We start from the raw sequence: 55,929 nt of genomic DNA on the forward strand, positions 1-55,929 counted from the left end.
GCCCCCCCGGTCGGCCTGCAGGCGCACCGTCAATCGCCGCCCGGGCAGCATGTCCAGCTTGCCGCCTAAGCGCGGCACCCAGAAGGCATGGATCACGTCGGCGCTGGTGACTTCAACGTCCACCGGACGTCCGACCGGCAGTATCAGCTGATTGGCGGTGACCACGCCGGTCTCCGGATAGCGTATCTCCCACCACCATTGATGCCCGGTCACCTCGATCCGCAACGGCGCTGCGCCGCTCACTGGCAGGGGCAGCATGCGCAGGCCCAGGGGAATGCCGAAAGCCAGCAGTACCAGGATGCTGAACCCCGGCAGCAGCACGCCGCCGGCGAGGATCCAGCGCCGACCCAGGCGCCGGGCTTGCTCGGGCGTGTAATGGCGAGGCGACCGATACAGGGCCAGCAGCCACAGGGCCACGACCAGCAGCAGCACCAGGCTGAAGCAGGCCAACATGCCCCACCACAGCCAGGCCGCCGCCTGCGCCGCAGGCCCGGCCGGATCGAGCGTGGACTGCGGCCCGTGACAGCCGGCCAGGAGCATTGCCAGGCCGACAGCGGTCAGATGCCCATAGCCGGCCTTCTGCCGCTGCCTCTCCCCAAGGAGATTTCGATGCCCGAGCAGACCATCCACAGCCGCGCCGCCCTGGGCGGCCATCCCCTGCATCCGATGATGATCCACTTTCCGGTCGCCGCCCTGTTCGGGCTGGTCGCCAGCGATCTCGGCTATCTGCTGAGCGGCGACGCCTTCTGGGCCCGTGCCAGCCTGTGGCTGGCCGGGGTCGGCGCCTTCGGCGGCTGGATCGCCAGCAGCGCCGGCATCATCGACTTGTTCACCGTGCGCCGGATTCGCCATCTGGTAACGGGCTGGTGCCATGCCATCCTCGCCGTGATGATGCTCTCGCTGGCCTCGCTGAACTGGCTGCAGCGCTACCTGGTCGCAGAGCACATCTTTCCCTGGGGGTTGTACCTTTCCGTACTGACCGCGCTGCTGATCGGACTGACCGGTTGGCTGGGCGGCCGCCTGGTGTACGAACATGCGGTGGGGGTCGATGTGGAAAGCTGAAAAAAGGCCACAATCCGCCACTGCAGGACCTCCTCAGACGGGCTTGGCCAGGACGAGCCAGACAACGCAGAGCGCGGCCAGCGCGGACGCTACCGCCAGGGCGATGCAGGCGGAGGTCACGGCGCTCTGCGGCTCGCGCTCCAGGCGCAGGATCAGCGCACCGTACAGGGCATGACAGATCACCATGACCGCCACGGCCGTCAGCTTGAGAATCAGCCAGGCGCCGAACATGCCCTGCAGCAGAAAAAGCAATGTGCCACTGGCAATGGTGAAGAGCGCCGCCGGGGTCGCCAGCAAGTTGAACAGCTGCCGGGTCAGCAGGACATGCTCACGGGAGGAAACTTCGAAATTATTGCCAGTGCTGCTGGCGATCAGCGCCGGGAGGTAGAACAGGGCCCCGCACCAGATCAGCAAAAACACAATATGCAAAACCAGAAGCCAAGGCATGGCACCGCTCCCCATTCCGTATTCCCTAATTCCATGCTGGTTCGCAGGCAGGCCGAAAACAATCGCGCCACTAAACAACATCCCTAGTGTAGTAGCTGGGGTTGGCTATTACAGGCGAGTGGAATTTCCATTTTCCGGATTTTGTACCGTTTGTCCGCTGTGCAACGCTGCAATGAAAATTCAGGAACTCTTGCAGAAGGGTGGTTTCAGTATTCATGCAGGGTGAATAAAACCTGCTTTTTTCAGCCTTTATGGAGAAAAAACATGACCAGAAATACCAACCCCGGCAACTTTGCGAATGACCGCCAGAAAGCCTCCGAAGCTGGTCGAAAGGGCGGTCATAACAGTGGCGGAAACTTTGCCAACGACCGTGAGAAAGCCTCCGAAGCCGGCCGCAAAGGTGGCCAACATAGCCATGGCGGACAATCTGGCAAAGAGCGTCATTAGTCTCTGAAACCCTGAGGTGAGAGCGACAACCTCAATTTATATTCGAGCGATGCTCTCACCTTTTATTTTTCACCACCTGCGCCAGTGGCGGTCATTGTCCACGAAGCATATCCGGCAATGATCGCTCAATATCCGCGTCAGCGTTCCTCTGCCCTCGAAGAGGGCAAGCGGAAACACCACATGGAAGCGGGTTCCCTGGCCAAGCAGGAAACACACGCCGAGGTGCCCGCCATGCAGCTGGGCGATTTCCTTGCACAGTGCCAGGCCGAGTCCGACGCCCCCGGCTTGCGGCCAACCTGCACGAAGGGCTCACAGATACGGGCCTGTTCGCTGAAGAGGATGCCTTCGCCGTTATCCTCGACAGCAAGGATCCCCCCCTTTTTCGCCCCAACTGGCCTGCAGATGGACCCAGCCGCCGACGGGGGTATGCTGCAGGGCATTGCCGAGCAGCCCACCGATGTCGCACGGTCGCAGCTCCAGCGTCTGCTGGCCGCTCGGGTAGCGGGAGAAATCCAACAGATCGTCGATCAGGCGGACCAGACGGCACATCTGCCGATCAAGGGTGTGCAAAAACTCATGCTCCCGCGTTTCCGGGGGGAAATGCAGGCACTCGCGCAGCAGGCTGAAAGCCATGTGCATGCTGGTAATCAGTGTACGCAGCTCATGGGAGGCACGCAGGACGAATTCGCTGCGCACCTGCTCGAAGGCGCGCTGAGAGGTTTCCTTGAATGGACACAGCGCTTCGGCCCTCAAGCCGAAGCGCGGGTCAGGGGCGCCGGCTCGGTGAGCGCCGAGCTGTCGAAAAAGAACGTTCTGCGCATTTTCACAAGCCGTACTGCTTGCGTTTGCGGTACAGCGTCGAGGCGTCGATGCCGAGCGTCTTGGCGGCTTGCTCGAGGGTCTCGCTGGTCGCCAGCACGGCGGCGATATGGGCCTTCTCCAGCTCCTCCAGGCGGAGCGGCATGCCCACCCGCGGCACGCTGCTGCCAGGCTGCTCGCCAAGACCGAGATGGTTCGTCTCGATCAGCTCCTGCGGGCAGATGATGCTGGCACGCTCGACCACATTGCGCAGTTCTCGAATATTGCCCGGCCAGTGATAGCCCAGCAGGGCCGCCTGCGCCCTCTCGCTGAAGCCGCGCGCCGGGCGGCTGTAGTTCTTGACGAAGAGAGGCAGAAAGCGCTCGGCCAGCGCGAGGATATCCTCGGGACGCTCGCGTAGCGGCGGCAGGTGCAGGGTGATGACGTTGAGCCGGTAGAGCAGGTCTTCGCGAAAGCGCCCGGTGTGCACCATGGCTTCCAGGTCGAGGTTGGTGGCGGCAAGGATGCGCACATCGGCCTGGCGCGTCACGGGATCGCCGATTCGCTCATATTCCTTATCCTGAATGAAGCGCAGCAGCTTGGGCTGCAGGGACAACGGGAAATCGCCGATCTCGTCGAGAAACAGGCTGCCGCCATCGGCCTGATTGACCCGACCCAGGGTGCTTTCCGTGGCCCCGGTGAAAGCGCCGCGGTTGTGCCCGAACATTTCGCTTTCCATCAACTCGGCGGACAGCGATGGGCAGTTGACGGTCACGAAGGCTTTCTTCGCCCGCCGGCTCCAGCCGTGGATGGCGCGCGCCAGCTCGCCCTTGCCGGTACCCGATTCACCGAGAATGAGGATGTTGGCATCGGTGTCAGCCACCTGTCGGGCGGTTTCCAGTACCGCCATCATCACCGGATTGTCCGAGCCGAAGACTTCCTTGGATTGGCGCAACTCACCTTCCAGTGCCTTCAGGCGTGTCGCCAGCTGGCCGAACTCCAACTGCTTGGCCGCGGCCAGACACAGCTGGTCAGGACTGCACGGCTTGACCAGATAGTCCGCCGCACCAGCCTTTATGGCGTCGACCGCAATATCCACGGCACTCAGGGCAGCAACGATCACCACGCGCATCCAGGGCGCCTGGCTGCGCAATCGCTGCAGCACCTTCAGGCCGTTCTCCTCGCCCAGACGCAGATCGAGAAAGCACAAATCGAAGACCTGATGTTGCAGCAGCGCCTCTGCCTGCGCCCCGCTGCTGGCGCTCGTCACGCTGTAGCCACGGTCCTCGAGGCAAGAGCGGAAAGTTCGCAGGATCGCCGGCTCATTATCCACCAAGAGGATACGGCCGGTGAGTTCTGTCGATGGTTTCATTCTCTCCTCGTTTGTTTTCATCGTGCTAAGGCCAGGCCTTCAGCGTAGTTGCAAACGCTCGGTAACGTTGCCCTTGCATGGCGCTCGGACACTCGCTGCATTGGCGGCCAGGAAAGGCTGCGCCACCCGGAGGAAGAATGAATCTTCCAAGAAAAAGATGGCATATCTCCCAGTATGCGCAGCAACTCGGGCACATGGGGCGCCGCGCGCTTCGAGCCGGAACGCCGACCGATGGCATTGCAAGTACCGGATTTTGCAGGAAAGCATGGCTTGGCAGCCGTCTGTCCCCAAGTGCTGCATTTCGCTCGGACCAACGCACTGAGGGCTGACAGGATGCCAATCGGCGGGGAATGGGCAGCGAAACCGCTGCGAACACAGCGAAGCGCTATAGATACTTATGGTGCCCCAGGTCAGGGAGCCTGGTGACAGCGACCGTGGCGCGGAAGCTAACCAGCCCCGAGGGCAAGGCTGGGCATACGAGTGTTCTCGACGCGCTGGCAACAATGCCGCCTGGTCGGAAGGCAGCACGCTCGACAGGACGCATGCTGACAGCTGGGAGGCAGGAGTTGGTCTGTTTGGCGAGGCCAATTTAACGGCCTCCCCTTTACCAATTATCCCTTTCCCATGATCCTCGCGCCGAATCAATGCCAAACAGGAACGTTGCGCTTTGAGCAAGGTCGGCTATTGCCTATTGACAGCCGCGAACTGCACCTGAAAGCTTGAGGCACGGCAAGCCCGACAAGCCCTCCGACAGCTATCGCGATTGCCAAGAATACGAACTGTGCTTACTTAGTAGCCGCCCTTCTTGTGGGTTTTCGCCAGTTGCTTGGCTTTTTCCCAATGCTGCTCCAACTTCGGCAAAGTTTTGCTGGCAAACGCCTTGAGCTCCGGATCCTCCAATTTCTGCGCGGCATCGCGGAACAACTCGATCGTGTTCTCATGTGACGCAACCTGATTATTGGCATAAGCTTCATCGAAAGATTCGCCGTCCCGCAATTGTAGAATCCATCTCTTGGCCTTGCTCATCAGTTCGGCCTCGTCGGCCACTTCCAAGTTCTTGGTCGTGGCAATCTGTGCCAGCTGCCGGTTTGTTGCGGTGTGCTCTTCGATCATCTGCTGGGCAAAGGCCTTGATATCCGCTGAGGTACTCTTTTCCAAGGCAAGCTTGCCGCTCTCGATTTCCGCGACTCCCTTCGCTGAGGCTTCGTCGACAAAGTCATCCGCATCCATAGTATCAGCGGCGTATACAGCGCTGAGTCCAAAAAGCAAGACACTGGCAATAAGGGTTTTATATACTCTCATCATGGCTCATTACCTCTTTAGAAGTTATTTCCATATAGGAGGGCACCAGACAGCAAACAGGATACTCCGACAAAAAATACGACTTGCCATGCCGCAGATAGTTCTGGATTTGCAGGCAGTCCCTTCGAGCCACTGGCAATAATCAAGCGGTAACGACCGAATGAGCCATAAGTTCTGGCCCGCCTGTCAGCGCGGCTGAACTTTGAAACGGCAGCCGAACTCCCCCCAAGGCCCCCCCTTCTGTCTCAAGCTCGTCTTCTTCAACAACCACGCGCGAACCCGGATGAAGATCTCCTCCTGGGAGCGCAACGGCTTCCGCTGCCTGCGTCTCAGGGGCCTGGAGGTCGAGCGCGTCAAGACGGCGCCGGGTGATGCGGCCAGCATAATGAGGCCGGGGCGCTCAATGGGTTGCTCGGGAGTTTCGAGCAAGCGGATTGCTGCTGCAATGTAGCCCAGGCGGACTCACCCGGGCCAACTCACCCACAATGATCTCGAAGAGTAAGAGTTGGACGCCCGCTTATATCGCTATCGATTGTTACGTATCCCCTTTTCCAATAAAACAAGTCCGAGCCCACCTGTCAGCTGAGCTGAACTCTCAAACGGCCGCCGAATTCTACCCAATGAACAACCCAATCCTCTGTCAAGGAGATCGTCAAATGGCAACTGTTCATGAAAACCTGCTCGATTGGCTTCGCGATGCCCACGCTATGGAGCAACAAGCGGAAAACATGCTGGAGTCCCTGTCGGACCGCATAGACAATTATCCTCAGCTCAAGGTGCGTATCGACCAGCATCTGGAGGAAACCCGCTGGCAGAGAGCCCAAGTGGAAAGCTGCATCACCCGCTTGGGCAGCAGTCCTTCGGCGTTCAAAGATATGGCCGGCAAGATCGTGGCTTTCGGACAAGGCCTCAGTGGCCTGGTCATGAGTGATGAGGTGGTCAAGGGCGCCATGAGCTCCTATGTCTTCGAAAATATGGAAATTGCCTCCTACAGGATTCTCATCACCGCTGCCGAAATGGCGGGCGACTCGGAAACCAAACGGATTGCGCAGGAAATCCTGTTGCAGGAGCAGGCCATGGCTGATTGGCTGCTGAACTATCTACCGGAAATTACCACGGCATTTCTGAGCCGCTCAGAAACACCAGATGTGGCAGCCAAACGCTGAGGCGATGATTGAGATTGCAAGTGCGGGAAAATACAGGGCTGGGCAATAGGCTCAGTCCTGACCGATGCCTGTCGGCACTCCTTCTTGAGGAAAATCAATAAAGCCAAGTGCCGAGCGGCAGCTCGGCACAGGCCGAAGATGAACAGCTCCCGTCAGCCATTGATCACCGTTCCACCATTGACATGCAATACCTGTCCAGTCACATAGGACGAGTCGTTGCAGGCGAGATAAACGTAGGCCGGCGCCACCTCTTCCGGTTGACCAGGACGCTTCATCGGCGTTGAAGCACCGAAATGCGCCACTTCCTCCTCACTGAAGGTAGAAGGAATCAGCGGGGTCCAGATCGGCCCCGGCGCAACCGCATTGACGCGGATACCGCGCGGCGCCAGGTTGGTCGACAGGGCGCGCGTGAACGCGGTAATCGCACCTTTGGTGGAGGAATAGTCGATCAACTTGGGATTGCCCTTGTAGGCAGTGACAGAGGTGGTGTTGATGATGGCGCTGCCCTCCTTCATCGACGGGAGCGCCGCCTTGGTCAACTGGAACATGCCGAAGATATTGGTGCGGAAGGTCTTTTCCCATTGCTCCTCACTGATATCCTCGAGCCGCTCCTGCGGATGCTGCTCCCCCGCATTGTTGACCAGCACATCCAGGTGGCCCCATTTACCGACGGTTTCCTCGACCACCATGCGGCAGAACGCAGCATCGGCCACGTCGCCGGCCAGAGGCAGGCATTGCCGGCCCTGTTTTTCTATTTCCCGGCGGGTTTCTTCGGCATCTTCCGGCTGATCCAGATAAAGCAGGACAATGTCGGCGCCCTCCTTGGCGAAGACCACCGCCACGGCACGACCGATACCGCTGTCAGCACCGGTGATGACCGCGACCTTGCCCTCCAGTTTGCCGGCAGCCTTGTAATCTTCGGCTTTGTATTCCGGGCGCGGATGCATTTCGCTTTCCTTGCCAGGCCGTTGCTCCTGATGCTGGGGCGGCAGAGTTTGATTATCTTCAGCCATAACGTTCACCTTCCGTCACAGATAGCGGGTGGATAGGATTCATCGTGATGGACGCAGACTTGCAGGGGAACGGCGGCACTCCGATCCGCACGCTGTGCGGCGAGCTGCCTTAATTCCGCCCCCATCATCTGTCTGCAATCGGAACATTTCCTTCTCGTCTTTTCGTTCCCTCTCCTCAGCAGACCCGATCGATTTTTCCGAGTTCTAGCGGAGCGCTGGATCCATCGGCCGGGCAGCATGGCCGGTGCTCAAGGTGCATACCCGGAAGGCTGCCGTACAAAGGAAATGGCGAAGCGACATGGGCCGGCAGGGCAATCGCATGAACAACTTTCTTCCCTCTCCCATCCATGGGAGACGACTGCATGGATGCAGGAGGTAGGGCGACGCAGGAGGCCAAAGCCGAGGGGCCGGGAGAGAGGGCAAATGAGTTGCGATGGCCTGTTTTTCCGCTCCCCAGCCTTCTCCCGCACGCGGGAGAGGGAGTGAATGGCTGCACTTGCCCCTTCATGCGATTGCCCTGCATGGACCGGACGCGCGCAGCGATCCTCTTGCCAGCGAGACAAAATTCGAAAATGGCGGTCGGACTCATTGAACCGGCAAGACGCACAGGCCACTGCCATGACCGATGCCTCGCAAGACCTTCCCGGCCAGGGCACGCAGCCGGGCGATGCGCAGCAGGATGATTTCGCTCCGCGGAACTACCCCATCACCGACCAGATCGCCCGCCAGCGCAAGACGTGGAAACGCGAGCGGATCGGCTTCGGCGTGCTGCTCGCCTTCGTCGGTCTGGCCCTGACCGGCCTGTTCTCGAGCGGTCCGCTCAGCAGGCAAAGCAGCAGCAGCCCGGAACAACGCCTGACGGTGGAATACGAGCGCTTCCTGCGCAATGGCGCCAGCAGCCGGATCGTTCTCGCGGCCCAGACCCGCCCCTCGGCGCAGGCAACCCTGCGCATCGACCAGGCATTCCTGCGCGCCCATACGATCGAAAGCCTGCAACCGCAGCCTCTGTTCGCCCGAAGTCGCCAGGGCGGGCTGGAACTCGTCGGCCAGGCCGACGAACAGGGATCCCTGAGCGTCTACCTGACGATCCGCCCCGACGGCATAGGGCTGGTGCGGAGCACCGCCTGGTTCGAAGGCGGCAGCGTGGTCTTCACGCAGTTCATCTATCCGTGAGGAGATGGCCATGGATGCCGTTCTTCGAGCCGCCGCGATCTATCTGATCCTGCTGGTCCTGTTCAAGATCGCCGGCCGGCGCACCCTGGCGGACATCACCAATTTCGATCTGCTGCTGTTGCTGATCATCGGCGAGGCGACGCAGCAGGCGCTGCTGGGCGACGACTTCTCGTTCATCAATGCGGTCATCGTGATCGTGACGTTGATCGTCATCGATGTCGGCCTGTCGCTCGTCAAGCTCAGGTTCGGCCGGATCGATGCGCTGATCGAGGGCACCTCGACGCTGATCGTCGAGGACGGCCGCCCTTTGAAAAAGCGCCTGAGCGAGGCCCGGCTGCGCGAGGAGGACATCCTGCTGGCAGCACGCCAGAGCCAGGGCCTGGAGCAGATGCAGCAGATCAAGTACGCGATTCTCGAGAAGAACGGCAAGATCTCGATCATCCCCTATTCGTCCGGATGACCTGGCCCAGCAGCAGCCGTCCCCTGCCCGCTTCGTCCGGGGGCATGAAAAATCATTGAACGTCGCGGCGCAGCCTCTCTCCAACCCAGGATGGGCATCCCTCTAGCGCCGCTGCTCCAGGAGGATTTGTCATGTTCGGATGGGAAGCACTCGACCTGGCCCGCATCCAGTTCGCCTTCACCGTGTCCTTCCACATTCTCTTTCCGGCGATCACCATCGGCCTGGCCAGCTATCTGGCGGTACTCGAAGGGCTTTGGCTGAAAACCAAGGAAGAGGTCTACCTCGACCTGTACCACTTCTGGCTGAAGATCTTCGCGGTGAACTTCGGCATGGGAGTGGTTTCCGGCATTGTCATGGCCTATCAGTTCGGCACCAACTGGAGCAATTTCTCCACCTTTGCCGGCAGCGTTATCGGCCCATTGCTCGCCTACGAGGTGCTCACCGCCTTCTTCCTTGAAGCCGGCTTTCTCGGGGTTATGCTGTTCGGCCTGAACCGGGTCGGTCCTGGGCTGCACTTCTTCTCCACGCTGATGGTGGCGATCGGCACGCTGATCTCGACGTTCTGGATTCTCGCCTCCAACAGCTGGATGCACACTCCGCAAGGCCATGAAATCATTGATGGGAAAGTCATTCCGATGGACTGGCTGGCGGTGATCTTCAACCCCTCCTTCCCCTACCGTCTGCTGCATATGGCGGTCGCCGCCTTTCTCGCCACGGCCTTCTTTGTCGGCGCCTCGGCGGCCTGGCACCTATTGCGCGGGCGCGACAACCCGGCGGTCCGCAAGATGTTTTCCATGGCCATGTGGATGGCGCTGATCGTCGCCCCGGTGCAGGCGCTGATTGGCGATTTCCACGGCCTCAATACCCTGGAACACCAGCCGGCGAAGATCGCCGCCATCGAAGGCCATTGGGAGAATGTCGACAACGAAGCGACGCCGTTGATCCTCTTCGGCTGGCCGGACATGCAGCGTGAGGAAACCCGCTTCAAGGTGGAAATCCCTGTGCTCGGCAGCGTGATTCTCAAGCACAGCCTGAGCGAGCCGATTCCAGCCCTGAAGGATTTCCCGCCGGAGGACCGCCCCAACTCGACCATCGTGTTCTGGACCTTCCGGATCATGGTCGGACTCGGTCTGCTGATGATCTTCACCGGCCTGTGGGGACTGTGGCTGCGCCGGCGCGGCAACTTCTACCAGTCGCGGCCCTTCCTGCGCCTGGTCCTGCTGATGGGACCATCCGGGCTGATCGCCATCCTCGCCGGCTGGTTCACCACCGAAATCGGCCGCCAGCCATGGGTGGTCTACGGCTTGCTGCGCACCCGCGACGCGGTCTCGGCGCATGGCGTCGTCGAAATGAGCATCAGCCTGCTGCTGTTCGTGGTGGTCTATCTGGCGGTATTCGGCATCGGGTTTGTCTATGTGCTGCACTTGGTCCACAAAGGACCGGTAACCGACGAGGGGCGCGAGCCCATCAGCGGTGGTGCGGGCCAGCAGCGCACGCCGGCCCGACCGCTGTCCGCTCCCGAAGAAGGTCTGGACAATGACGAGCCGAACGCGAGGAATTGAACCATGGGCATCGATCTTTCACTGATCTGGGCGGCGATCATCAGCTTTGGCGTGATGATGTACGTGGTGATGGACGGCTTCGACCTCGGCATCGGCATGCTCTACCCGTTCTTCAAGGACGCCCATGACCGCGACGTGATGATGAACACCGTGGCGCCGGTCTGGGACGGCAACGAAACCTGGCTGGTGCTCGGCGGCGCCGGACTCTTCGCGGCTTTTCCGCTGGCCTATGCGGTGATCCTCTCGGCGCTCTACCTGCCGCTGATCTTCATGCTGATCGGCTTGGTGTTCCGTGGCGTGGCCTTCGAGTTCCGCTTCAAGGCCCGCGAGGACCGACGGCACATCTGGGACAAGGCATTCATCGGCGGCTCGCTGGCGGCCACCTTCTTCCAGGGCGTGGTTCTGGGCACCTTCATCGGGGGCATTCCTGTGGCCGACGGCCAGTTCAGCGGCGGTGCGCTCGACTGGCTGGCGCCGTTCCCACTGTTCTGCGGCCTCGGCCTGATCGTCGCCTACAGTCTGCTCGGCTGTACCTGGCTGATCATGAAGACCGAAGGCCGCCTGCAGCGACGCATGCACGATCTGGCCAGGCCGCTGGCCCTGGTGCTACTGGCGGTGATCGGCATTCTCAGCCTGTGGACGCCGCTGGCCCACGACGCCATCGCCCGGCGCTGGTTCAGCCTGCCCAACCTGATCTGGTTCATACCGGTACCACTGCTGGTACTGCTGAGCGTCCGGGCGCTGCTACGCTCGGTGGCGAACAACGATCATGCGCGGCCCTTCGTGCTCACCCTGGTGCTGATCTTCCTCGGCTATAGCGGCCTGATCATCAGCCTGTGGCCGAACATCATTCCGCCAGCAATATCGATCCATGACGCCGCCGCGCCGCCGCAGAGCCAGGGCTTCGCGCTGGTTGGAGCGCTTTTGATCATTCCCATCGTCCTCGGCTATACCGCCTGGAGCTATTACGTGTTCCGCGGCAAGGTAAAGCACGGCGAGGGCTACCACTGAACTCCGCAATGATTGCAGGTTGGACGAAACCTGCCGCAGCGGTTGTTCGGGCGCCTGGCGAAAGCCGCAGGCTACACTGCCCATCGCCCTGCTCGCCCGACACCCGTGCGCCAGAGTCCTTCAGGAGGAATGGCCACCGGAGTTCCCGCTCTTCATTGCCCATTTCCTAGCTAATTAGTGCACATTGTTTATATTTATTTGAAAAATTGATTTTTGCTCTTCCAAGCCACCTGGCTGTTTGACTGCTCTCCACTCTGCAAAAGCTGAGTCTCCCCCCCGAGCTCATACAACCAAGGCCATGGCATTGGCCGAAACTTGAAATATACCGCCTTGAAATAGACCTTCTTTGAAAACAATATATTCATCCATTCGTCGGCATTCGGAAACCTTGACTATCATTTGACATCGAAATTAGCAACTGTTCCCAAAGCAAATCTTTGCTGGCTGCCAGACACTCATACAAGCAGACCACCGCTTGAGCAGAAGCACAGGCAGCCATGGATCAAGAAGCGCACTGTCTGCTTTGGAAAATAGTTGAGCCATCAAGACACCTGCAAAAAGGAGGTGGGGCCATGAACAAAGCCAAAGGCAGCATGAACGTCAGTAAAGCAGGCTGGCAAGGAGGTAATGCCACCTCCGCACGTCATGGACGAGAGTTCTATGAGCAGATTGGCTATAAAGGTGGCCCCAAAAAAGATGGTGTGCATATGCGCTATTCCATCGAAGCACAAAGGAAATTCTGAGGAAAACACTGAACCGAGAGGTAACGTCATGGCCAATGAAAAAGGTTCAATCAGTGTAAGCGAAGCCGGCCGTAAAGGCGGCGAGGCTCGCAAAGAGCAACTGGGACCGGAAGGGTACTCCGAACTCGGCCATAAAGGCGGGCAGCGCGTTCGTGAGCTCATCAAAGAAGGGAAAAAAGCCAAAGGCGAAAAAAAATAGCCCAGACTCCATGAACAGGTAAGTACACGAGCGGCGATACCAAAGGAACTGGACTGGTTGACAAAGGAATAGCAAACGACCAAGCCCTACATGCAAGTCCGAAACAATCAGGAGAGCATCATGGCAACTTCACACCAAAACCCGGGCGGTACATCGCAGAAAGGAAAAGGCAGCATGAGCGTGAAAGAAGCCGGCCAAAAAGGCGGTGAAATTCGCAAGGAACAACTCGGCCCGGAAGGCTATTCCGAACTGGGCCATAAAGGCGGTGAAGCCCGCAAGGAACAACTCGGGCCGGAAGGCTACTCCGAAATGGGCCATAAAGGCGGCGAAGCTCGCAAGGAACAACTCGGGCCGGAAGGCTATTCCGAACTCGGCAAGAAAGGCGGCGAAGCTCGCAAAGAGCAGCTCGGCCCGGAAGGCTATTCGGAGCTTGGCCATAAAGGAGGCCAGCGAGTACGCGAGTTGATCGAAGAAGGAAAGAGAGCGGAGAGCCAGGGTCAAGGCCGTCAAGAGGGTCGCAGCCAATCCAAGCAAGAGGGCCACGACCGGGGCGGGAAAAGCTAAGGAATGCTCCGATCTGACATGGTCTTGAAAAAGGGGGATATTTCTCCCTTTTTCAAATCGAGAGGAGGACAGGATGACTCGAAGAATGGGAGGGCAATCGTCCTCATATCACTCATCATCTGATGAAGTATCGACTACCCTGCCAGCAAACGACAAATGCTAGAGCATGTGCAAAAAAGGAAGTGAAGATGAAGTTGTCGATATCATCAAAGCTCTGCCGGAAAGGGAATACCATGACATGGCGTAAGTCATGAAGGCCTATGGCGAAATCCACTAGCTCACTACAGCCGATCAGGGTTGTGCGCAGTGCCGGCCCTGAAGTTGTCAACAGCAGCTTTGTCTGATCGTCTGGAGTCCCGCATGAGACTTTCCGGGCGGATGAACTACGCTTCTCTTTCAATCGAGGCTATCTTCGCTGACTCGAACAGGCCACACAGCGCCAGCACATGCCTGTGGCCCCGAGGATGGACCGAGCCCATGCATCACTACTGCACACTCTGGCCATTATCCGGATTTCGATGTGCCGAAAGCCTCCATGCAGGCTTTCCAGGCGCCAGCTATCCTGAACCTCGCCACAGCACCTGAAGGCCTCGCGATGGAGAATTCCCGCGCAAGCGTCCACGATGCCAAGACCAAGGCCCGGCCCGCTTCAAGCCTGCGCCGCACCGGCCTACCCCGGAGCCGAATCCCCACCATGCGGCATGCCTGACCATGGCCTAGATTGCAATGATCAATCCACGCTTTGAATACAGGGTCTTCCTGTTCTTGTTGGTCCTGATTTCCCTGGCCTTTGCCTGGCTTATACTTCCCTTTTATGGCGCAATCTTCTGGGCGATCGCACTGGCCATTCTCTTCCATCCTGTACAACTATACGTTCAGCGCTGCTTCAGGGGGAACTATCCAAACCTGAGCTCATCAATCACCTTGATAATTTGTGTGATCGGTGCGGTCCTTCCCATCATCATTATCTCTAGCCTATTGATTCAGGAAGGCGCCATCCTCTATACCCAGCTCGAGGCTGGCCAGATCGACTTCAGAAGCCTTCTCGAGGGATTCAAGGCACGCCTGCCCCCCCCTCTGCAAACCCAGCTGTCCCACTTCGGCCTGGACAACCAGAACGAGTTTCGTGACAAGATCGCCAGCGCCGCCATGCAGGGCAGCCAATTCCTGGCCACCAAGGCCTTCTATATTGGCCAGAATACCTTTCAATTCATTCTCAGCTTTTTCGTCATGCTCTATCTGCTGTTTTTCTTTCTCAGGGATGGTACTGCCTTGGTTAGGCAGATCAGGGAGGCCATTCCCCTCAGCGAAATGAAAAAGAGCCGGTTATTTCAGCGATTCACTTGCATGGTACAAGCCACCATCAAAGGTAGCATTATCATTGCGGTCATTCAGGGGGCCCTGGGTGGGGTGATATTTGCCTTGATAGGCATTCCTCGTGCCTTGATCTGGGGAGTCGCGATGGGCTTTCTGTCTTTTTTGCCAGCCTTGGGAACGGGCCTGATCTGGGTACCGGTAGCCGTCTACTTCCTTCTCAGCGGAGCGATTCTGAAGAGTGTGCTACTCACTGTTTGTGGCATTTTCATCATCGGTCTGGTGGACAATATCCTGCGACCCATTCTGGTGAGCAAAGACACCAGAATGCCGGACTATCTGGTCCTGGTGTCGACACTAGGTGGCCTGGCCCTGTTTGGCCTCAGCGGCTTCGTCATTGGCCCCGTGATTGCCGCTTTATTCGTGTCGACCTGGAGCTTGTTCTCAACCCAGACTCGCTAGTGGCAGCGCCTCGGCAGAATGCAGAATAGGGAAATACTCTCAGCCACGCCCAGCCACGCCGCTTCGTGCAAATTGCATAGTGGAGCCAGCGCGAATCCTGCACCCTGCAACACAAGCGGCTCTGCTCTATAACGATATCTCCTTGAAATGGAAAGCAATCCAAGGACTTTCATGCCGTGGTGCGATACTTGCTAGCTTGGTAAATGACAAGCACCGGACTGTAAAACAATGTCGCATGAAACAACCGAAGGATTTTCAAAATGAACCACGGCAAAATCCATTCTGTTCTGCGTAGCAAAGTCCTGCCTGCAAGTATTGTGCTCATCTTGACTCTGGGTTCAGCAATGTACTGCAGGAATACTCTCCCCCTCGATAGCGATGCATTGACCGAACTTGAGAATTCCTCTCTCTCTCTGCAGCCAACGCGCCCTCTGGACAGTCCCCCGATGACCATCCAGAAGGGCAACCATTACACATTGGAACGCCAGCAGCGTTGGATTTTTTGAGTCTCTGGGTATCTTATGGATTATAGTCATCAAACCCATAAGCGAAGGAGCATAAAATGCTAACTTGGTCTATTATATTCCTGGTTATCGCAATCATTGCAGGGTTACTTGGCTTCGGTGGTATTGCAGGAACCGCCACCGGCATCGCGAAGATTCTTTTCGTGCTCTTCCTGATTCTTTTCGTTATTTCTCTGTTGTTCGGCCGCACGGGCTAGCCTGACGAAGGCTTGAAGCAGCACGCTATTTTCAATCTGGGCTCGCCTGTCGCATGCCAAAGGGTGGCCCTATCGTAAACTGAGCTGCCACTCTTCTTCCGTCCATTGTCTTGCGCTTCGCCCGACCGATCAGGCCGGGCTGCGCAGCTCCCTGTAAGAGCCGGGACGCTGACTGTCGGCCAGTGCCGCCGCCTGCGTGGGCCTTCGGCCCTGCAGCAGCCAGTCGATCTGGATGGCGTCCGCCAAGTGGCCGCCATACCCCTCCGCCCCATGCACCGGGCCGACCGGCCATCCATGCGGCCATGCGCTCTCATCCCGCGACGGCGCACATCCAACTTCCATTTAGTCTTACTGCGTCACAAGCGCAGATGCCACATGCACGAGCCACAGGATGAGCAGTGGCAAAGCTCAAGCATCAGGTAGGCGCCGAGCTGATGACGCAGCGTCATGATCGAGCTCGAGACGTGACGTTGTGTACGCTGGACTGCCGCGCGGGAGGTAACCCGCGGGAAGCGCAGGCATTGGGCATTCGCTACATTTTTCCCCTCGACTGTCCTGCTCGGCAGCACGCTCGCGACCCAGGCGCTGCACGGCAGGAAACCATAGGCGTCGATGCTCAAGCCGGCATGCGCCCGCCAAGCGGTTCGTTGGTTCCCTGGCGCCAGGTGATATTCATGAACACTTCGGGCGACAGCGAGCCACCGCAGGCAACCATCCGCTCAAGATGGCCAGCCTCTGCAAGGCAGGATGCGCCTCATGCCGAGCAAACGCCTGAAGCCCTTTATTGGGCTTTCCCAGCACTCAAGATAATATCTAAATGATATCAATACAGTGGCACAAGTCCTACTATATTCTGATTTTTGATATCAAACCGATATTAAACAGGGGCCTTTCTCAAAAAATCCGTCTATTCCATGATGGCTAGCCGATGGCCGTGGAACTTATCTCATTACCGGCAATCTGTATTGAGACAGACGTGCTAGCCACTGGCAAACTGCCAGAGTGACACACAGAGGAAGGGCAACCCATTAGGGAACTATCGTAGAAAAAATGTTTCTTAGGCCTGCAACCGATCGGCTCCAGAAACATGAATGTACAAGCACCACGAAAGGTCAAAGAAGTCAGCAAGAATTCCAATAAAATTTGGATGCTGTAATGGCAAAGCGATAGCGGCCTGCGGCAAGCGGGCGAGCCATGAGGGACGATCTCCCGTGGAACGCTTGAGCAGTCGATGAAGCATCCCTGAAAACCTGCCTGCTTTTTTTAACGCCGACAATGTATAGGCGTAAAACTTATTAACTGTAGTTCGGCCTGCAACTTCGGTTGAGGGCCGCCGGCAACCTGATGGCTAAGGTTTTTAGTCATCAATTTTCTGTAGCTAAACAAAGGACGAGGTGACCGCGATGCGTATCAGCATTTTCGGACTGGGCTATGTGGGTGCAGTATGTGCTGGCTGTCTTTCGACGCGCGGGCACGATGTGCTCGGCGTGGATATTTCCGCAGCCAAGATTGATATGATCAACCGGGGAAAATCCCCCATCGTCGAACCGGGACTGGAAGAACTGCTGGCAGAGGGTGTGAAAACCGGCCGTCTGCGCGGCACTACCGATGTGACCGCAGCGATTCTCTCCAGTGACCTGTCCATGCTCTGCGTCGGCACGCCGAGCAAGCTGAACGGCGATCTGGAACTCGACTATATCGAGGCGGTATGCCGCGAGATCGGCTCCGCCCTGCGCGACAAGAACGAGCGTCACACTGTAGTGGTGCGCAGCACCGTGCTGCCGGGCACCGTACACAACGTGGTGATTCCGGCTCTCGAGAAGTTCTCCGGGAAGAAGGCCGGCGTCGACTTCGGCGTGGCGGTCAACCCCGAGTTCCTGCGCGAAAGCACCGCGATCAAGGACTACAACTTCCCGCCGATGACCGTGATCGGCGAGCTGGACAAGGCCTCGGGCGACGCACTGGAAGCCATCTATGGCGAACTCGACGCACCGATCATCCGCAAGGACATCGCCGTCGCCGAGATGATCAAGTACACCTGCAACGTCTGGCACGCTGCCAAGGTCACCTTCGCCAACGAGATCGGCAACATCGCCAAAGCTGCCGGCGTCGATGGCCGCGAGGTGATGGAAGTGGTCTGCATGGACAACAAGCTCAACCTGTCCCAGTACTACATGCGTCCGGGCTTCGCCTTCGGCGGCTCCTGCCTGCCCAAGGACGTGCGCGCCCTCAGCTACCGCGCCGGCCAGTGGGACGTCGAGGCTCCGCTGATCAACTCGCTGATGCGCAGCAATGTCGCCCAGGTGCAGAAGGCCTACGACATGATCGACAACCACGGCTCGCGCAAGGTCGCTCTGCTCGGCCTGAGCTTCAAGGCCGGCACCGACGACCTGCGCGAAAGCCCGCAGCTGGAACTGGCCGAGATGCTGATCGGCAAGGGCTTCGACCTGAGCATCTTCGACAGCAACGTCGAATACGCCCGCGACCACGGAGCAAACGGCCAGTACATCAAGTCCGAGATCGCCCACGTCTCCTCCCTGCTCAAGTCCGACCTGGACAAGGTTGTCGCGGAGGCCGACATCATCGTCCTCGGTAACGCCGATCCGCGCTTCGAGAAACTGGCCCACCAGGTTCCGGCCGGTAAGAAGGTAATCGACCTGGTCGGCTTCATGCCCCAGCGCACCAACGGCGACGCCGAAGGGATCTGCTGGTAAACCCGCCGCCGGCCCGCCCCCTTTGGGGGGCGGACCTGGGAAGGCCGCACAAGAACAACAATAGCGCCGTCCATGCCGGCCCGCGAATACAGATGACGGACTCATAACGATTATGGACAGGTTCAAGCATGCCCTTGGGGAAGCCACCGGCTGGCTGCTCTTCCTCAGCTTCCTGATGCTGCTGGCACTCAGTTTGCCACCACAGGTGTTCGATCCGGAATCGAAGCATTTCATCATGCTGATTGGCCTCATCGGCATGTGGCGCTACTCCATGGGGCTCATCCACTTCCTGCGCGGCATGCTGTTCCTCTATGTGGTCTTCCCCTATTACCGGCGCAAGGTGCAGAAGCTGGGCAAGGACACCGATCCTTCCTATGTGTTCCTGATGGTCACCAGCTTTCGCATCGACGCCCTGACCACCGGCAAGGTCTACGGCTCGGTGATCCGCGAGGCGATCAACTGCGGCTACCCGACCACCGTGGTCTGCTCGATCGTGGAAATGTCCGACGAGCTGCTGATCAAGAGCCTCTGGGAAAAGCTCAACCCGCCGGACCGGGTCAAGCTGGACTTCGTGCGCATCGCCGGCACCGGCAAGCGCGACGGCCTGGCCAACGGCTTCCGCGCCATCTCCCGGCACATGCCCGACGAAAACGCGGTGGTCGCGGTGATCGACGGCGACACCGTGCTGAACACCGGCGTGGTCCGCAAGACGGTCCCCTACTTCAAGATCTTTCCCAACATGGGTGGCCTGACCACCAACGAATTCTGCGAAGTGCTGGGCGGTTACATCATGAGCGAGTGGCACAAGCTGCGCTTCGCCCAGCGTCACATCAACATGTGCTCCATGGCGCTGTCCCACCGCGTGTTGACCCTCACCGGACGGATGTCGGTGTTCCGTGCTGCGGTCGTCACCGATCCCGAATTCATCATCGATGTAGAAAACGACAACCTCGACCACTGGCGTCTGGGCCGCTTCAAGTTCCTTACCGGCGACGACAAGTCCAGCTGGTTCAGCCTGATGCGCCTGGGCTACGACACCTTCTACGTGCCCGACGCCTCGATCCACACCGTCGAGCACCCGCCGGAGAAGCGCTTCGTCAAGGCCAGCCGCAAGCTGATGTTCCGCTGGTACGGCAACAACCTGCGGCAGAACTCCCGCGCGCTGAAGCTCGGCGTCCAGCGCCTGGGCTGGTTCACCTCGGTGGTGCTGTTCGACCAGCGCGTGTCCATGTGGACCAGCCTGCTCGGCCTGATCGTGGCGACCATCGCCAGCCTCAAGTATGGCATCGCCCTCCTCCTGGTCTACCTGCTGTGGGTCTGCTCCACCCGCCTGGTGCTGACCCTGTTGCTGGCGGCTTCCGGACACAGCATCGGGCCGGCCTACCCGCTGATCCTCTATTACAACCAGATCGTCGGCGCCTTGGTGAAGATCCATGTGTTCTTCCGCCTCGACCAGCAATCCTGGACGCGCCAGGACACCAAGCTCAACCGAGAACTCGCCAGCTTCCAGAGCTGGTTCAACAACTGGTCGTCAAAGGCCATGACCTTTTCAGCGGCCAGCATCTTCGTTGCTGTGCTGATGCTGTCGGTCTGACCGGGAATGAATGATCGAGAAGGAAGACATCCAACCATGAATACCGCACTCAATGTCAATGTGGTCCACGAGTCGGAAGCACAACGCCAACACGCTCGGGTCAAACTGCCAGGAAAGATTCGCTTCCTGGGTGCCAACCGGGAAACGGTCGAGCAGCGCCTGATCGATATTTCCGCCGGAGGCTTCAGCTTCGCCAGTGGCAAGCCCATCACCCAGCAGGGCGCCTTCCACCGGGGCAAGCTGCTGTTCCAGCTCGACAACCTGGGCCTGGCCATGGACGTGGAGTTCCAGGTGTGCAACCTCGACCCGGAGAACGGCCGCACCGGCTGCCAGTTCCACGGTCTGGGCGCCCGGGAGATCGCCACCCTGCGCCAGCTGATCACCTCGCACCTGAGCGGCGAGCTGGTCACCGTCGGCGACGTGATCTGCACCCTGCAGCGCGACAACTTCACCAAGGAGCGCAAGGGCAAGGGACTGGCCCAGCAGAGCATCTTCGAGCGCGTGCGCGCAGTCAGCTTCAGCCTGGCGATCTTCATCGCCGGCCTCGGCGCCTTCGGCCTGATCCTCAAGCAGCTCTACGGCCTCTACTTCATCACCCATGCTGAATCGGGCATGGTCAGCGTGCCCAGCATGCAGGTGACCATGCCCCGCGAGGGCACGGTGCAGAGCCTGGTCGGCCCGGACGGTCTGGTCGCCAACGGCGCGCCGATCGCATCCTTCTCTGCCTCCATGCTGGAAATGCTCAAGGGCCACCTGGACGAGGAGCAGCTCAACCCGACCAACGTCGAGAAGCTGTTCACCCAGCAGATGAAGGGCACCCTGACCAGCCCATGCGACTGCAAGGTCGTCGCTCAGCGCGTGGCCAACGGCCAGTATGCCTCCAAGGGCCAAGTGATTTTCGAGCTGCTGCCAAGCGATGCCGCGGCCACCATCGAGGCGCGCTTCTCTTACCGCGACTTCGCCAAGGTCAAACCGGGCACCCAGGTCAGCTTCAGCGTTCCCGGCGAGGAGGAGCGACGCTACGGGCGGATCGTCAGCAGCGCCCTGCAGGACGAAGGCCTGTCCAGCGATATCCGCGTAATCATCCAGCCCGAGCAGCCCCTGGACAGCAGCCTGGCCGGTCAGCCGGTGGAAGTGGTCATCGACCGCGGCCCCTCGCTGATCGACAAGGCCGTGACCGCCGGACTCTGAGAGGACCCCTCAGTTGAACCTGACCAAGCCCCTGCTGCTCTCGGCGCTGGCCGGCCTGACGGCCTGCGCCAACCTCGACCTGCCCGACCAGCGTCTGGCGAAAGAAGCCCTGCAGCGCGGTGACACCCAGACCGCCGAGCGACATTTTCGCCAGCTCGCCGAGATGGGCTTCACCGACGCCCAGCTCGGCCTGGCCGACATGCAGCTGGCCAGCGGCGATCCCGAGCAGCTGCGCAAGGCGGAACAGACCTACCGCATGGCACTGGACGCCTCGCCGCGGGCCAAGGCCCGCTTGGGCAAGCTGCTGGCCTACAAGCCCACCAGCAGCGAGGCGGAGAAGCGGGAGGCCGCGCAACTGCTCGGCGACGCCTTCGCCTCTGGCGAGGACGGCGTACTACTGCCCCTGGCGATGCTCTACCTGAAAAATCCGCAGAGCTTTCCCGACGTCAGCCTACAGCAGCGCATCGACCAGTGGCGGGCCGCCGGGCATTCCCAGGCGGACATCGCGCAGATCGTTCTCTACCGCACCCAGGGTACTTATGACCAGCACCTGGACGAAATCGAGCGGATCTGCCAGCAACGCCTCGCCGAACACAGCGACTGCTACATCGACCTGGCCACCGTCTACCTCAAGCGCGACCAGGACGACCGCCTGCAGGCACTGGTACAGCAGCTGCTGACTGCCCATCGCAGCGGCGCCGTGCCGGCGCAGCTGGTCATGGACGTCGCCGGCGTGCTCGCCGACCCGCTGCTCGGCAGCTCGGACGAAAAGACCGCCCGCGCCATGCTCGAGGAAATCGCCCCGACCTACCCGCCCGCCTGGGTCGGTCTGGCGCGCCTGCTCTACGACTTCCCCGGCACGGGTAACATCGACCAGATGCTCGACTACCTCGAGCGCGGCCGCGCCGCCGCCCAGCCGGCGGCCGACCTGCTGCTCGGCCGGCTCTACTACGAAGGCAAGCTGCTTCCCCAGGATCCCTTCAAGGCCGAGGAGTATTTCCTCGAGGCCCGCGCCACGGAAAACAGGGCCCACTATTACCTGGGCCAGATCTACTTCCGCGGCCACCTCGGCGAGGTCTACCCGCAGAAGGCCGTCGACAGCCTGCTGACCGCCGCCAGAGGCGGCCAGGCGAGCGCCGACTACACCCTCGGGCAGTTGTTCTCCCAGGGCCGCGGCATCCGCATCGACTTGGCCAATGCCTACGTCTTCGCGCGCCTCGCCGTGCTCCAGGGCCGACCGGACTCCGAAGTGCTGCTGCAGGAAATCGAGAGCAGGATCGCTCCCGCAGAACGCACCCGGGGTGAACAATTGCTGCACGTTGAACAGCAGGCTCGTTATGGCGCGTGGCAAGCCCCGACACAGCTACAAGCCAAGCAAAACGAACAGGAAGCACTATGAGTAGGAAGCAATGCATAAGCGCCGGATTGGGCCTTGGAGCCACTCTACTCTGCTCCACTCCCCTTCTGGCAGCCGTCGGCCCTGACCGCAACTTCGGCTTGGAGGTGAAGATCACCGCTGAGTCGGAAGACGACCGCGACCTGGATACCCGTAACGGCGGCGACACTGAGGGCATCGCCCTCGACCTGCGGCCCTGGGTCTACGGCCAGCGCGGCAACTGGGGCGCCATGGTGATGCTCCAGGCGGTCACGGGTACCGACATCGTCGAGACCGACCCGATCGCCCCCACCCTCGACGATGAAGACGGCACTGCTCCGGGGTTCAAGCGCGACAACAGCCGCGACCCGGACAAGAGCTACCTCGCCCTGCGCGAGTTCTGGATCGACTACAGCGGCCTCACCAGCTATCCCGGCGAGCACCTGCGCCTCGGTCGCCAGCGCGTGCGCAGCCCCACCAACGAAGGCACCTGGTGGGATATCCACATCGAGTCGCTGAACTGGGTCATGGATACCAGCCTGCTGCGCGCCCAGCTCGGCGTCGCCGAACGCTTCGACGAGTACCGCACCGACCTCGACAACCTGAGCCCGGAAGACAAGGACCGCACTCACGCCTTCGGTGGCCTCGACTACCAGTGGCGACCGGGACACTGGGCTGGCCTCAAGGTGCACCACACCAGCGACGACGGCGACCTGCCGGACAGTCAGCGGGAAGTCTACGAGGACAAGCAGAGCAAGTCCTACACCGGCGACCTGACCTGGCTGGGCGTGCACCTGGACGGTGACTTCTTCAACCACCGCTCGACCATGCCGCTCAACTATTGGGCCGAATTCACCTGGCTGACCGGCGAGATGGACAAGCGGAACTTCGCCAGCGACGGCCGCCCTGACCACCGCAAAGACATAGATGTCGACGCCTGGGCTGTGGATCTTGGCCTGCGCTGGAGCCTCAATGACCGCTGGAAGATCGGTGCGGCCTATGCCCGCGCCAGCGGCGGCGAGGGTGACGACGAGTCCGAGCAGTTCATCCAGACCGGCATGCACAGCAACCGCTCCAGCTTCACCGGCCTCCAGACGCGCATCCACCGCTTCGGCGAGGCCTTCCGCGGCGAGCTGACCAATATGCAGGTAGGCACCCTGTTCACCTCCTGGAAGCCGAACCAGGACTATGAAGCCAGCGTGATCTACCACCGCTTCTGGCGGGTAGACGACGATGAAGAGCTCGGCCAGAACGCCATCAGCCCGTTCGACAAGAACGGCAAGGACGCTCTGAAGGCCGGCGAGAAGGACCTCGGCCAGGAAGTCGACCTGGTAGTCACCCGCTACTTCAACCAAGGCATGCTGCCGGCCGGCTGGGGCGGAGAACTGGACGAGCAGTCCGCACTGATTCGTCTGCGCGGCGGCCTGTTCTTCCCCGGCAGCGCCTATGCCAGCAAGGGCGACACCACCATGCACCGGGTCTTCGTCGACATGATCTGGCGCTTCTAAGGTCCAGCGGCACGCTGAGAGGATCGAACATGAACTTGCAACGGAAACCTGCATCCACCCAGCTCAAACCCTTGCTGCTCGGCGTGCTGCTGGCCACCAGCGCCTGGAGCCAGGCCGCCCCGCCGGAGCCGGCAGGACAGTCTGCCCCCATCCCCATAGATTCGAAGCAGTACAGCGTCACCAGCGCCTCGATCGAAGCCCTGAAGCTGGACCCGCCCACGCTGCCGGACCTCTCCGGCTACACTCCCGAGGCGGTGGAGGCCAAGATTCAGCGCAAGCCCGGCGGGCGCATCGTGGTGCGGCGCATGCTGCAGCAGGACGCCCTGAAGGACTTCACCGGCGGCAACGAACGCCTGCGCGAGTGGGTTACACGCCAGCGCGGCATGCCCCAGGCGATCTTCATCGAGGGCGGCTACGTCGAGCTGAGCCAGCTGGCCAGGCAACTGCCGGCCAGCCAGTTCGCCGAAACCGCACCGGGCGTCTACGTGGCGCGCCTGCCGATCGTCGTCAATCCCGGCGCGACCCTGCACATCGACAAGAACACCAAGGAGCTGCGCCTCTCCGAAGAGCGCGGCGCCTTCCTGGTCAACGACGGCAAGCTGTTCATCACCGACACCAGGGTGATCGGCTGGCGCGAGGCCAGCAACGGCCCGGCCAGCTTCCGTGGCGAGAAAGTCTTCCGCCCCTTCCTGGTGTCCTGGGGCGGTACCGACACCTATATCTCGCGCAGCACCATTGCCAGCCTCGGCTACAACACCAGTAAGTCCTACGGCGTGAGCATCACCCAGTACACGCCGGAGATGCACAAGCGCCTCAAGCGCCCGCACCCGACCGGCTGGCTGATCGATTCGATATTCGAAGACATCTACTACGGCTTCTACTGCTACGAGGCCGAGGACGTGGTGCTCAAGGGCAACACCTACCGTGACAACATCGTCTACGGCATCGACCCCCACGACCGCTCGGAACGCCTGATCATTGCCGAGAACCACGTTTACGGGACGAAGAAGAAGCACGGCATCATCATCTCGCGGGAAGTCAACAACAGCTGGATCATCAACAACCGCACCCACGACAACAAGCTGTCGGGGATCGTCCTCGACCGTAACAGCGAACACAACCTGGTCGCCTATAACGAGGTGTACCAGAACCTCTCCGACGGCATCACCCTCTACGAGAGCTCGAACAACCTCATCTGGGGCAATCAGATCATCAACAACGCACGCCACGGCATTCGCATGCGCAACAGCATGAACATCCGCATCTACGAGAATCTCGCCGTCGCCAACCAGCTGACCGGTATCTATGGCCACATCAAGGACCTCAGCGACACCGACCGGAACTTCAAGCTCGACCCCTTCGACACCAAAGTGTCGATGATCGTGGTCGGCGGCAAGCTGGTCGGCAACGGCTCGGCGCCGATCTCCGTGGACTCGCCGCTGAGCCTCGAGCTCTACCGCGTGGACATGCTCGCCCCGACCAAGAGCTCTGGCCTCTCCTTCTCCGGCGTCCTCGGGGACAAGCAGGATGAAATCCTCGACCTCCTGGTACGCCACCAGAAAGCCGTGCTGATCGACCCTATCGACACGACCGAAGCCGAGCTGTAGAAACGACGAGACTGTGTACATGAATACCCAGAACAGCAAATGGATTGGAATTTCCACGCTGGCCGCGGCGATCGCCTTGACCTCCGCCGGCCTGCGCGCCGAAACGCCCGCCGGGCTTCCCGTCTACCGGGCCGAGGCCTGCTGCAACCTGTGCCCCGCCACCGCCGACGCCAGCCTCTACGACACCGGCTACCTGAAGAACTTCACCACCCTGGTGCAGGGCAACGAAAGTGACTGGCTGTTCCGTACTCAGGAGGACCTGCGGACCGAGTTCGGCACCAGCCCCGAGGGCTACCGCCGGCTCAAGCAGCTGCGCGACGCTCTCAAGAGCTACGGTGTCGAACTGGTGGTGGTCTACCAGCCGACCCGCGGCATGGTCAACTACGACAAGCTGGCTCCCGCCCAGCGCGCCAGCTTCGACTTCGACAGGGCACTGAAGAACTACCGGCAGACCCTGAAGCGCTTTGAGGAACTCGGCCTCCGGGTCCCCGACCTGACGCCGCTGACTGACGAACACGCCAAGCCTGCCTTCTACTTCCGCGGCGACCAGCACTGGACCGCCTACGGTGCCGAACGCACCGCGCGGATCGTCGCCGAGACCGTCAAGCGGATCCCCGGTTTCGACGACATCCCCCAGAAAGAATTCGTCACCCGCAAGATAGGCCGCATGGGCAAGCGCGGCACCCTGCACCGGGTCGCCGGCCAGCTGTGCGGGACCAGCTACGCCTTCGAGCACAGCGACCAGTTCTTCACCGAACCCAAGGGCGAGAGCGGCGGCGACGACCTGTTCGGCGAGAGCGGACTGCCGCAGATCACCCTGGTCGGCACCAGCCACAGCGGCCAGAACTACAATTTCGCCGGCTTCCTCTCCGAACACATCGGCGCCGAGATTCTCAACGTCGCCTTCCCCGGTGGCGGCCTGGAAGGCTCGATGATCGAATATCTGGGCAGCGATGAGTTCCGCCAGAGCCCGCCGAAGATTCTCATCTGGGAATTCTCCCCGCTCTACGACTTGGCCTCGGACAAGATCTACCGCCAAGTCCTGGCGCTGCTCGACAACAACGCCTGCGAGGGCAGCCCGCCGCTGCTCACCGGCAAGGCCACCCTGCGCCCCGGCGAGGGCAGCAAGGAGGTGCTGATCAACGGCGCCAGCAAGCTGATCAACGCCACCAACGCCGGCCATCAGCTAGACATCCGCTTCAGCGACCCCTCGGTGAAGAACCTGGAAGGCACCATCTGGTACATGACCGGCCGCCGCGAACTGGTCAAGCTCGAAAAGCCCACCTCCGCCGAGACCGATGGCCGCTTCGCCTTCCAGATGCGCGACGAGGCCGACTGGGGCGGACTGAATTTCTTCGCCCTGGAAATCCAGCCGCCGGAGGGGCTCAAGGAGCCCGTCGAGGTCGAGGCGCGGTTGTGCAAGCGCCACGGCCAGCACGTCCCGGCCAACCTGACCGCCCGCAGCGGCAACTGAGGTTCACCATGCACAAGACCAGACTCGCCCTCCCCTGCCTGCTCGGCAGCCTGCTGCTGAGCAGTGCTGTCCACGCCGCCAGCGCCCTGGTTCCGCCCAAGGGCTACTACGCGGCGGTGGTCACCCGATCCGGCGTGGCGCAGGCCTGTCCGGTGGTACCCGAGCCCTATACCGGCGAACTGATCTTCCGCAGCAAGTACGAAGGCTCGGACTCGGCCCGGTCGACCCTCAACAAGGAGGCGGAAAAAGCCTTCCGCACCAAGACCGCGCCCATCACCCAGATCGAGCGGAGCATCAGCCGGATGGTCATGCGCTACATGGAGAAGGGCCGGACCGGCGACCTGGAATGCGCCCTGGCCTGGCTGGACACCTGGGCCGCGGACGGCGCACTGCTCTCCACCGAGTACAACCACACCGGCAAGTCCATGCGCAAATGGGCCCTTGGCAGCCTGGCAGGGGCCTACCTGCGCCTGAAGTTCTCCAGCTCGCAGCCACTGGCGGCCTACCCGGAACAGGTGCGGCGTATCGAGTCCTGGTTCGCCAAGGTGGGCGAACAGGTGGTCGAGGACTGGAGTGCCCTGCCGCTCAAGCGGATCAACAACCACGCCTACTGGGCAGCCTGGTCAGCCATGGCCGCCGGTGTGGCGACCAACCGCCGCCCCCTGTTCGATTGGGCGGTCGAGCAGTTTCACATCGCCGCCGAGCAGGTCGACCCACAGGGCTTCCTGCCCAACGAACTCAAGCGCCGCCAGCGCGCCCTCGCCTACCACAACTACAGCCTGCCGCCATTGATGATGATCGCCGCCTTCGCCCAGGCCAATGGCATCGACCTGCGCGGCGACAACGAGGGTGCACTGGGGCGCCTGGCCAGCCGCGTGCTGGCCGGCGTCGAGCACCCCGAGCCGTTCGCCGAACGGGCCGGCGACGAGGACCAGGACATGGAGGACCTGAACATCGACGCCAAGTTCTCCTGGCTGGAGCCCTACTGCGCGCTCTATGCCTGCTCCCCCTTCCTACGGGAAAGAAAGGCCGAGATGGGACCGTTCAAGAGTTTCCGTCTGGGCGGCGACCTGACCCGGATCTTCGATCCAGACGAAAAGTCGTCCAGATCGACCGTCGGCAAGCGCAACTAGCGCGCACCGCAGCGTCACCCCAGCAGCCGGCAGTCCGTCCGTCGCCGGCCGCGGAGCCCCCCAAGGCAACGGAACAACCCCCAAATGCGCAACAGACGCAACCGGGAACGGACATCTTCGGGGGCTCCCGGGGGAGAGGCCGGGCTCACAGAGAAGCCTGAACAATTAGTGCTAAAAGCGAGACTCGGGTAATGGTGTTTTCATCCAACGTCTTCCTGTTTTTATTTCTGCCGGTATTCCTCGGGTTGTACTACCTGAGCCCGGCGCGCTACCGCAACCTCTTGATCCTGATCGGCAGCTATGTCTTCTACGCCTGGTGGCGGGTCGACTTCCTGCTGCTGTTCGTGGTGGTCACCCTGTGGAACTACGGGTTTGGCCTGCGCATCTCCACCGCCGGGGTGCGCAGCCCCGCGGCGCAGCGCTGGCTGCTGTGGGGCGTGGTCGGCAACCTGGCGACCCTGGGCTACTTCAAGTACGCCAACTTCGGCATGGCCAACCTCAACGCCGCGCTCGAGGCAGCGGGAATGGACCCCTTCGTGCTCACCCACGTGATCCTGCCGATCGGCATCTCCTTCTACGTGTTCCAGTCGATCAGCTACCTGATCGACGTGTACCGCGGCGATACCGAACCGACGGAGAACCTGATCAACTTCGCCGCCTTCATCGCCCTGTTCCCGCAACTGATCGCCGGCCCGGTGCTGCGCTACAAGGACCTGGCCGACCAGTTCGTCGAGCGCAGCCACAGCCTCGACAAGTTCTCCGAAGGGGCGAGCCGCTTCATGCAGGGCTTCGTCAAGAAAGTGTTCATCGCCGACAGCCTGGCCCCGCTGGCCGACCACTGTTTCGCCCTCGCCGAGCCCAGCACCGGCGATGCCTGGCTGGGCATGATCGCCTACAGCGCCCAGCTGTACTTCGACTTCTCCGGCTACAGCGACATGGCCATTGGCCTCGGCCTGATGATGGGCTTCCGCTTCATGGAGAACTTCAATCAGCCCTACATCAGCCAGTCGATCACCGAGTTCTGGCGCCGCTGGCACATCAGTCTGTCCACCTGGCTGCGCGACTACCTCTACGTGCCGCTGGGCGGCAACCGCCACGGCACCTTCAAGACCTACCGCAACCTGCTGCTGACCATGCTGCTCGGTGGCTTCTGGCACGGTGCCAACTGGACCTTCATCGTCTGGGGCGCCTGGCATGGCAGTTGGCTGGCCATCGAGCGCGCCCTCGGTGTCAACGCCGCACCGAAGCGCATCAACGCGCTGCGCTGGGCCTTCACCCTGCTGCTGGTGATGCTCGGCTGGGTGATCTTCCGCGCCGAGAACCTCGACGTGGCCTGGCGCATGTATGCCGCCATGTTCAGCTTTGGCGACTGGCACCTGTCCGAGCTGAACAGCGCGCAGCTGACCAGCCTGCAGATCGCCACCCTGCTGCTCGCCTACCTGGTGATGGCCGTGTTCGGCATTCGCCAGTTCTACGCCCAGCCGCTCACCGGCGCACCCAAGACCAAGGCGAACGACCAGGGCGATGCCCAGGTCATCGCCTATTCGTCGAACGGCACGCTGGCCTATTCGCAGTCGTGGCTCGCCGAGCTGCCGGCATTGGCGACCCGCATGGCACTGCTCCTGCTGTTCGTCGCCTCGGTGTTGAAGCTCTCGGCACAAAGCTTTTCGCCCTTCCTCTACTTCCAGTTCTGAAGAGGGATCGCCATGAACAGAACTTTCAACCTGATCTACGTCGGTACCTTCACCGGCACCCTGCTCGCCCTCAGCCTGTGGTCGCTCAAGGGGGCTACCGGCTTCTCCACCGCCGACGACACCCCGGTGCTCAACGGCAGGCTGGCCCTGAACTTCGAGAAGCATTATGACGCCGAATTCCCCATCAAGCGGATCGGCACCAACCTCTGGGCCGCGCTGGACTTCAGCCTGTTCGGCGAAGGCCGCCCCGGCGTGGTGGTCGGCGCGAACGACTGGCTGTACAGCGACGAGGAGTTCAAGCCCACCGCCGCCGGCCAGCACAACACCCTGGACAACCAGGCGCTGATCCAAGGCGTGCGCGCCACCCTGGCGCAGCACAACGTGCAGCTGGTAATGGCGATCCTGCCGGCCAAAGCGCGCCTGTACCCGGAAAACTTCGGCGAACAACGCCCGGCGCCCCTCCACGAGCGGCTCTACCAGAACTTCCGCCGCGCCATGGGCGATGCCGGCATCCAGGCACCGGACCTGCTCGGCCCGCTGCGCCAGGCCAAGGCCGAGGGTCCGGTGTTCCTGCGCACCGACACCCACTGGACGCCCTACGGCGCCCAGGTCGTCGCCGGCCAGTTGGCCACGGCGATCAAGCCGACCGGCCTGCTCCCCGAGATGGGCAGTGTCTACATCACCGAAACCGCGCCGGGCGGGCCGCACAAGGGCGACCTGACCAACTTCCTGCCGCTCGATCCGCTGTTCGAGGAGCTGCTGCCGGCACCGGACCAACTGACCAAGCACAGCACCCACGCGCAGGAGGAGAGCGGCGCCGGCGCGGACGATCTGTTCGCCGAAACCCAGGTGCCGGTGGCCCTGGTCGGCACCAGCTACAGCGCCGACGAGCGCTGGAACTTCGCCGGCGCGCTGCGCCAGGCGCTCGGCAGCGATCTCGTGAACTTCGCCGAGGACGGCCGCGGGCCGATCCTGCCGATGCTCAAGTTCCTGCAGAGCGATGACTTCAAGAACGCACCGCCGCGCCTGGTGATCTGGGAGTTTCCCGAACGCTACCTGCCGATGGCCTACGACCTGAGCGAATTCGACGCCCAGTGGATCGCCCAGCTCAAGGCCGCCGGAAGCCAGGACAAGCACCTGGCCGGCAATACCGCCACCCCGCAGGGCGCGCGCCGCTGAGCGCCCGTCCGCCGATTTGCCAAGGAGTACCTGAAATGACTCGACTGCACCGCAAACACCGCACCGCCCTCGGCCTGAGCCTGCTGCTCGGCTTCGCCGGCTCCAATGCCCAGGCTGGTGATGGCGCGCTCTACGAGGCCATTGCGCCCAAGGGCTCGGCCTTCGTGCGCCTCTACAACGCCGGTAACCAGGAGACCAGTGCCAGCGTCGGCAGCGTTTCACTGGAGGCGATCTCGCCGCTGGCCAGCAGCAGTTTCGAATACCTGCCGGCCGGCCAGTACAGCGCCCGCATCGGCTCCCACAGCCTGCCGGTGAACCTGTCGGCCGAGCACTACTACACGCTGGTGACGCAATCCGGCACCGCCCCACAGCTGGTCGAGGAGCCGGCCTTCAAGAGCAAGCAGAAGGCCCTGCTGCGGGTACAGAACCTTTCCGACAAACCGTTGACCCTGAAGACGGCCGACGGCAAGACCGAAGTAGTGAAGAGCGTGGCGCCCCAAGGCCGGGGCGACCGCGAGATCAACCCGGTGAAGGCCAGCCTGGCGCTGTTCGACGGCGAGCGCAAGGTCGCCGACCTCAAGCCGATCAGCCTCGCTCGCGGTGAAACCGTCTGCCTGTTTGTGACAGGCTCAGCGAACCAGATCAACCCTGTCTGGGTCAAACCTCCGGTGAAGGAGTGAGCTGTCCATCACAAATCACCTGCAAGACCAGTGCGGAACACCTGCAGGGACACAGCAAGAACGGCAATACCCCATCATCAAAGGAGAGCAAACTATGATTCCGGTGATCTTGTCAGGCGGCAGCGGCTCGCGGCTCTGGCCCCTTTCTCGTAAGCAGTACCCCAAGCAGTTCCTCGCCTTGACCAGCGAGCGGACGCTCTTCCAGCAGACCCTGCAGCGCCTGACCTTCGAAGGCATGCAGAGCCCCATCGTGGTCTGCAATCAGGAGCATCGCTTCATCGTCAAGGAGCAGCTCGAGGCCGTCGACCTGAAAGTCCAGGGCCTGGTGCTCGAACCCTTCGGCCGCAACACTGCGCCGGCCATCGCCCTGACCGCCATGAAGCTGCTCGCCGAGGGCCGCGACGAACTGCTGCTGGTCCTCCCGGCCGACCACGTGCTGGCCGACCAACAGGCCTTCGAGCAGTCCATCAAGGTGGCCGCCCAGGCCGCGGAAATGGGCGAACTGGTGCTGTTCGGCATTCCCGCCCGGCGTCCGGAAACCGGCTACGGCTACATCAAGTGCGACCTCGCCGTGCAGGGTGCCCTGCCCGAGGGGGCCAATCGCGTCCTGCAGTTCGTCGAGAAGCCGGATGTCGCCCGCGCCCGGGAATTCGTCGAGTCCGGCAACTACTTCTGGAACAGCGGCGTCTTCCTGTTCCGCGCCAGCCGCTTCCTCGAGGAACTGAAGGAGCATGAACCGGACATCTACGACAACTGCCTGCTGACCCTGGAGCGCAGCGAGCAGCACGACGATGAGCTGAGGATCGAGCCGGCCTCCTTCGCCTGCTGCCCGGACAACTCCATCGACTACGCGGTGATGGAGAAGACCCGCCACGCCTGCGCCGTGCCGCTGTGCGCCGGCTGGAGCGACGTCGGCTGCTGGGCCTCGATCTGGGACGTGCACGACAAGGACGAGAACGGCAACGTGGTCAAGGGCGACGTGATCCTCCACGACACCCACAACAGTCTGGTGCATGGCAACGGCAAGCTGGTCACCGTGATCGGCCTGGACAACGTGGTGGTGGTGGAGACCAAGGACGCCACCATGGTGGTCCACAAGGACCGCGTGCAGGACGTCAAGAAGCTGGTCAAGACCCTCGACGACCAGGGCCGCTCGGAAACCCAGAACCACTGCCTGGTCTACCGCCCCTGGGGCGCCTACGACTCGGTGGACATGGGCAGCCGCTTCCAGGTCAAGCGCATCACCGTCAAGCCGGGCGCCAGCCTCTCGCTGCAGAAGCACCACCACCGTGCCGAACACTGGATCGTGGTGTCCGGTACCGCCCAGGTGACCTGCGACGAGAAGACCTTCGTGCTCACCGAGAACCAGTCCACCTACATCCCGGTCGCCTCCGTGCACCGCTTGGCCAACCCCGGCAAGATTCTGCTGGAGATCATCGAGGTGCAGTCCGGCAGCTATCTGGGCGAAGACGACATCGAACGACTCGAGGACGTCTACGGCCGTACCGAGGGCACCCAGAACCGCTCCGTGGCCAACTGACCGTAATGCCATCCGGACTGCCCCGCAGGGGTCCGGACGCCCCCCACCGCCGGGCAATCCGGCGGATGGCGTGGTGCAGGCGCCAGGGCACTCCTCCGCCGTGGCCAGGCGGGCGGACTCCCCCGTAGAATGCTTGCAGCATCCTGCTTCGAGGCCGCCCATGTCCCTCCTTCGCGTCGCGCGCCCATGCTGATCGGCGCCCTGCTCTTCCTCACCTGGCTGGCCCTGCTGCTGCGCTATCCCGACAAGGCTGTCACAGTTTCCCTCGCCGCCGTGCTCGGCGTGGCGCTGATCGCCGCCGGGGCGCTCTGGCAGGAACAGCGCACCACGCAGCAGCTCGCCCAACTCGAACTCCGGCTGTACCACGCCCCCGCCGACTGCCCCGCCGACCGACCGCTGGCAGTGCACCTGCACAACGGCAGCCGCCTGCCCCTGCTGGAGCTGCGCTGGCGGGTCGCCGCCTATGCCCCCGGGGACAGCGTCGACCTGAGCGAGGACCGCTACGACAGGCCGCACTACAGCGCCCCCGGCGCCCTCCAGCCGGGCAGCGACTGGCACGCCTGCCTGCCCCTGCCGCCGCTGCGCCATGGCTACCGGGCGCAGACCCTGGAATTCCGTGCCGAGCGGCTGGACGGCCGTTTCGCCGACTGAGACGCCGGCCTTCCTTGGCCGTGCCCGGCCTGATATCAGCGGGTCAAGGCTGCCCAATGCGCCCTGCTGTGAGAGAATCGACGGTTTCCATCGATTTTCCAGCGCCCACATGCACACCACCTTCCATCCCTCGCAGCATCCGCCACGGCAGGGTCGCTGATGCAGCCGGATCTTCTTCGGCTGCGCCAGGAAGACTGGCGGGATCAGTTCGACGCCGGCACCCTTCAACGCGGCCAGGACTATGCCACCCAGGGACGCTGCACCCTGCTGCACGTCGCCCCGCACGAAGTCGATGCCAGTTGCCGGGGCGCGGCGGCGCGCCGTTATCGTCAGAGCATCCAGCTACAGCTCCATGCTGGCAGCTGGCGCATCGCGGGCAGTTGCAGCTGTCCGGTAGGACACAACTGCAAGCATGTGGTGGCCGCCCTGCTCACCCTGCAAAGGCAGTCGCCGTCGCCCGCCGAGCCAAGGGTGCCGCTACCCGAGCGGCGGGTCGACGACTTCGAACCCATCCCCCTGCTGACCCTCGGCAGCCACGTGCGCCTGCACTACGACGCCCGCAAGGGGCGCATGGTCGAGCAGCCCCAGCACCGTGCCGCGCTGGCTTTCCGCTATGGCGAGCAGCTCGCCTTCGGCAAGCCCGCGAAGGACCTGCTGGTCCACGGCGCCGAGGAAACCCTGCGCATCCGCCGCCACTCGGAAGCCGAGGCGCGCCACCGCCACACCCTCACCGCGCAGGGCTTCCACATCGCCCTGCGCAAGAGCGAGGCTCTGCCGGAGACAGCCGGAGAGCTCCTCGAGCTGCTCGACGACGACAGCTGGCTGTACTGGGTGCGCCATGAGCTGCCGCGCCTGCGCGAGCAGGGCTGGCATGTCGAGATGCGTCCGGACTTCCACTACAACCTGATGGACATCGATGACTGGTACCTGCAGCTGGAACCGGCCGCCGAGCAGGACTGGTTCGACCTGGAAATGGGCATCGAGGTGCAGGGCCAGCGCCTCAGCCTGCTGCCGATCCTCCTCCACGCGATCCGCCACAGCCCCTGGCTGCTGACCCCGGAGGCCCTGGCCCGGCGCGCCGACGACGAGCTGCTGCTGGTTCCGGTGCCGCGCGGCCCGGCCGCGATCCAGCGCATCGCCCTGCCCTTCGGCCGTCTCCGCCCGCTGCTGGCCAATCTCGGCGAGCTGTTCCTCCAGGCGCCGGGCGAAGCCCCGCAGCGCCTGCGCCTGGCGCGTCCCGATGCGGCCCGGCTGAGCGCCCTAGAGGATGAACTGCCGCTGCACTGGCAGGGTGGCGAGGCGCTGCGCGACTTCGCCCGCCGCCTGCGCGACCTGCCACAACAGGCGGTGCGGGCGCCCGCCGGACTGCAGGCCGCACTGCGCCCCTACCAGCTGCAGGGCCTGGCTTGGCTGCAGATGCTCCGCGAACTGCAGGTCGGCGGCGTGCTGGCCGACGACATGGGCCTGGGCAAGACCCTGCAGACCCTGGCGCACATCCTCCTTGAGAAGGAGGCCGGGCGCCTGACCGCGCCGGCACTGATCGTCATGCCGACCAGCCTGATCCCCAACTGGCAGGACGAGGCCGCGCGCTTCGCCCCCGACCTGCGTGTGCTGGCCCTGCACGGGCCCAAGCGCAGCGCCCTGTTCGAAGAGATGGGCCGCGCCGACCTGCTGCTGACCAGCTACGCCCTGCTGTCCCGGGACCTCAAGGCCCTGGCCCGCCAGCCCTACCACCTGCTGATCCTCGACGAGGCGCAGAACATCAAGAACCCACGCAGCAAGGCCGCCCAGGCCGCGAGGGAGCTGACCGCCCGGCACTGCCTGTGCCTGACCGGCACGCCCATGGAAAACCACTTGGGCGAACTCTGGTCGCTGTTCCACCTGCTGATGCCCGGCTGGCTGGGTGACCAGCAGGCTTTCAAGCAGGACTACCGCATCCCCATCGAGAAGCATGGCGACCTCGCCCGCCTGACCCACCTCAAGGCGCGGGTGCGGCCCTTCCTGCTGCGCCGGACCAAGGAGCAGGTGGCCCCCGAACTGCCGCCGAAGAGCGAGATCACCCAGTATCTGGAGCTGACCGAGGCGCAGCGCGACCGCTACGAAACCCTGCGCCTGGCGATGGATCGCAAGATCCGCGCGGAGATCCAGCGCCAGGGCCTGGCGCGCAGCCAGCTGCTGATCCTCGAGGCCCTGCTGCGGCTGCGCCAGGTGTGCTGCGACCTGCGCCTGCTCGACGACGAGACGGCAGCCACCGGCAAGGCCACCGATTCCGCCAAGCTCAACGCGCTGCTGCCGATGCTCGAGGAACTGTTCGCCGAGGGCCGGCGCGTGCTGCTGTTCTCCCAGTTCGCCGGCGCGCTCGAGCTGATCGCCGCGGAACTGCGTGCACGAAAGATTCCCTACGCCCTGCTGACCGGCGCCACCCGCGATCGGCGCGCCCCGGTGGAGGCCTTCCAGGCCGGCCGACTGCCGGTATTTCTGATCAGCCTGAAGGCCGGCGGCGCCGGGCTGAACCTGACCGCCGCCGACACCGTGATCCACTTCGATCCCTGGTGGAACCCGGCCGCCGAGGCCCAGGCCAGCGACCGCGCCTACCGCATCGGCCAGGACAAGCCGGTGTTCGTCTACCGGCTGATCGCCCGCGGCAGCGTCGAGGAGAAGATTCAGCAGTTGCAGAAGGCCAAGGCCGAGCTGGCCCGCGGCTTGCTGGAAGACGCCATCCAGGGCGAGTGGAGAATGAGCGAGGAGGACATTGCCGCGCTGTTCGCGCCGCTGGAGTGAAGGGCGCTGCGGCGATCCGTGGCAGAAGCCGTGAGGGTGCGTGCGTCCCTGCATCCTCGCCCCCGCCGCTCGGGCGGGAAGCGCCCCGGTCACTCGGCCACGGCGCGGGCCTTCTCCTCCGACACTTCGAAGCGCCGCCGCGACACCGGGCTGTCCGCCTTCTCCGACGGGAAGCGCGAGGACGCGTAACGCACCACCAGGTTCGACATGGCCAGCAGCAGAATTGCCCCGGAAACCATGACCACCCCCCAATCGGGAGCATGATGGTGGGAAATGTCGCCGATCATCAGCCGAGTCAGCGCGGTGATCGCCACATAGATCAGGAAGCGTATCGGCATGTGGTTGGTTTTGAAGTAGATCCCCACCATCGCGCCCAGTTCGAGGTAGATGAACAACAGGAGAATGTCGTCGATGGTGATGTGGCCCTTTTCTATCATCTCGAAGAAGGCGTGCACCGCCGCCCAGGCCGTCACCCCGCCGATCGCGAACAGCGCCAGGTAATGGAAGCCCTCCACCAGCAGATTGCCCAGCGACTCGGCCATCCCATGCATTTGCTGACGTATATTTTCAGCCCAATCGATCTTCAATTTAGAACCCTCGCGTGAGTGCCCGACGGTGCCGGCCCGGCGGGCGGCCTTGAATTAATGCAGAAAACAGACCAGATATCCCAAGGACATCCGCTGAGGCATTATCAACGGCTCGGCGCAGAAACGCACTAGCACATACTTTTTCAAATTGTCGAACCCAATTCAGGGTCACTGCTCGGGCGAATGGCCGATGGGCAGGCGATACGAACTTGCCCCGGGGCTGCCTGTCCATTTGCTCATCAGCCACTCATGCAGGAAGTACGGCCCATGGATAGCCCTTTTCAGACCATCAGCGAGGCTTTCCAAGCGGAATACACTGTGAATTTCTGCGTGAAAAGCCCCGACGGCAGCATCCTCATGACACTCTCCAACGACACGGGAATCGCCCACCACCATTTCATTTACGCCGACCAATGGCGGGATCCGGAGCGGCTGCAGGGCTGTATCGCAGCAGTGAAGGTGGAGCTGGCGGGCGGGAGGTAGGGCTATTCGCCCCGGCACATCCTCCCCTGCCTCCGAGGGGAAAGGGGGGATGGCGTGGGCAGGGGAAAGGGTTACGGCTGTTCCAGCGCCGCGACCAGTGCCTTGAGGAAGCGCGCCGCCTCGCCGCCGGTGACCGCGCGGTGGTCGAAAGTCAGCGACAGCGGCAGCACCGGATGCACCACCACCTGGCCGTCTACCGCCACCGGCTCTTCGCGGATGGCGCCGGCGCCGACGATGGCCACCTGCGGCGGTACCACGATGGGATTGGCATAGCGGCCGAACAGGGTGCCGTAGTTCGACAGGGTAAGGGTCGCGCCCATCATCTCCTGGGGTGGAATGGAGCGCGCCTGAACATCGGCGCGCAGCCGCGCCATGCCCTCCTTCAGCTCCTCCGCACTGCGCTCGCCGACGTTGCGCAGCACCGGCACGAAGAGGCCGTCCGGGGTGTCCACGGCGATCCCCAGATCGATCTGAGCATGCTGGCGCAGCGACAGGCCCTTGCCATCGAACCAGGCGTTCAACACTGGCTCGGCGGCGCAGGCGGCGGCGATGGCCTTGGCCAGGCGCACCAGCGGGTCGCGGGCCTGCGCCCAGCGCTGCAGGTCAGCATCGGCGAACAGGGTCACCGGCACCACCTCGGCATGCGCGCGGGCCATGGTGATCGCCATGCTGCGCCGCACGCCGCGCAGCTTCTCCCCGCCGAAGCGCTCGCGTGCCTCCTGCGCCGCGACCTCCACGTCGGCGCGAGTGATCAGCCCGTCCGGCCCCGAGCCGCTCAGGCCACCCAATTCGATGCCCAGCCGCTGGGCCAGCTGGCGCACCGCCGGGGTCGCTCGCGGCGCCAGGTGTTCGCGGGTCGAGGGCGCGGCGCCGATGCAGAAGCTGTCCGCCTGCCCCTCGGCGCCGCCTTCCAGGCGACCGACCACGGTGCCGGCATCGCCCTCACCTTCGTAGCCGACCAGGGGCTCACCGACATGCAGCAGGTCGCCCGCCTGGCCGAAGGTCTTGGCCACCACGCCGTCATAGGGCGCCGGAATGTCGACGATGGCCTTGGCGGTCTCCACCGAGACCAAGAGCTGGTCGGCCTTCACGCTGTCGCCGGCTTTGACGTGCCACTCGACGATTTCGGCTTCCTGCAGTCCTTCACCAAGGTCGGGCAGTTTGAAATATTTCATGGTCGTTCTCCTCTGACCCTCAGGCGTAATCCAGCACCGTCTCGCAGGCGGCGAGGATGTCCGGGGCGCCCGGCAGGTAGAACTGCTCCAGGCGGTACAGCGGCGGCGGGATGTCAGGGGCGGTGACCCGCTGGATCGGCGCATGCAGGTCGAGCAGGACGCGCTCGTAGAGGCTGGCGGCGATCTCCGCGCCGACCGCACAGCTCTTCGGCGCCTCATGGACGATCACGCAGCGGCCGGTCTTGCGCACCGAGGCCTCCAGGGTGTCGAGGTCCAGCGGCTTGAGGCAGGCGACGTCGATCACCTCGGCCTCGATGCTGCGCTCGGCCAGGGCGGCAGCGGCCTGCAGGGTTTCGTGGATGCTGGCGCCCCAGCTGACCAGCGTCAGGTCGCGGCCCTCGCGCAGGGTGAAGCAGCTGTCCAGCGGCAGGCGTCGGCCGTCGTCGACCAGCGGCTGCGGGTTCATCCGATACAGCCGGGTCGGCTCGAGGAAAACCACCGGATCGGGATCGTCGATGGCCGCCAGCAGCAGACCGTAGGCGCGCGCCGGGGAAGACGGCACCACCACCCGCAGGCCGGGAATCTGCGCGAACAGCGCCTCGGTGCTCTCGCTGTGATGTTCCGGCGCGCGGATGCCGGCGCCTATCGGGGTGCGCAGCACCAGCGGGCAGTCCAGCCGGCCGCGGGTGCGGTTGCGCAGGCGGCTGGCGTGGGACACCAGGTGCTCCATGGCGGCATAGATGAACCCCATGAACTGGATCTCGACCACCGGCTTGAGGCCCTGGGCGGCCATGCCCACCGCCAGGCCGGCGAGCATGGTCTCGGCCAGTGGCGTGTCGAGCACCCGCTTGAAGCCGAAGGCCTCGCGCAGCCCGAGGGTGGCACGGAACACCCCGCCATTGACTCCGATGTCCTCGCCGAGCACCACCACGCTCTCGTCGTCATGCATCGCCCGATGCAGGGCCAGATTGACCGCCTCCACCAGGGTGTATTTGCCCTCACTCATGATGTTCACCTCCCTGGCGCCGAGCCAGCCGTTCCTCGAGCATCTCACGCTGCTCGGCCAGGGCCACCGGCCAGCGGGCGTAGACATGCTCGAGGACCGACACCAAAGGCTGGACGCCGGAAGCCTCGAAGGCCTCCACGGCACGCTGCACCTCGGCCTGGCAGTCGGCGATCAGCGCCTGCTCGCGGCCCTCGTCCCACACCCCCTGGGTGGCGAGGAAGGCCTGCAGGCGCCGGACCGGCTCCTCCTGCCAGGCCTGGCGCACCTCCTCGGCGGAGCGGTAGCGGCTGGCATCGTCAGCGGTGGTGTGATCGCCCAGGCGGTAGCTCAGGCATTCCAGCAGCACCGGCCCCTTGCCGTGGCGCGCGCGCACCAGGGCGTGGCGCATGCGGTCGCAGACGGCGAGGATGTCGTTGCCGTCCACCTGCTCGCCGTGGATACCGGCGCCGAAGGCCTTCTGCGCCAGGGTCGGCGCGCCGCACTGGATGCGCCGTGGCACCGAGATCGCCCACTGGTTGTTGTTGACCACGAAGACCACCGGCAGCTGCCAGGCGCCGGCGACGTTCAGCGCCTCGAGGAAGTCGCCCTTGCTGGTCGCGCCGTCGCCGCAGGTGGTGACGGCGACGCGGTGCTCGCCGCGGATCTTGAACGCCGTGGCCACGCCGCAGGCATGCAGGGTCTGAGTGGCGATCGGCACGCAGATCGGGAAGTCCTCGTCTGCGAGCGGATCGAGGAAGTCGCTGCCGCGCTCGTCGCCGCCCCAGTAGAGGAGGATCTCCTCCATGCGCACCCCGCGCATCAGCTGCACGGCAGTGTCGCGGTAGTAGGGCACCAGCACATCATCACTCTGCATCAGGCTGCCGATGGCCACGCCGATGGCCTCCTGGCCGAGGGTCGGCGCATAGGTGCCGATCCGTCCGGTACGCTGCAGGGCCACCGCCTTCTGGTCGAACAGGCGGGTCAGCACCATCTGCCGATAGAGCCGGGTGAGCAGGTTGAAGTCGTCGGCCCAGGAGGGCAGCTCGGCCACCGGCCGGCCGTCGGGCGCCAGGTAGCGGGTGTAGGGAAGCTCGGGTGACATTCTGGACTCCTCAGCGCCTTGTGGGCGCGTCCGAACCCGCCGCTTGTGGCGGCGGGTAGTGCACGAAACGCATGTCAAGAATCACGAGGTCACGGATGAGTCGGCTCTTCGCCGCCCATCCCGAAGCAACGGCGCGGCAAGGCACCGGCGCCCCCCTCAACTCTAGCCGTAGATCAGCCGCTCCGCCTCTTCGTCGGCGATGCGGGCCGGCGAGCGCCCCTCGGCCTGGGCGCACGCGTAGATGGAGCTCAACCGCAGGTGGATGCCACCCAAGTGCGCGCCGATGCTCTCGTCACTCTCGCCGCGATGGCGCAGCGCCACGTAGATCAGCCCGCCGGCATTGATCACGTAGTCCGGCGCATAGAGGATGCCGCGCCTCTGCAGCAGGTCGGCAATCTCTGGGCTGGCCAGCTGGTTGTTGGCCGCGCCGGCCACCGCGGCGCAGCGCAGCGTGCCGACCGTCTCGCCGTTGAGGATGCCGCCCAGGCCACACGGCACCAGGATGTCACAGGGCTCGCAAAGCAACGCATCGCTGGCCACCGGGCGCACGCCCAGGTGCGTCATCGCCTGCAGCACGCGGCCCTGGTCAAGGTCGCTGACCAGTAGCTCGGCACCGGCCGCAGCGAGCCGCTCGACCAGCGCATAGCCGACATGGCCGAGCCCCTGCACGGCGATGCGCAGGCCTTCCAGCTCCTCGCAGCCGAGGCGCGCCCGGGCCGTGGCACGAATGCCGGCGAACACCCCCTCGGCAGTATGCGGCGAGGGATCGCCCTCGTCGGTGGTGCTGGTGACGTGGCGGGTCTGCCGGGCGACGCAGTCCATGTCGGTGCTCGAGGTGCCGCTGTCGACGGCGGTGATGTAGCGGCCGTTAAGGCTATCGACGAAGCGCCCGAAGGCCTGGAACAGCGTGCAGCGGTTACCGATGTGCGGCGGACGGATCAGCACCGCCTTGCCGCCGCCCAGCTCCAGTCCGGCCAGCGCGGCCTTGTAGCTCATGCCCTGGGCCAGGCGCATGGCATCGCGCACGGCGCTTTCGGTGTCGGCATAGTCGAGGAAGCGGCATCCGCCGAGAGCGGGGCCGAGCCGGGTATTGTGGATAGCGATGATGGCTTCAAGGCCGGTGACAGGATCCCGCGTCAGATGCAATGCCTCGAGCCGGGCGGCCTTCATCAGGGCGAACATGGTGATACTCCCTGGCTGATATTCAACTTGAGTATAGGCCCGCCCCCCGGAATATAGCGGCCGGTGCCTTCTGGACGGATCGCCCCGCAGCGGCTAAAAACAGGACAATACTGGAGTGTGCCCATGAACTCGCGCCAAGCCTGCTTTGCCTGCCTGCAACGCGATCCGCCGGCCATATTCGAGGCGGCCCTGTGGATCGCTACCGAGCACGACGTCACGCTGCGCCCCGAGTTCGTCCTGTGCGAAGTCGGCGGACTGGCCCAGCAGATCGCCGCCGGCCTGCCCAACCTGCCGCAGCGGGAGCTGGGCCAGTCACTGCTGCGCCTGCTGCACGACCTGGGCTTCCACGAGGAAGACCACCTGCCCCTGCGCCCGCCCGCAGCGCTGCCGCACAGGGTGCTGCAGCAGCGCCGCGGCCACCCGCTGGCGCTGGCGCTGATCGCCCTGGAAGTGGCCCGGCGCCTGGAAATTCCCCTGCACGGCGTGGATTTTCCCGGACACATCCTGCTGCGCATGGAGAATGCCGACTACCTGCTCGACCCCGTCAGCGGCCGCCGCCTGTACACTCGCGACTGCCGCGAGCTACTGCTGTGCCGGTTCGGCCCGCAGGCAGAACTCGAAGGCCGCCATCTGCAGCCCTGCGCCCCGCACAGCCTGCTGCAGCAGCTATCGCGCCAGCTGCACCTGCAGGACGATGACCCGCTAGCCGCCCTGAAGGACGCCGAGCGGGTTCTGCTGCTCGGTCCGCCCAGCGTCGCCGACCATCTTGCCCGTGCCGATCTCTATCAGCGGCTCGAATGCCCGCAGGGCGAGCGCTTCGACCTGCAGCGCGCCCTGCTGCTCTGCGACGACCCGGCCGAGTGCCTGCAGCTGAGCCAGCGTCTGCGTCAGGTGGAAGTAGTGGCAGCGCTGCATTGAGGAGCCGGTCCCGGCAGCAGATGAGCCAACGCCTGCGGACAGCCATGCCATGGCCCCTCGCCATGGACAAGCCCGGAGCGGTGGAATAATCTCGAACGCCATCCGCAAACTGCCACGCGCTGTCGGGGCAATGCCCTGCCCAGCTCGCGCCCACCCGAATGTCCTGTCCGGATGCCGGCGCCACAATCGCCCGTTCAAGCGCACCGGTTACGTCCAAGCCCCTAAGACCGTCCCCACATCGCCATGAAGAAAACTGCCCTGACCGCCCTGCTTTGCGTCCTGTTCAACGCCGCCTGGGCCAGTCAGCCCGCCTCCGGCATCTTCGTCGCCAGCCAGAGCTGCGATGCCTACCTGTCGTTCCGCAAGAAGACCAATCCCGGCCCGGCGAAGACCGAAGTCGGCCGCGAGTACCGGATTCGTGAAGTCGACGAGCGGGAGTACCAGTGGCTGCGGATCGAAATGACCGGCGGTATCGAAGCGCTGCGCTGGGTGCCGGAAGAATGCGGCAGCATCCGGGACATGAACCTGGCAAAGCCGGCTGCCCGCCAGACCAGACAGCCATCCGCCGGCGTCTGCCAGACCCCGGGCCTGCAGGACAGCTACGTGCTGGCCGTCACCTGGCAGCCAGGTTTCTGCGAACACAAGCTGGCTAAAAGCAAGAGCAAACAGAAACCCGAATGCCGGGCCATGGAAAGTGGCGAACTGAATATTGCCAATTTCACCCTGCACGGACTCTGGCCGAACAAGAAAGAGTGCGGAAAGAATTACGGCAACTGCGCCAAGTCTGATATCCAGCTCAGCGAGGAGACACTTTCCTTCGTCAAACCCTGGATGCCGAACTTCCAGTTCGAGAACAGCTTCGGCAACTACGAATGGAAAAAGCACGGCACCTGCCAGACCGACATGGACGACGACGCCTACTTCCGCAAGGCGGTGACGGCGGTGCGGACCCTCAACGACTCGGAGGTCGGCCAGTACATCCGGGCGAACATCGGCCAGAGCGTCGAACGCCGCACGCTGCTGGAAATCCTCCGGCGGACCCATCCGGATGCGCCCAACAGCTTCAGCTTTCTCTGCACTAACAACCGGCTCCACGAGATCCAGATACGGCTGCCGGTGGACTTCCGGGAAGGCCCGACCCTGGCCGGACTGATCGGCCCCCAGCCGCCCACGATACGCAGCGCCATAGCAGGCGAATGCACTCAGGAACGGATCCTCATCGAGAGGAGTGGGCGGTGAACGGACGGAAAAAGCCTTCGCCAGAGGCTTTCGACTGATTTCCACAGCAACAAGCCAGGCGGCTTTGCGCATAATCGGCCTGTTTCCTGTCTCGGAGTAATAGTCATGGACATTCTGCAAGCGATGCGCGCCTTCGTGCGGGTGGTGGACAGCGGCAGCTTCACCGCCGCGGCGACCTCCCTGCAGCTTTCCAACGCCCAGGTATCACGGCTGGTGTCCGATCTGGAGGCCAGCCTGCAGGCGCGCCTGCTGCACCGCACCACCCGCCGTCTGGCGGTGACCGAGGCCGGCGAGCGCTACCTGCAGCGCTGCCGGACAATCCTCGCCGAAGTGCAGGATGCCGCCATCGAGGCCAGCGGTGCGCACCTGACCCCCCGAGGTCGCCTGCGCGTGCACTCCATCACCAGCCTCGGCACCCTGCAGCTGGCGCCGCTGGTGGCCTGCTATACCGCGCGCTATCCCGAGGTCACTCTGGAGCTGACCCTGTCGCAGCGGGTGCCGGATCTGCTCGAGGAAGGCCACGACGTGGTCATCACCCTGTCCCGCGACCTGCCCGACTCGGAGCTGGTGGCCCAGCGCCTGGGCGACCTGCACAGCGTGGTCTGCGCCGCGCCGCAGTACCTCGAACGGCACGGCATCCCGAAACGTCCCCAGGACCTGCACGAGCACCGCTGCCTGCGCCTGGTCGACCCGCTGTTCTCCGACCGCTGGGTGTTCCAGGACGGCGACACGGAAATGATCGTGCGCCCTAGCGACCACTTCCAGGTGAACGTCCCGGAAGCCATGGCCCTGGCCGCGGCGGCTGGCATGGGCGTCTGCCTGCTACCCAGCTTCGTCGCCTCCAAGGCCCTGCGCCAGGGCACCCTGAAGCGTCTGCTGCCGCAGTTTCAGCTGCACCAGCGGAGCATCTACGCACTCTACCCCTCGCGCAGCTTCCTCGACGCCAAGACCCGCACCTGGATCGAACTGCTCAAGGAGGAACTGCCCAAGGCCTTCGCTCAGGACCAGGAGATCCTCGACGACGCGACCTACTGGGCCTAGGGAGCGCACTCGCCCCGCACACGTTATGGGACTGATTATCCTTTGTACTGTTTTCTTGTTCTGCGGGTACGACAGCTCCCTTACAAATCACCAGGGTGATGGGCAAGCTGGCGGCCCCTGACGAACGGCCATGGCGAAGTCACCCTTGCTCCGTCTGTCCTGGCAGCGCCAGTCCGTCCTGCCCCCACTCAACATATCCTGCCCACGTACACCCTATCGTATTCTGCAACCCAGCCAACCTGAACAGTCCTCCGCCAGCCTGCTGCTCTGCGGTCTGTGGCTGGCCCCTGCCGCCCAAGCCGTCGAGCCTTCGCCAGGTGCAGCGCCTGCCACCGCCCGACCCGGCAACGGCGACAAGACCGCCGGAACTGCTGACGAGCGGCACTCTGGAAGTGCACACCCTTCGCCTACTCCCTGCAGGATCGCTGATCCCGACCGGCCCGGTCTCGGACGCGTCGCCGAGCGCTGCTGCGGCGCAGCCCTTCGGAGCGGGAACAGCCGGAGCCGACCATCGACTTCGGCGACTGCCGGATCGACTGCGTGCACCGCGTCGTCACCCGCGCCGGCGCCCCCCTGCATCTGACCGATATCCAGTATCGGTTGCTGATCCTGCTGGCCTCGAACCCCGGCCGGGTACTCACCCAGCAGCAGCTGCTGCTGCAGATCTGGGGCGGCCGCGCGGTGGAGAACAATCAGTACCTGCGGATCTACATGCTACATGCGCCATCTGCGACAAAAGATCGAGCGCATCCCGGCCCAGCCGCAGCACATCCTTACCGAAATCGGCGTCGGCTACCGCTTCCAGCCCTGAAGCTCGGCGGCTGACGCCTAGCAGCGGCGACCTTAAAAAGCTTGCAACGGCTTCGCGCTTGAAAGCCCCGTGCGGGGCCACTAACCTGAATGCGTGACGCCGGGCCCCTCTGACGGTCGTTGCCGCCATGTCGGAGTCACAGTTCGTACAACTTCGACTGCAAGGAGGGGCTCATGGATGCTCTCATGGCGTTTGCCACGACCACCTTTCTCGGCACCGCCACCTGGCTGTGGCTGCTGTTCATCGGAATCGTCATCGCGCTCCTGGTCTTCGACCTCGGCGTGCTGCACCGCGACCATCACGAGATCGGCGTGAAGGAAAGCCTGCTGCTTTCCGCCGGCTACATCAGCGCCGGCCTGCTGTTCGGCCTGCTGGTCTGGCACTGGAAGGGCATCGATGCGAGCCTGGAGTACTACACCGGCTTTCTGATCGAGAAGTCGCTGTCGATGGACAACGTCTTCATCATGGCGATGATCTTCGGTTACCTGGCGATTCCCCGCAAATACCAGCATGAGGTGCTGTTCTGGGGCATCATCGGGGTAATCGTGCTGCGTGCGCTACTGATCGGCCTGGGCGCCGCGCTGATCGCCGAGTTCCACTGGACTCTCTACGTCTTCGGTCTCTTCCTGCTGCTGACCGGCCTGAAAATGCTGTTTTCCAGGGTCGACGACGAGCAGAACCTGGAAAACAACAGGTTCGTCAAATTCCTGCGCCGCCACCTGCGCGTGACCGACCGGCTGCACGAGGGGCGCTTCCTCGTCCACCAGCCCAACTCCAGCGGCAAGACCGTGCTCTGGGCCACGCCGCTGCTGCTGGCGCTGATCCTGATCGAATGCGCCGATGTAATCTTCGCGGTGGACAGCGTGCCGGCGATCTTCGCCATCACCCTGGACCCCTTCATCGTCTACACCTCGAACATCTTCGCCGTCCTCGGCCTGCGGGCGCTGTACTTCGCCCTGGCGGCCCTCATCCACCGCTTCGCCTACCTGAAATATGCCCTGGCCCTGGTGCTGGTGTTCATCGGCTGCAAGATCCTCCTGGTCAACCTCATCGGCAAGATTCCGGCCGGGGTATCGCTCGGCGTGACCTTCAGCCTCCTGCTCGGCGGCGTCCTGGTCTCCCTGTGGAAGACCAGAAGCCAGCCAGCGCTTGACGAGGCCGGGAAACAGCTCGACTGAGCGCATGGCGAACACAGCCTCAGCCTCCAGCTCAACGTGAAGAACCTGTTCGACAAGACCTACTACTCGTCCAGCGCCAACCAGTACTTCGTATCGCTCGGCGAGCCCCGGCAGTTCCAGCTCTCGACCACGCTGGAATTCTGACCCCCTGAAAGCCGAAGGCCGGACGAAGCGTCGATCTTCGTCCGGCCTTCGAAAGAGTTGGCGCTGCCGGACCCGGACAGGTTCCAGTCCCGGCGGAATGTCCAGGCGGTACTCAGCAGGCCGTCAGTTTCGCCAGGTTGGCCTGCCAGACCTCCAGTTGGACCACGTGATCCGCTTCCTCTTCGGCGAACTCCGCAGCCATCGTCCTCACCTCCGGATCGTCGGTTTCGTCGGCGATCATCTGGTAGTACTCGTGGCTGCGCTGTTCGCCATGCATGGCCAGCGACATGGCGCCGAGGACATCGATGTCCGGGTCCACAGGGCCCCAGGCGGCTTCCGGGCTGGAACCGTCGGGCCAGTCGTATTCGTCGGCAGCCAGCTTCGGCAGGTCATGAAAGCCGCCACGCGTCATGGCTTCCTTCTGGTGCAGGCGGGAATAGTGCGACATCTGTTCGAAGAATTCCGCCACCTCGGTGTTGCCGAGCTTGTGCATGGCTTGGGCCAACTCACCGTAGCGGCGGGCCGACTCCTTCTCCAACTGAATGGCATGAGCCAGGAAATGCTGGATATCGTTCACGCCCTCTCCTTAATTGACCAAAGGTGAATGAAAGCCGAATCCGCCGCGGCCATTGCCGGACTACATGGCGACTTCGTCGAAAGTGCAGATGATGCGGCAGGTCTGGTATTCCAGACAATTGTCAATTTGCCGCTGCCTTTGCGGGTGTCGCGGCAGACAGTGCATTGCAGGGCAATCGCATGAACGATTTTCTCCCCTCTCCCCAGCCCTCTCCCGCACGCGGGAGAGGAAGTGAACGGCTGCACCTGCCCCTTCATACGATTGCCCTGCAGTGTATTGGGGGTGCAGCACTCGGTAGACTCGAAACGGTGACCAGTGGCGGCCGATCGCGGTGGCCACCCAAGTATCCAGCGGTATCGACACCATGCAGATCGACGAAGAACTGACCCTCAAGAAGCTGGAAATCTTCCTGGCCTTCATGCGCAGCGGCAACCTGTCGCGCGCCGCCGCCGAGCTGGACACCAGCACGGTCAGCGTGCACCGCGCCCTGCACTCGCTGGAGAACGCCCTGCGCTGCCCGCTGTTCAAGCGCGAGGGGCGCAAGCTGAGTCCACTGGAAAGCGCCCATGTGCTGGAGGACCGCGCGCAGAAGCTGATCGCCGACATGCTCGACACCGTGCGCCTGACCCGTGAGGCCGCCGGCTTCTCCGCCGAACGCTTCAAGCTCGGCGCGCTCTACTCGCTGACGGTGAAGACCGTGCCGCAGCTGATCATGGGCCTCAAGCTCCGGCGCAGCGAGCTGAACATCGACCTGATCCTCGGCTCCAATATCGACCTGCTGTACAAGCTGAAGAACCTCGAGCTGGACGCCATCCTGGTCTCGCTCAACGACAGCGTGGCCGATCCGGACTGCGACTGGCTGCCGCTGTTTCGCGACGACATCTTCCTTGCCGTGCCGGTCGACTCGCCGTTCGCCAGCCAGGCCGAGATCGACCTGGCCGAACTGCGCGAGGCCACTTTCATCACCCTGACCCAGGGCTTCGCCACCCATCAGGACGCCCTGCGGGTATTCCAGCAGGCCGTCCTCCATCAACTGGCCGATGCGCAGGCTCTGCGGGCCGGCGAAGGAGAAGTCGAGCTTGCGGGCAATGCCGCGCTCGAACAGGTCGAGGTGCTCGGCGCGGCTGACGCTGGGCATGATCATGTGCAGATCGTGCAGCCTGCCGGGATCGACCTTGGCCAGCGAGCGGGACAGGAAGTCCGCCTGCTTCTGGTTGTTGCCTTCCAGCACCACGCGATCGCCGGGGGCGATCAGCGTTTCCAGGGCGGCGACTATCCTGTCGCTCGGCAGGACCACGCCATCGGCGAGGCCACGCACCTGCTCGAGCCGGCGCTGCTTCTCGCTGCGCCGGCGCGACCACTGCGGCGGGGGGGAAATTGTTGTTGTCATGCTTGCTCCACGGGTTCCGCTATCGAGGCCTCACGGTAGGGGGGGCAGCCGGGGAGCGCTCAATCAAGCTGGATGGATGATCATTACTCCAAGGTTAACGACTCAAGACAGCGGCAAGATCTGTATCGAACCGTCATACCTTCGTCTGAGGTAAAGGTGGGTACGGTTGTGCAAAGTCGGACACTCCTATAAGTTCCCAACAGGTTCGGTGGTGCGGCGTCCCTACTACTGGTCAGGTACCCGGATGCTGCGCCGCTGGACCCACTCCATCGGCTGTGCGAGTCCCCCATGAGCGCGTCCCCGGCCCCCATCCTGATCACCGGCGCCAGCCAGCGCATCGGACTGCACTGCGCCGAGCGGCTGCTCGACGAGGGCCAGCCACTGATCGTTACCTTCCGCCGCGAACGGCCGGGCCTTTCGCGCCTGCGTGAGCGCGGCGCGCTGACCCTGCAGGCGGACTTCGCCGACGAGGCCGGCATCCTCGCCTTCATCAACGCGCTCAAGAGCCACACTGGATGCCTGCGCGCCATCGTGCACAACGCCTCGGAGTGGCTGAGCGAGGCCCCCGGCGAGGAGGCTCAGACCTTCCAGCGGTTGTTCAGCGTGCACATGCTGGCGCCCTACCTGATCAACCTGCACTGCGCCGAGCTGCTGGAGCGCTCGAGCCCGGCGGACATCGTGCACATCGGCGATGACGTGACGCGCAAGGGCAGCGCCGCGCACATCGCCTACAGCGCCAGCAAGGCCGGCCTGGACAACCTCACCCTGTCCTTCGCCGCGCGCCTGGCGCCGCGCATCAAGGTCAACGGCATCGCCCCGGCGCTGATCCTTTTCAAACCGGAGGACGACGCCGCCTACCGGGCCAAAACCCTGGCCAAGTCCGTCCTCGGCATCGAGCCCGGCGCCGAAGCGATCTATCTGGGCCTGCGCTATCTGCTGGATAATCCTTATGTCACCGGCACCACGCTGACGGTCAACGGCGGCCGCCACCTCAAGTGAGTGCCCCAACCTCCACAATCGACAGGACGGAGCAATACGCTATGCCGCGACTGGAACCAGGCATGGCGCGGATCCGGGTCAAGGACCTGCGCCTGCGCACTTACATCGGCATCAAGGAGGAGGAAATCCTCAACAAGCAGGACGTGCTGATCAACCTCACCGTGCTCTACCCCGTCGTGGACGCCGTACGCGACAACGTCATCGACCAGGCCCTGAACTACCGCACCCTCACCAAGGCGGTCATCCGCCACGTGGAGGAGAACCGCTTCGCCCTGCTCGAGCGCCTGACCCAGGAGATTCTCGACCTGGTGATGAGCCACGCGAGCGTGCGCTACGCTGAGGTGGAGGTGGACAAGCCCCACGCCCTGCGCTTCGCCGAGTCGGTGTCGATCACCCTCGCCGCCCGCCGCGACGCCTGATCGCGGCCCGCCCGGGCGCGCTGGTGAGGGCCGTCGGCGACGGAGTATGATCGCGCCCGACCAGGCCGTGTGAAAACGTAGCGAGCGAAGGTCAGGCAAGGCGCAACGCAGCGAAGCGGAGTAACAGCCGAAGGCTGGCCCGCAGGGCGAGCGCAGCGAGTCAATCAGGCGAAGAAGCGCAATTCACGTGGTGTAAATGAGCATTCTGAGACGCCGCGTCCCGGTTTGATTTCAATGCAGCACGACCGAGCGCAGTAGTTTTCACACAGCCTGCGACGGCCGCCTCGCCGGCGGTCCCGCTCTCCACCGACGACTGTCAGCCGGGGAATCAAGATGACCGAAGAACAACGCATCGAACTCGAAGCCGCCGCCTTCCGCCGCCTGGTCCAGCACCTGCGCAGCCGGCCGGATGTGCAGAATATCGACCTGATGAACCTTGCCGGCTTCTGTCGCAACTGCATGTGGAAATGGCTGAAGGCCGCCGCCGATGACCTCTCCATCGAACTCAGCGTCGAGCAGGCGCGCGAGGAGATCTACGGCATGCCCTACAACGAGTGGAAAAGCAAATATCAGAAAGAGGCCAGCCCCGAACAGCGGGCCGCCTTCGAGAAGAGCAGCAAACAATGACCGATCTGAACGACTTCCGTGCCCGTCTGCGCAGCGGGGAACACGCCTTCGCCGAAACCCTCGGTTTCATTGCCGCGCACTACGACTATCGGCCCAGCGCCTTTGGCAACGGCTCGGTGGAAAACGCCGCCGGGCAGAACGAGGGCTCCTGCAAGACCCTGGGCCTGGCGCTGCTGGAAGGCTTCAGCGACGAGGAGGCCCTGCTGGCCTTCGGCGAGCACTACCGCGCCGTGCTGGCCAGCCCCGCGGGCAGCGACCACGGCAACATCCGCGCGTTCATGCAGTCCGGCCTGGCCGGCGTGCATTTCGAGAACCAGCCGCTCGGCCGCAAAGGCTGAGCCGCAAGGAAAAAAGCAGGGCCGGGGGCGCAGCCCCCCGGCACCGCCTGGCTACTCTACTGCAGGGTTTGGCCCCGATACTGACCGTTGAGGGTCTGCAGGAAGGCAACGATCTTGCCGATCTCGCCCTTCGACAGCTTCACGCCGACCTGGTACTCCGCCATCTTGTCGACCGCCTCTTCCAGAGTCTTGGCACTGGCATCGTGGAAATAGGGTGCGGTCAGGGCGACGTTGCGCAGGGTCGGCACCTTGAAGCGGTACATGTCGTTCGGATCCTTGGTCACGTTGTAGCGCCCGTAATCCACCTCGGTGACATTGCCGCGCTCGGCGAAGTAATCCCCCTTCACACCCATCAGTTCGAAGGACTGGCCGCCCATCGCCTCGCCCACGTGGCAGGTCGCGCACTTGGTGGCCTTGAACAGTTCATAGCCTTCCTTCTCCACGCTGCTCAGGGCGTCGATATTCCCCTTCAGGAAGAGATCGAAGCGGCTGTTCGGCGTGATCAGGGTCTTCTCGAACTCGGCGATGGCGTCGGTGATGTTGTTCGCGGTGATGCCGTCCTGGTAGATGGCGGCGAACTCCGCGCTCAGCGGCCCGTCCTGCGCCAGCTTGCCGACGATCTGCTGCCACGAGGTCGAGGCCATCTCCAGCGGGTTCATCGGCGGCCCGCCTGCCTGCTCCTGCAGATCGGCGGCCCGGCCATCCCAGAACTGGTGCACGTTGAAGGCGGAGTTGAACACCGTCGGCGCGTTGATCGGGCCTTTCGAGCCGCCCACGCCGACGGAAACGTCCAGACGGTCGACCCCGCCCTTGTCCAGCGCATGACAGCTCGCGCAGGACACGCTGTCGTCGCCGGACAGGCGGGTGTCGTGGTAGAGCTTCTCGCCCAGCGCGACCTTGGCAGCGCTCACCAGGAAGGTCGTGGTGATGGGCTGTATCGCTTCGTACTTGAAAGCGCCGTCGACGTTGCCGGCTGGGTGCTGCTTGAGGCGCTCGGCTTTCACCCAGTCGAGCAGCACGCCCTTCTCCGCGTCGGAAAGCCGGGAGCGCCAGTGCATGCCCAGGTAGAGGTTCGGCGGCATGGCGTTGTCCTGCATGACCGACTCGATCTTGGCCAGGTCCACTTCCGACACCGCCTTGTCCTGCAGCACGTTGGCCAGCAGCGACTCGATGTTGAACTGGCGCTGGGCCATCTCGACATCCTTCTCCATCAACTGCTTGGCGATCGGCAGGTCAGCGTAGAACGGCAGTTCGCTGTTGCGGCTGTGGCAGTACTGGCAGCCGTTGCTGTTCAGCACCTTGAAGGCCTCGATGGTCGGGCGGTCCAGGTCTTTCAGCTCGGCGCCGGCCAGGTGCTGGCGGCTGACGCGCTCATCGAAGCGGTCGACGACGAACACGGTGGCCAGGTAGCCGGCTACGCAGGCACCGACGACAAGGGGGAGCTTTTTCACGGATTTTCCTTTGCAGGGTTGGTTTGGTGATGAGGGACCGCCAGCAGCGGGTCGACCGGGAAGCGCAAGGCTCTCCTGTCCATCGACTGAATCACAATAGGATGAACGGCACCTTAACGCCCTCCCCCCCAGCAGAGGAAATGCTTAAAGCCAATACCACTCATAGGCAGAGCCTATCTTCATCGCCCGGCCAATGGGCTTATACGCTATCGGCTTAGGTAGTCTGGGGAGGAGCGGCGAAGAAGGGGCGAAGAAGGGTAAGGATGCTGTGTCGGCGCTGATGCGCGGCACACGCTGCCGTGGCCAGGGGAGCCACGGCACGGCGCGGAGGGGAATAAAACGGCCCGAGCGGTGTGCGCTGCAACAACCCGCCATGAGGCCTGAACAGGAAAAGAAAAAGGGGCCACCACGCTAAGGGAAGACTTCAAGGAGAGCGGAGGCCCCAGCAACTGTGGAGTAGTTCTCAAATCAATGATGGCAAGTTACCTGCTGAGCCCGGCATACGGAAATTCTCAAAATTAATCTTCTTCATAGGTAATTTCTATCATTGTCCCTGGCAGTGCTTTTCCTGCCCCGGCAAAGCCGGTAAGGTCGGCGCGAATCTGACTCCGGAGAACTCCATGCCCCAGTCTGTCCTGTCCGGCCCACATTACCTGCGCGAAGGCCTGAAACTGGTCCTCAGTCCTGGCTTGCGGCTGTTCGTCCTGCTACCGCTGGCGGTCAACCTGCTGCTCTTCGCTGCGCTGATCGGCCTGGCGGTGCACCAGTTCGAGCTCTGGGTCGACACCCTCATGCCCAACCTGCCGCAGTGGCTGGCCTTCCTCGACTACCTGCTGTGGCCGCTGTTCGTCGGACTGGTGGTGCTGATCGTGTTCTTCACCTTCACCCTCCTGGCGACGGTCATCGCCGCGCCCTTCAATGGCTTCCTGGCGGAAAAGGTGGAAGTGGTGGTGCGCGGCGAGGACCCCTTCCCGTCTTTTCACTGGCGCGAGTTGGTCGCCCTGGTGCCACGCACCTTCAGCCGCGAGTGGCGCAAGCTGACCTATCTGCTGCCACGGGCGCTGTTTCTGCTGGTCCTCTCCTTCATCCCGGTGCTCAATCTGCTCGCCCCACCACTCTGGCTGCTGTTCGGCGTATGGATGATGGCCGTGCAGTACATCGACTACCCGGCCGACAATAACAAGCTCTCCTGGGACGCCATGCTCGCCTGGCTGCGTGCGCGGCGCTGGCAGAGCCTGAGCTTTGGCGGCGTCACCTATGCCGCGCTGCTGGTGCCGGGCCTGAACCTGCTGGTGATGCCCGCCGCGGTGGCCGGCGCCACGCTGTTCTGGGTGCGCGAGGGCGGCGTGCAGACGTCGCAGCAAAACGGCGGTCGTCACCGGAACGTCAATAGTCCGTCATCTGTCTGACATGTCATCGTCCGAGACTGATGCTATGACTACCGCCCTGCATATCGCCCTGATCAGCGAAACCTTTCCCCCCGAGGTCAACGGCGTCGCCAACACCCTGGGCCGGCTGTGCGCCGGACTGCGCGACCGTGGCCATCGTCTGCAACTGGTTCGCCCCCGACAGAACGCCGACCAGGGCCGGCGCAGCGACGAGCAGCTGCTGCTGACCCGCGGCTGGCCGCTGCCCGGCTACCCGGGGCTGCAGTGGGGTCAGTCGGCCACTGGCAAGCTGCTGCACCGCTGGAAGCGCGAACGCCCGGACGTGATCTACATCGCCACCGAAGGCCCACTGGGTCTGTCCGCCCTGCGCTGCGCGCGACGCCTGGGGATTCCGGCGGTCAGCGGCTTCCACACCAACTTCCAGCAGTACAGCGGCCATTACGGCTTCGGCCTGCTGACCCGCCTGCTGACCCGCTACCTGCGCTGGTTCCACAACCACTCCCGGCTGACCCTGGTGCCCAGCGCCAGCCAGCGCATGGAGCTGACCCGGCGCGGCTTCGAGCGGCTGGGACTTCTCTCTCGCGGGGTCGACAGCCGGCTGTTCCACCCCGCTCGGCGCTCCGCCAGCCTGCGCGCCAGCTGGGGGGTGGGGGACGACGACATCGCCGTGTTGCACGTCGGGCGGCTGGCCGTGGAGAAGAACCTCGGCCTGCTCGGCAGCAGCTTCCGCAGCCTGCAGACGGCCCATCCGCAGCGCCGGCTGAAGCTGGTGGTGGTCGGCGACGGTCCGCTGCGCGCCAGCCTCCAGCTGCAATGGCCGGAAGCCCATTTCTGCGGCATGCAGCTGGGCGAGGCACTGGCCACCCACTACGCCTCGGGCGACCTGTTCCTCTTTCCCAGCCTGTCGGAAACCTTCGGCAACGTGGTGCTGGAGGCGCTGGCCTCCGGGCTCGGCGTG

The 55,929-nt window shown here is 63.3% G+C and carries 53 protein-coding genes and 4 pseudogenes (2 of these 57 cut by a window edge); 42 read left to right on the top strand and 15 right to left on the bottom strand.

Features of this window, described 5'->3' with window-relative positions; translation table 11 throughout:
- Positions 1–540: the 5' portion of a cytochrome c oxidase subunit II gene (gene coxB / locus ACYVD0_RS16435; RefSeq protein WP_460427911.1), read on the bottom strand. Its footprint begins 408 nt before the window's first position; the window shows 540 of its 948 coding nt (coding positions 1–540); its start codon is at positions 538–540; the stop codon falls past the left edge of the window.
- 69 nt (positions 541–609) lie between these two features.
- Here coxB and ACYVD0_RS16440 point away from each other — a divergent pair, with 69 nt between their 5' ends.
- On the top strand, positions 610–1,062 hold the full coding sequence (locus tag ACYVD0_RS16440) for a DUF2231 domain-containing protein (protein ID WP_460427809.1): 453 nt from the start codon (positions 610–612) through the stop codon (positions 1,060–1,062).
- 33 nt (positions 1,063–1,095) lie between these two features.
- Here ACYVD0_RS16440 and ACYVD0_RS16445 read toward each other — a convergent pair whose 3' ends face one another.
- The gene (locus ACYVD0_RS16445) at positions 1,096–1,509 is read right to left on the bottom strand and encodes a CopD family protein (RefSeq protein WP_460427810.1); all 414 of its coding nucleotides are present in this window, start codon (positions 1,507–1,509) and stop codon (positions 1,096–1,098) included.
- Between the two features lie 264 nt (positions 1,510–1,773).
- Here ACYVD0_RS16445 and ACYVD0_RS16450 point away from each other — a divergent pair, with 264 nt between their 5' ends.
- Positions 1,774–1,956 carry a con-10 family general stress protein gene (locus ACYVD0_RS16450; protein ID WP_460427811.1) on the top strand — a complete coding sequence of 61 codons (183 nt, stop codon included), beginning with the start codon at positions 1,774–1,776 and terminating at the stop codon, positions 1,954–1,956.
- Between the two features lie 69 nt (positions 1,957–2,025).
- Here ACYVD0_RS16450 and ACYVD0_RS16455 read toward each other — a convergent pair.
- The 3 genes and pseudogenes from ACYVD0_RS16455 to ACYVD0_RS16465 form a co-directional block, all read right to left on the bottom strand.
- Positions 2,026–2,676, bottom strand: a pseudogene (locus tag ACYVD0_RS16455) (sensor histidine kinase); the annotation flags it as partial.
- A 103-nt stretch (positions 2,677–2,779) separates the two neighbouring features.
- Positions 2,780–4,126 (bottom strand): sigma-54-dependent transcriptional regulator, encoded by a 1,347-nt coding sequence (gene algB, locus ACYVD0_RS16460; protein WP_460427812.1) that lies wholly within the window; start codon positions 4,124–4,126, stop codon positions 2,780–2,782.
- A 789-nt stretch (positions 4,127–4,915) separates the two neighbouring features.
- The gene (locus tag ACYVD0_RS16465) at positions 4,916–5,431 is read right to left on the bottom strand and encodes a DUF4142 domain-containing protein (RefSeq protein ID WP_460427813.1); all 516 of its coding nucleotides are present in this window, start codon (positions 5,429–5,431) and stop codon (positions 4,916–4,918) included.
- Between the two features lie 653 nt (positions 5,432–6,084).
- Between ACYVD0_RS16465 and ACYVD0_RS16470 the strand changes: the two genes are divergently transcribed.
- On the top strand, positions 6,085–6,594 hold the full coding sequence (locus ACYVD0_RS16470) for a ferritin-like domain-containing protein (RefSeq protein WP_460427814.1): 510 nt from the start codon (positions 6,085–6,087) through the stop codon (positions 6,592–6,594).
- Between the two features lie 152 nt (positions 6,595–6,746).
- Here the strand turns inward: ACYVD0_RS16470 and ACYVD0_RS16475 are convergent, their stop codons facing one another.
- Positions 6,747–7,607, bottom strand: a complete 861-nt coding sequence (locus tag ACYVD0_RS16475; protein ID WP_460427815.1) for an SDR family oxidoreductase — start codon at positions 7,605–7,607, stop codon at positions 6,747–6,749.
- 618 nt (positions 7,608–8,225) lie between these two features.
- Between ACYVD0_RS16475 and ACYVD0_RS16480 the strand changes: the two genes are divergently transcribed.
- The 10 genes from ACYVD0_RS16480 (at position 8,226) to ACYVD0_RS16525 (ending at position 15,816) form a co-directional block, all read left to right on the top strand.
- Positions 8,226–8,780, top strand: coding sequence for a hypothetical protein (locus ACYVD0_RS16480; RefSeq protein WP_460427816.1), 555 nt, complete (start codon positions 8,226–8,228; stop codon positions 8,778–8,780).
- 10 nt (positions 8,781–8,790) lie between these two features.
- Positions 8,791–9,240: a DUF421 domain-containing protein gene (locus ACYVD0_RS16485; protein WP_460427817.1), complete on the top strand. Its 450-nt coding sequence runs from the start codon at positions 8,791–8,793 to the stop codon at positions 9,238–9,240.
- Positions 9,241–9,371: 131 nt separating this feature from the next.
- Positions 9,372–10,802: a cytochrome ubiquinol oxidase subunit I gene (locus ACYVD0_RS16490; RefSeq protein WP_460427818.1), complete on the top strand. Its 1,431-nt coding sequence runs from the start codon at positions 9,372–9,374 to the stop codon at positions 10,800–10,802.
- A gap of 3 nt (positions 10,803–10,805) precedes the next feature.
- The gene (cydB, locus tag ACYVD0_RS16495; RefSeq protein WP_460427819.1) at positions 10,806–11,813 is read left to right on the top strand and encodes a cytochrome d ubiquinol oxidase subunit II; all 1,008 of its coding nucleotides are present in this window, start codon (positions 10,806–10,808) and stop codon (positions 11,811–11,813) included.
- Between the two features lie 572 nt (positions 11,814–12,385).
- Positions 12,386–12,556 (top strand): Em GEA1 (EM1), encoded by a 171-nt coding sequence (locus tag ACYVD0_RS16500; RefSeq protein ID WP_460427820.1) that lies wholly within the window; start codon positions 12,386–12,388, stop codon positions 12,554–12,556.
- Between the two features lie 28 nt (positions 12,557–12,584).
- Positions 12,585–12,755: an Em GEA1 (EM1) gene (locus ACYVD0_RS16505; protein ID WP_460427821.1), complete on the top strand. Its 171-nt coding sequence runs from the start codon at positions 12,585–12,587 to the stop codon at positions 12,753–12,755.
- Between the two features lie 120 nt (positions 12,756–12,875).
- Positions 12,876–13,319 carry a KGG domain-containing protein gene (locus tag ACYVD0_RS16510; RefSeq protein ID WP_460427822.1) on the top strand — a complete coding sequence of 148 codons (444 nt, stop codon included), beginning with the start codon at positions 12,876–12,878 and terminating at the stop codon, positions 13,317–13,319.
- Positions 13,320–14,045: 726 nt separating this feature from the next.
- A complete protein-coding gene (locus tag ACYVD0_RS16515) occupies positions 14,046–15,095 on the top strand; it encodes an AI-2E family transporter (protein ID WP_460427823.1) in 1,050 nt (349 codons plus the stop codon).
- Positions 15,096–15,355: 260 nt separating this feature from the next.
- Positions 15,356–15,601: a hypothetical protein gene (locus tag ACYVD0_RS16520; protein WP_460427824.1), complete on the top strand. Its 246-nt coding sequence runs from the start codon at positions 15,356–15,358 to the stop codon at positions 15,599–15,601.
- Between the two features lie 56 nt (positions 15,602–15,657).
- Positions 15,658–15,816: a DUF1328 domain-containing protein gene (locus ACYVD0_RS16525; protein WP_460427825.1), complete on the top strand. Its 159-nt coding sequence runs from the start codon at positions 15,658–15,660 to the stop codon at positions 15,814–15,816.
- A 356-nt stretch (positions 15,817–16,172) separates the two neighbouring features.
- Here the strand turns inward: ACYVD0_RS16525 and ACYVD0_RS16530 are convergent, their stop codons facing one another.
- On the bottom strand, positions 16,173–16,436 hold the full coding sequence (locus ACYVD0_RS16530) for a hypothetical protein (RefSeq protein WP_460427826.1): 264 nt from the start codon (positions 16,434–16,436) through the stop codon (positions 16,173–16,175).
- Positions 16,437–17,219: 783 nt separating this feature from the next.
- On the opposite strand from ACYVD0_RS16530, the gene ACYVD0_RS16535 reads away from it, so the two are divergent.
- The 14 genes from ACYVD0_RS16535 (at position 17,220) to ACYVD0_RS16600 (ending at position 36,937) form a co-directional block, all read left to right on the top strand.
- Positions 17,220–18,530: a nucleotide sugar dehydrogenase gene (locus ACYVD0_RS16535; RefSeq protein WP_460427827.1), complete on the top strand. Its 1,311-nt coding sequence runs from the start codon at positions 17,220–17,222 to the stop codon at positions 18,528–18,530.
- Positions 18,531–18,642: 112 nt separating this feature from the next.
- A complete protein-coding gene (alg8, locus tag ACYVD0_RS16540; RefSeq protein ID WP_460427828.1) occupies positions 18,643–20,124 on the top strand; it encodes a glycosyltransferase family 2 protein in 1,482 nt (493 codons plus the stop codon).
- Between the two features lie 36 nt (positions 20,125–20,160).
- Positions 20,161–21,315, top strand: a complete 1,155-nt coding sequence (locus tag ACYVD0_RS16545) for a PilZ domain-containing protein (protein ID WP_460427829.1) — start codon at positions 20,161–20,163, stop codon at positions 21,313–21,315.
- A gap of 13 nt (positions 21,316–21,328) precedes the next feature.
- A complete protein-coding gene (locus tag ACYVD0_RS16550; RefSeq protein WP_460427830.1) occupies positions 21,329–22,714 on the top strand; it encodes an alginate biosynthesis protein AlgK in 1,386 nt (461 codons plus the stop codon).
- Positions 22,711–24,198 (top strand): alginate export family protein, encoded by a 1,488-nt coding sequence (locus ACYVD0_RS16555; protein WP_460427831.1) that lies wholly within the window; start codon positions 22,711–22,713, stop codon positions 24,196–24,198. The genes ACYVD0_RS16550 and ACYVD0_RS16555 overlap by 4 nt, the downstream gene beginning before the upstream one ends.
- A gap of 29 nt (positions 24,199–24,227) precedes the next feature.
- Positions 24,228–25,805 carry a mannuronan 5-epimerase AlgG gene (gene algG / locus ACYVD0_RS16560; protein WP_460427832.1) on the top strand — a complete coding sequence of 526 codons (1,578 nt, stop codon included), beginning with the start codon at positions 24,228–24,230 and terminating at the stop codon, positions 25,803–25,805.
- Between the two features lie 19 nt (positions 25,806–25,824).
- Positions 25,825–27,279, top strand: a complete 1,455-nt coding sequence (locus ACYVD0_RS16565) for an alginate O-acetyltransferase AlgX-related protein (protein ID WP_460427833.1) — start codon at positions 25,825–25,827, stop codon at positions 27,277–27,279.
- Between the two features lie 8 nt (positions 27,280–27,287).
- Complete coding sequence (locus tag ACYVD0_RS16570) at positions 27,288–28,412, top strand: mannuronate-specific alginate lyase (RefSeq protein ID WP_460427834.1); 1,125 nt, start codon at positions 27,288–27,290, stop codon at positions 28,410–28,412.
- Between the two features lie 191 nt (positions 28,413–28,603).
- Entirely contained in the window at positions 28,604–30,106 is a 1,503-nt protein-coding gene (locus ACYVD0_RS16575; protein ID WP_460427835.1) for an MBOAT family O-acyltransferase, read from the top strand.
- Positions 30,107–30,118: 12 nt separating this feature from the next.
- A complete protein-coding gene (locus ACYVD0_RS16580) occupies positions 30,119–31,285 on the top strand; it encodes an alginate O-acetyltransferase (protein WP_460427836.1) in 1,167 nt (388 codons plus the stop codon).
- A 35-nt stretch (positions 31,286–31,320) separates the two neighbouring features.
- A complete protein-coding gene (locus ACYVD0_RS16585; protein WP_460427837.1) occupies positions 31,321–31,965 on the top strand; it encodes an alginate O-acetyltransferase AlgF in 645 nt (214 codons plus the stop codon).
- Between the two features lie 94 nt (positions 31,966–32,059).
- A complete protein-coding gene (locus ACYVD0_RS16590; protein ID WP_460427838.1) occupies positions 32,060–33,505 on the top strand; it encodes a mannose-6-phosphate isomerase type 2 family protein in 1,446 nt (481 codons plus the stop codon).
- Between the two features lie 186 nt (positions 33,506–33,691).
- Entirely contained in the window at positions 33,692–34,156 is a 465-nt protein-coding gene (locus ACYVD0_RS16595) for a multidrug transporter (RefSeq protein ID WP_460427912.1), read from the top strand.
- Positions 34,157–34,315: 159 nt separating this feature from the next.
- Positions 34,316–36,937, top strand: coding sequence for a DEAD/DEAH box helicase (locus tag ACYVD0_RS16600; protein ID WP_460427839.1), 2,622 nt, complete (start codon positions 34,316–34,318; stop codon positions 36,935–36,937).
- 89 nt (positions 36,938–37,026) lie between these two features.
- Here the strand turns inward: ACYVD0_RS16600 and ACYVD0_RS16605 are convergent, their stop codons facing one another.
- Complete coding sequence (locus tag ACYVD0_RS16605; protein ID WP_460427840.1) at positions 37,027–37,524, bottom strand: phosphate-starvation-inducible protein PsiE; 498 nt, start codon at positions 37,522–37,524, stop codon at positions 37,027–37,029.
- 267 nt (positions 37,525–37,791) lie between these two features.
- Between ACYVD0_RS16605 and ACYVD0_RS16610 the strand changes: the two genes are divergently transcribed.
- Positions 37,792–38,007 carry a DUF3509 domain-containing protein gene (locus ACYVD0_RS16610; RefSeq protein ID WP_460427841.1) on the top strand — a complete coding sequence of 72 codons (216 nt, stop codon included), beginning with the start codon at positions 37,792–37,794 and terminating at the stop codon, positions 38,005–38,007.
- A 71-nt stretch (positions 38,008–38,078) separates the two neighbouring features.
- On the opposite strand, the gene ACYVD0_RS16615 is transcribed toward ACYVD0_RS16610, so the two are convergent.
- From ACYVD0_RS16615 to ACYVD0_RS16630, 4 genes are all read right to left on the bottom strand, one after another.
- On the bottom strand, positions 38,079–39,182 hold the full coding sequence (locus ACYVD0_RS16615; protein WP_460427842.1) for a dihydrolipoamide acetyltransferase family protein: 1,104 nt from the start codon (positions 39,180–39,182) through the stop codon (positions 38,079–38,081).
- Between the two features lie 19 nt (positions 39,183–39,201).
- Positions 39,202–40,188: an alpha-ketoacid dehydrogenase subunit beta gene (locus ACYVD0_RS16620; RefSeq protein ID WP_460427843.1), complete on the bottom strand. Its 987-nt coding sequence runs from the start codon at positions 40,186–40,188 to the stop codon at positions 39,202–39,204.
- A complete protein-coding gene (pdhA, locus tag ACYVD0_RS16625) occupies positions 40,181–41,269 on the bottom strand; it encodes a thiamine pyrophosphate-dependent dehydrogenase E1 component subunit alpha (protein WP_460427844.1) in 1,089 nt (362 codons plus the stop codon). Before pdhA ends, ACYVD0_RS16620 begins: the two co-directional genes overlap by 8 nt.
- A 162-nt stretch (positions 41,270–41,431) precedes the next feature.
- Positions 41,432–42,451, bottom strand: a complete 1,020-nt coding sequence (locus ACYVD0_RS16630; protein WP_460427845.1) for a Leu/Phe/Val dehydrogenase — start codon at positions 42,449–42,451, stop codon at positions 41,432–41,434.
- Positions 42,452–42,574: 123 nt separating this feature from the next.
- On the opposite strand from ACYVD0_RS16630, the gene ACYVD0_RS16635 reads away from it, so the two are divergent.
- The 6 genes and pseudogenes from ACYVD0_RS16635 to ACYVD0_RS16660 form a co-directional block, all read left to right on the top strand.
- Positions 42,575–43,369, top strand: a complete 795-nt coding sequence (locus ACYVD0_RS16635) for a SirB1 family protein (RefSeq protein ID WP_460427846.1) — start codon at positions 42,575–42,577, stop codon at positions 43,367–43,369.
- A 243-nt stretch (positions 43,370–43,612) separates the two neighbouring features.
- Positions 43,613–44,608, top strand: a complete 996-nt coding sequence (locus ACYVD0_RS16640; protein WP_460427847.1) for a ribonuclease T2 — start codon at positions 43,613–43,615, stop codon at positions 44,606–44,608.
- Positions 44,609–44,713: 105 nt separating this feature from the next.
- The gene (locus tag ACYVD0_RS16645; RefSeq protein ID WP_460427848.1) at positions 44,714–45,649 is read left to right on the top strand and encodes a LysR family transcriptional regulator; all 936 of its coding nucleotides are present in this window, start codon (positions 44,714–44,716) and stop codon (positions 45,647–45,649) included.
- 540 nt (positions 45,650–46,189) lie between these two features.
- Positions 46,190–46,474: a response regulator transcription factor KdpE gene (locus ACYVD0_RS16650; RefSeq protein WP_460427849.1), complete on the top strand. Its 285-nt coding sequence runs from the start codon at positions 46,190–46,192 to the stop codon at positions 46,472–46,474.
- A gap of 159 nt (positions 46,475–46,633) precedes the next feature.
- Entirely contained in the window at positions 46,634–47,638 is a 1,005-nt protein-coding gene (locus ACYVD0_RS16655; protein WP_460427850.1) for a TerC family protein, read from the top strand.
- A 9-nt stretch (positions 47,639–47,647) separates the two neighbouring features.
- Positions 47,648–47,782: pseudogene (locus ACYVD0_RS16660) on the top strand (hypothetical protein); the annotation flags it as partial.
- A 112-nt stretch (positions 47,783–47,894) separates the two neighbouring features.
- Here ACYVD0_RS16660 and ACYVD0_RS16665 read toward each other — a convergent pair.
- Positions 47,895–48,359, bottom strand: a complete 465-nt coding sequence (locus ACYVD0_RS16665; protein WP_460427851.1) for a ferritin-like domain-containing protein — start codon at positions 48,357–48,359, stop codon at positions 47,895–47,897.
- Positions 48,360–48,386: 27 nt separating this feature from the next.
- On the opposite strand from ACYVD0_RS16665, the gene ACYVD0_RS16670 reads away from it, so the two are divergent.
- Entirely contained in the window at positions 48,387–48,542 is a 156-nt protein-coding gene (locus ACYVD0_RS16670; protein WP_460427852.1) for a hypothetical protein, read from the top strand.
- Positions 48,543–48,723: 181 nt separating this feature from the next.
- A pseudogene (locus ACYVD0_RS16675) lies at positions 48,724–49,380 on the top strand (LysR family transcriptional regulator); the annotation flags it as partial.
- On the opposite strand, the pseudogene ACYVD0_RS16680 reads toward ACYVD0_RS16675, so the two are convergent.
- Positions 49,369–49,749, bottom strand: a pseudogene (locus ACYVD0_RS16680) (malonate decarboxylase subunit alpha); the annotation flags it as partial. The pseudogenes ACYVD0_RS16675 and ACYVD0_RS16680 overlap by 12 nt on opposite strands.
- Before the next feature lie 288 nt (positions 49,750–50,037).
- Between ACYVD0_RS16680 and folM the strand changes: the two are divergent.
- The 4 genes from folM to ACYVD0_RS16700 all read left to right on the top strand — a co-directional run bounded on the left by folM (position 50,038) and on the right by ACYVD0_RS16700 (position 52,132).
- Positions 50,038–50,748, top strand: a complete 711-nt coding sequence (gene folM, locus ACYVD0_RS16685; protein ID WP_460427853.1) for a dihydromonapterin reductase — start codon at positions 50,038–50,040, stop codon at positions 50,746–50,748.
- 41 nt (positions 50,749–50,789) lie between these two features.
- Entirely contained in the window at positions 50,790–51,167 is a 378-nt protein-coding gene (folX, locus tag ACYVD0_RS16690; RefSeq protein WP_460427854.1) for a dihydroneopterin triphosphate 2'-epimerase, read from the top strand.
- A 333-nt stretch (positions 51,168–51,500) separates the two neighbouring features.
- Positions 51,501–51,794, top strand: coding sequence for a DUF1244 domain-containing protein (locus tag ACYVD0_RS16695; protein WP_460427855.1), 294 nt, complete (start codon positions 51,501–51,503; stop codon positions 51,792–51,794).
- Entirely contained in the window at positions 51,791–52,132 is a 342-nt protein-coding gene (locus ACYVD0_RS16700; RefSeq protein WP_460427856.1) for a HopJ type III effector protein, read from the top strand. The genes ACYVD0_RS16695 and ACYVD0_RS16700 overlap by 4 nt, the downstream gene beginning before the upstream one ends.
- A 56-nt stretch (positions 52,133–52,188) precedes the next feature.
- On the opposite strand, the gene ACYVD0_RS16705 is transcribed toward ACYVD0_RS16700, so the two are convergent.
- Entirely contained in the window at positions 52,189–53,583 is a 1,395-nt protein-coding gene (locus ACYVD0_RS16705; protein WP_460427857.1) for a cytochrome c peroxidase, read from the bottom strand.
- Positions 53,584–54,203: 620 nt separating this feature from the next.
- On the opposite strand from ACYVD0_RS16705, the gene cysZ reads away from it, so the two are divergent.
- Both cysZ and ACYVD0_RS16715 read left to right on the top strand, forming a co-directional pair.
- Complete coding sequence (gene cysZ / locus ACYVD0_RS16710; protein ID WP_460427858.1) at positions 54,204–54,992, top strand: sulfate transporter CysZ; 789 nt, start codon at positions 54,204–54,206, stop codon at positions 54,990–54,992.
- A gap of 1 nt (position 54,993) precedes the next feature.
- Positions 54,994–55,929 carry the 5' portion of a glycosyltransferase family 4 protein gene (locus ACYVD0_RS16715; RefSeq protein WP_460427859.1) on the top strand. The gene runs 267 nt beyond the window's last position, so only the first 936 of its 1,203 coding nucleotides appear in the window; its start codon is at positions 54,994–54,996; its stop codon lies off the right edge, out of view.

The sequence above is a fragment of the Azotobacter armeniacus genome, assembly GCF_054779355.1.

What these genes read in the sequence shown, in the direction of transcription:
- ACYVD0_RS16440 (WP_460427809.1), top strand. Translation starts at nt 610, where the DNA reads ATGCCCGAGCAGACCATCCACAGCCGCGCCGCCCTGGGCGGCCATCCC.
- ACYVD0_RS16445 (WP_460427810.1), bottom strand. Translation starts at nt 1,509, where the DNA reads ATGCCTTGGCTTCTGGTTTTGCATATTGTGTTTTTGCTGATCTGGTGC.
- ACYVD0_RS16450 (WP_460427811.1), top strand. Translation starts at nt 1,774, where the DNA reads ATGACCAGAAATACCAACCCCGGCAACTTTGCGAATGACCGCCAGAAA.
- algB (WP_460427812.1), bottom strand. Translation starts at nt 4,126, where the DNA reads ATGAAACCATCGACAGAACTCACCGGCCGTATCCTCTTGGTGGATAAT.
- ACYVD0_RS16465 (WP_460427813.1), bottom strand. Translation starts at nt 5,431, where the DNA reads ATGATGAGAGTATATAAAACCCTTATTGCCAGTGTCTTGCTTTTTGGA.
- ACYVD0_RS16470 (WP_460427814.1), top strand. Translation starts at nt 6,085, where the DNA reads ATGGCAACTGTTCATGAAAACCTGCTCGATTGGCTTCGCGATGCCCAC.
- ACYVD0_RS16475 (WP_460427815.1), bottom strand. Translation starts at nt 7,607, where the DNA reads ATGGCTGAAGATAATCAAACTCTGCCGCCCCAGCATCAGGAGCAACGG.
- ACYVD0_RS16480 (WP_460427816.1), top strand. Translation starts at nt 8,226, where the DNA reads ATGACCGATGCCTCGCAAGACCTTCCCGGCCAGGGCACGCAGCCGGGC.
- ACYVD0_RS16485 (WP_460427817.1), top strand. Translation starts at nt 8,791, where the DNA reads ATGGATGCCGTTCTTCGAGCCGCCGCGATCTATCTGATCCTGCTGGTC.
- ACYVD0_RS16490 (WP_460427818.1), top strand. Translation starts at nt 9,372, where the DNA reads ATGTTCGGATGGGAAGCACTCGACCTGGCCCGCATCCAGTTCGCCTTC.
- cydB (WP_460427819.1), top strand. Translation starts at nt 10,806, where the DNA reads ATGGGCATCGATCTTTCACTGATCTGGGCGGCGATCATCAGCTTTGGC.
- ACYVD0_RS16500 (WP_460427820.1), top strand. Translation starts at nt 12,386, where the DNA reads ATGAACAAAGCCAAAGGCAGCATGAACGTCAGTAAAGCAGGCTGGCAA.
- ACYVD0_RS16505 (WP_460427821.1), top strand. Translation starts at nt 12,585, where the DNA reads ATGGCCAATGAAAAAGGTTCAATCAGTGTAAGCGAAGCCGGCCGTAAA.
- ACYVD0_RS16510 (WP_460427822.1), top strand. Translation starts at nt 12,876, where the DNA reads ATGGCAACTTCACACCAAAACCCGGGCGGTACATCGCAGAAAGGAAAA.
- ACYVD0_RS16515 (WP_460427823.1), top strand. Translation starts at nt 14,046, where the DNA reads ATGATCAATCCACGCTTTGAATACAGGGTCTTCCTGTTCTTGTTGGTC.
- ACYVD0_RS16520 (WP_460427824.1), top strand. Translation starts at nt 15,356, where the DNA reads ATGAACCACGGCAAAATCCATTCTGTTCTGCGTAGCAAAGTCCTGCCT.
- ACYVD0_RS16525 (WP_460427825.1), top strand. Translation starts at nt 15,658, where the DNA reads ATGCTAACTTGGTCTATTATATTCCTGGTTATCGCAATCATTGCAGGG.
- ACYVD0_RS16535 (WP_460427827.1), top strand. Translation starts at nt 17,220, where the DNA reads ATGCGTATCAGCATTTTCGGACTGGGCTATGTGGGTGCAGTATGTGCT.
- alg8 (WP_460427828.1), top strand. Translation starts at nt 18,643, where the DNA reads ATGGACAGGTTCAAGCATGCCCTTGGGGAAGCCACCGGCTGGCTGCTC.
- ACYVD0_RS16545 (WP_460427829.1), top strand. Translation starts at nt 20,161, where the DNA reads ATGAATACCGCACTCAATGTCAATGTGGTCCACGAGTCGGAAGCACAA.
- ACYVD0_RS16555 (WP_460427831.1), top strand. Translation starts at nt 22,711, where the DNA reads ATGAGTAGGAAGCAATGCATAAGCGCCGGATTGGGCCTTGGAGCCACT.
- algG (WP_460427832.1), top strand. Translation starts at nt 24,228, where the DNA reads ATGAACTTGCAACGGAAACCTGCATCCACCCAGCTCAAACCCTTGCTG.
- ACYVD0_RS16565 (WP_460427833.1), top strand. Translation starts at nt 25,825, where the DNA reads ATGAATACCCAGAACAGCAAATGGATTGGAATTTCCACGCTGGCCGCG.
- ACYVD0_RS16570 (WP_460427834.1), top strand. Translation starts at nt 27,288, where the DNA reads ATGCACAAGACCAGACTCGCCCTCCCCTGCCTGCTCGGCAGCCTGCTG.
- ACYVD0_RS16575 (WP_460427835.1), top strand. Translation starts at nt 28,604, where the DNA reads ATGGTGTTTTCATCCAACGTCTTCCTGTTTTTATTTCTGCCGGTATTC.
- ACYVD0_RS16580 (WP_460427836.1), top strand. Translation starts at nt 30,119, where the DNA reads ATGAACAGAACTTTCAACCTGATCTACGTCGGTACCTTCACCGGCACC.
- ACYVD0_RS16585 (WP_460427837.1), top strand. Translation starts at nt 31,321, where the DNA reads ATGACTCGACTGCACCGCAAACACCGCACCGCCCTCGGCCTGAGCCTG.
- ACYVD0_RS16590 (WP_460427838.1), top strand. Translation starts at nt 32,060, where the DNA reads ATGATTCCGGTGATCTTGTCAGGCGGCAGCGGCTCGCGGCTCTGGCCC.
- ACYVD0_RS16595 (WP_460427912.1), top strand. Translation starts at nt 33,692, where the DNA reads ATGCTGATCGGCGCCCTGCTCTTCCTCACCTGGCTGGCCCTGCTGCTG.
- ACYVD0_RS16600 (WP_460427839.1), top strand. Translation starts at nt 34,316, where the DNA reads ATGCAGCCGGATCTTCTTCGGCTGCGCCAGGAAGACTGGCGGGATCAG.
- ACYVD0_RS16610 (WP_460427841.1), top strand. Translation starts at nt 37,792, where the DNA reads ATGGATAGCCCTTTTCAGACCATCAGCGAGGCTTTCCAAGCGGAATAC.
- ACYVD0_RS16615 (WP_460427842.1), bottom strand. Translation starts at nt 39,182, where the DNA reads ATGAAATATTTCAAACTGCCCGACCTTGGTGAAGGACTGCAGGAAGCC.
- ACYVD0_RS16620 (WP_460427843.1), bottom strand. Translation starts at nt 40,188, where the DNA reads ATGAGTGAGGGCAAATACACCCTGGTGGAGGCGGTCAATCTGGCCCTG.
- pdhA (WP_460427844.1), bottom strand. Translation starts at nt 41,269, where the DNA reads ATGTCACCCGAGCTTCCCTACACCCGCTACCTGGCGCCCGACGGCCGG.
- ACYVD0_RS16630 (WP_460427845.1), bottom strand. Translation starts at nt 42,451, where the DNA reads ATGTTCGCCCTGATGAAGGCCGCCCGGCTCGAGGCATTGCATCTGACG.
- ACYVD0_RS16635 (WP_460427846.1), top strand. Translation starts at nt 42,575, where the DNA reads ATGAACTCGCGCCAAGCCTGCTTTGCCTGCCTGCAACGCGATCCGCCG.
- ACYVD0_RS16640 (WP_460427847.1), top strand. Translation starts at nt 43,613, where the DNA reads ATGAAGAAAACTGCCCTGACCGCCCTGCTTTGCGTCCTGTTCAACGCC.
- ACYVD0_RS16645 (WP_460427848.1), top strand. Translation starts at nt 44,714, where the DNA reads ATGGACATTCTGCAAGCGATGCGCGCCTTCGTGCGGGTGGTGGACAGC.
- ACYVD0_RS16655 (WP_460427850.1), top strand. Translation starts at nt 46,634, where the DNA reads ATGGATGCTCTCATGGCGTTTGCCACGACCACCTTTCTCGGCACCGCC.
- ACYVD0_RS16670 (WP_460427852.1), top strand. Translation starts at nt 48,387, where the DNA reads ATGAAAGCCGAATCCGCCGCGGCCATTGCCGGACTACATGGCGACTTC.
- folM (WP_460427853.1), top strand. Translation starts at nt 50,038, where the DNA reads ATGAGCGCGTCCCCGGCCCCCATCCTGATCACCGGCGCCAGCCAGCGC.
- folX (WP_460427854.1), top strand. Translation starts at nt 50,790, where the DNA reads ATGCCGCGACTGGAACCAGGCATGGCGCGGATCCGGGTCAAGGACCTG.
- ACYVD0_RS16695 (WP_460427855.1), top strand. Translation starts at nt 51,501, where the DNA reads ATGACCGAAGAACAACGCATCGAACTCGAAGCCGCCGCCTTCCGCCGC.
- ACYVD0_RS16700 (WP_460427856.1), top strand. Translation starts at nt 51,791, where the DNA reads ATGACCGATCTGAACGACTTCCGTGCCCGTCTGCGCAGCGGGGAACAC.
- cysZ (WP_460427858.1), top strand. Translation starts at nt 54,204, where the DNA reads ATGCCCCAGTCTGTCCTGTCCGGCCCACATTACCTGCGCGAAGGCCTG.